This is a genomic window from Shinella sp. G-2 (genome assembly GCF_050172695.1).
Classification (GTDB): domain Bacteria; phylum Pseudomonadota; class Alphaproteobacteria; order Rhizobiales; family Rhizobiaceae; genus Shinella.
On the sequence record NZ_JBBEYH010000004.1, the window covers coordinates 224,618 to 280,855 of the forward strand.

General features: G+C 64.4%; 56 protein-coding genes (2 of these 56 only partly in view). 43 read left to right on the plus strand and 13 right to left on the minus strand.

The features are described 5' to 3' along the window. Together V8U06_RS10140 and V8U06_RS10145 are read left to right on the plus strand one after the other, a co-directional pair. Positions 1-1,079, plus strand: the 3' portion of a protein-coding gene (locus V8U06_RS10140) for a nicotinate phosphoribosyltransferase (protein ID WP_427140525.1). It extends 307 nt beyond the left edge of the window; the window shows 1,079 of its 1,386 coding nt (coding positions 308-1,386); its start codon lies beyond the left edge, outside the window; the stop codon is at positions 1,077-1,079. A 56-nt stretch (positions 1,080-1,135) separates the two neighbouring features. After that, complete coding sequence (locus tag V8U06_RS10145) at positions 1,136-1,471, plus strand: DUF6665 family protein (RefSeq protein ID WP_427140526.1); 336 nt, start codon at positions 1,136-1,138, stop codon at positions 1,469-1,471. Between the two features lie 142 nt (positions 1,472-1,613). Here V8U06_RS10145 and V8U06_RS10150 read toward each other — a convergent pair whose 3' ends face one another. From V8U06_RS10150 to V8U06_RS10160, 3 genes are read right to left on the minus strand one after another with little or no spacing between them, the layout of a single operon-like run. After that, entirely contained in the window at positions 1,614-2,852 is a 1,239-nt protein-coding gene (locus V8U06_RS10150) for a hypothetical protein (RefSeq protein ID WP_427140527.1), read from the minus strand. 50 nt (positions 2,853-2,902) lie between these two features. Beyond that, positions 2,903-3,775, minus strand: coding sequence for a DUF817 domain-containing protein (locus tag V8U06_RS10155; RefSeq protein ID WP_427140528.1), 873 nt, complete (start codon positions 3,773-3,775; stop codon positions 2,903-2,905). 8 nt (positions 3,776-3,783) lie between these two features. Then, entirely contained in the window at positions 3,784-4,410 is a 627-nt protein-coding gene (locus V8U06_RS10160) for a ribonuclease D (protein ID WP_427140529.1), read from the minus strand. A 109-nt stretch (positions 4,411-4,519) separates the two neighbouring features. Here V8U06_RS10160 and V8U06_RS10165 point away from each other — a divergent pair, with 109 nt between their 5' ends. Beyond that, positions 4,520-4,804 carry a hypothetical protein gene (locus tag V8U06_RS10165; protein ID WP_427140530.1) on the plus strand — a complete coding sequence of 95 codons (285 nt, stop codon included), beginning with the start codon at positions 4,520-4,522 and terminating at the stop codon, positions 4,802-4,804. A 54-nt stretch (positions 4,805-4,858) separates the two neighbouring features. On the opposite strand, the gene V8U06_RS10170 is transcribed toward V8U06_RS10165, so the two are convergent. Further along, positions 4,859-5,113: a GlsB/YeaQ/YmgE family stress response membrane protein gene (locus V8U06_RS10170; protein ID WP_226920453.1), complete on the minus strand. Its 255-nt coding sequence runs from the start codon at positions 5,111-5,113 to the stop codon at positions 4,859-4,861. 594 nt (positions 5,114-5,707) lie between these two features. Here V8U06_RS10170 and V8U06_RS10175 point away from each other — a divergent pair. From V8U06_RS10175 to visR, 13 genes are all read left to right on the plus strand, one after another. Continuing rightward, positions 5,708-7,318 (plus strand): globin-coupled sensor protein, encoded by a 1,611-nt coding sequence (locus V8U06_RS10175; RefSeq protein WP_427140531.1) that lies wholly within the window; start codon positions 5,708-5,710, stop codon positions 7,316-7,318. Between the two features lie 138 nt (positions 7,319-7,456). Continuing rightward, positions 7,457-7,756, plus strand: coding sequence for an STAS domain-containing protein (locus V8U06_RS10180; protein ID WP_226920451.1), 300 nt, complete (start codon positions 7,457-7,459; stop codon positions 7,754-7,756). Further along, a complete protein-coding gene (cheY1, locus tag V8U06_RS10185; protein WP_024270516.1) occupies positions 7,753-8,118 on the plus strand; it encodes a chemotaxis response regulator CheY1 in 366 nt (121 codons plus the stop codon). Before V8U06_RS10180 ends, cheY1 begins: the two co-directional genes overlap by 4 nt. A 23-nt stretch (positions 8,119-8,141) precedes the next feature. Next, positions 8,142-10,424, plus strand: a complete 2,283-nt coding sequence (locus tag V8U06_RS10190) for a chemotaxis protein CheA (protein ID WP_427140532.1) — start codon at positions 8,142-8,144, stop codon at positions 10,422-10,424. A 6-nt stretch (positions 10,425-10,430) separates the two neighbouring features. After that, entirely contained in the window at positions 10,431-10,895 is a 465-nt protein-coding gene (locus tag V8U06_RS10195; protein ID WP_226920449.1) for a chemotaxis protein CheW, read from the plus strand. Beyond that, positions 10,892-11,797 carry a protein-glutamate O-methyltransferase gene (cheR, locus tag V8U06_RS10200; RefSeq protein WP_226920448.1) on the plus strand — a complete coding sequence of 302 codons (906 nt, stop codon included), beginning with the start codon at positions 10,892-10,894 and terminating at the stop codon, positions 11,795-11,797. The genes V8U06_RS10195 and cheR overlap by 4 nt, the downstream gene beginning before the upstream one ends. Then, positions 11,794-12,849 (plus strand): protein-glutamate O-methylesterase CheB, encoded by a 1,056-nt coding sequence (gene cheB / locus V8U06_RS10205; protein ID WP_226920447.1) that lies wholly within the window; start codon positions 11,794-11,796, stop codon positions 12,847-12,849. The genes cheR and cheB overlap by 4 nt, the downstream gene beginning before the upstream one ends. Beyond that, positions 12,849-13,238, plus strand: a complete 390-nt coding sequence (locus V8U06_RS10210) for a response regulator (protein ID WP_160786984.1) — start codon at positions 12,849-12,851, stop codon at positions 13,236-13,238. The genes cheB and V8U06_RS10210 overlap by 1 nt, the downstream gene beginning before the upstream one ends. Further along, positions 13,235-13,789 (plus strand): chemoreceptor glutamine deamidase CheD, encoded by a 555-nt coding sequence (gene cheD / locus V8U06_RS10215; protein ID WP_226920446.1) that lies wholly within the window; start codon positions 13,235-13,237, stop codon positions 13,787-13,789. The genes V8U06_RS10210 and cheD overlap by 4 nt, the downstream gene beginning before the upstream one ends. A 92-nt stretch (positions 13,790-13,881) precedes the next feature. After that, entirely contained in the window at positions 13,882-14,271 is a 390-nt protein-coding gene (cheT, locus tag V8U06_RS10220) for a chemotaxis protein CheT (RefSeq protein ID WP_427140533.1), read from the plus strand. A gap of 267 nt (positions 14,272-14,538) precedes the next feature. Beyond that, positions 14,539-16,233, plus strand: coding sequence for a flagellar basal-body MS-ring/collar protein FliF (gene fliF / locus V8U06_RS10225; RefSeq protein WP_427140534.1), 1,695 nt, complete (start codon positions 14,539-14,541; stop codon positions 16,231-16,233). A gap of 554 nt (positions 16,234-16,787) precedes the next feature. Then, positions 16,788-17,531: a transcriptional regulator VisN gene (visN, locus tag V8U06_RS10230; RefSeq protein WP_427140535.1), complete on the plus strand. Its 744-nt coding sequence runs from the start codon at positions 16,788-16,790 to the stop codon at positions 17,529-17,531. 11 nt (positions 17,532-17,542) lie between these two features. Next, positions 17,543-18,286, plus strand: a complete 744-nt coding sequence (visR, locus tag V8U06_RS10235; protein ID WP_427140536.1) for a transcriptional regulator VisR — start codon at positions 17,543-17,545, stop codon at positions 18,284-18,286. Between the two features lie 83 nt (positions 18,287-18,369). Here visR and V8U06_RS10240 read toward each other — a convergent pair whose 3' ends face one another. The 6 genes from V8U06_RS10240 to motA form a co-directional block, all read right to left on the minus strand. Then, positions 18,370-18,813: a hypothetical protein gene (locus V8U06_RS10240; RefSeq protein WP_226920441.1), complete on the minus strand. Its 444-nt coding sequence runs from the start codon at positions 18,811-18,813 to the stop codon at positions 18,370-18,372. Between the two features lie 5 nt (positions 18,814-18,818). Further along, the gene (flhB, locus tag V8U06_RS10245) at positions 18,819-19,901 is read right to left on the minus strand and encodes a flagellar biosynthesis protein FlhB (RefSeq protein WP_226920440.1); all 1,083 of its coding nucleotides are present in this window, start codon (positions 19,899-19,901) and stop codon (positions 18,819-18,821) included. A 111-nt stretch (positions 19,902-20,012) separates the two neighbouring features. Next, entirely contained in the window at positions 20,013-21,053 is a 1,041-nt protein-coding gene (gene fliG / locus V8U06_RS10250; protein WP_427140537.1) for a flagellar motor switch protein FliG, read from the minus strand. A 32-nt stretch (positions 21,054-21,085) separates the two neighbouring features. Continuing rightward, positions 21,086-21,685: a flagellar motor switch protein FliN gene (fliN, locus tag V8U06_RS10255; RefSeq protein WP_427140538.1), complete on the minus strand. Its 600-nt coding sequence runs from the start codon at positions 21,683-21,685 to the stop codon at positions 21,086-21,088. A 63-nt stretch (positions 21,686-21,748) separates the two neighbouring features. Further along, the gene (locus tag V8U06_RS10260; RefSeq protein ID WP_226920437.1) at positions 21,749-22,696 is read right to left on the minus strand and encodes a FliM/FliN family flagellar motor switch protein; all 948 of its coding nucleotides are present in this window, start codon (positions 22,694-22,696) and stop codon (positions 21,749-21,751) included. 3 nt (positions 22,697-22,699) lie between these two features. After that, a complete protein-coding gene (motA, locus tag V8U06_RS10265; protein WP_226920436.1) occupies positions 22,700-23,578 on the minus strand; it encodes a flagellar motor stator protein MotA in 879 nt (292 codons plus the stop codon). Positions 23,579-23,760: 182 nt separating this feature from the next. Between motA and V8U06_RS10270 the strand changes: the two genes are divergently transcribed. The 16 genes from V8U06_RS10270 (at position 23,761) to V8U06_RS10345 (ending at position 36,248) form a co-directional block, all read left to right on the plus strand. Further along, complete coding sequence (locus V8U06_RS10270; RefSeq protein WP_427140539.1) at positions 23,761-24,540, plus strand: DUF1217 domain-containing protein; 780 nt, start codon at positions 23,761-23,763, stop codon at positions 24,538-24,540. 1 nt (position 24,541) lies between these two features. Continuing rightward, positions 24,542-25,267 (plus strand): flagellar basal-body rod protein FlgF, encoded by a 726-nt coding sequence (flgF, locus tag V8U06_RS10275; protein WP_427140540.1) that lies wholly within the window; start codon positions 24,542-24,544, stop codon positions 25,265-25,267. Between the two features lie 42 nt (positions 25,268-25,309). Then, positions 25,310-26,665, plus strand: coding sequence for a flagellar protein export ATPase FliI (fliI, locus tag V8U06_RS10280; protein ID WP_427140541.1), 1,356 nt, complete (start codon positions 25,310-25,312; stop codon positions 26,663-26,665). Further along, the gene (locus V8U06_RS10285) at positions 26,662-27,225 is read left to right on the plus strand and encodes a flagellar protein (protein ID WP_427140542.1); all 564 of its coding nucleotides are present in this window, start codon (positions 26,662-26,664) and stop codon (positions 27,223-27,225) included. The genes fliI and V8U06_RS10285 overlap by 4 nt, the downstream gene beginning before the upstream one ends. A 196-nt stretch (positions 27,226-27,421) precedes the next feature. Next, entirely contained in the window at positions 27,422-27,802 is a 381-nt protein-coding gene (gene flgB / locus V8U06_RS10290) for a flagellar basal body rod protein FlgB (RefSeq protein WP_226920431.1), read from the plus strand. A gap of 3 nt (positions 27,803-27,805) precedes the next feature. Next, on the plus strand, positions 27,806-28,225 hold the full coding sequence (gene flgC / locus V8U06_RS10295; protein ID WP_226920430.1) for a flagellar basal body rod protein FlgC: 420 nt from the start codon (positions 27,806-27,808) through the stop codon (positions 28,223-28,225). Beyond that, positions 28,222-28,554, plus strand: coding sequence for a flagellar hook-basal body complex protein FliE (locus tag V8U06_RS10300; protein WP_427140543.1), 333 nt, complete (start codon positions 28,222-28,224; stop codon positions 28,552-28,554). Before flgC ends, V8U06_RS10300 begins: the two co-directional genes overlap by 4 nt. A 9-nt stretch (positions 28,555-28,563) precedes the next feature. After that, positions 28,564-29,346, plus strand: a complete 783-nt coding sequence (gene flgG, locus V8U06_RS10305) for a flagellar basal-body rod protein FlgG (RefSeq protein WP_226920428.1) — start codon at positions 28,564-28,566, stop codon at positions 29,344-29,346. A gap of 21 nt (positions 29,347-29,367) precedes the next feature. Beyond that, a complete protein-coding gene (gene flgA, locus V8U06_RS10310; RefSeq protein ID WP_427140544.1) occupies positions 29,368-29,877 on the plus strand; it encodes a flagellar basal body P-ring formation chaperone FlgA in 510 nt (169 codons plus the stop codon). Positions 29,878-29,921: 44 nt separating this feature from the next. Beyond that, positions 29,922-30,989 (plus strand): flagellar basal body P-ring protein FlgI, encoded by a 1,068-nt coding sequence (locus V8U06_RS10315; RefSeq protein ID WP_427140614.1) that lies wholly within the window; start codon positions 29,922-29,924, stop codon positions 30,987-30,989. Next, complete coding sequence (locus V8U06_RS10320) at positions 30,986-31,516, plus strand: MotE family protein (protein ID WP_427140545.1); 531 nt, start codon at positions 30,986-30,988, stop codon at positions 31,514-31,516. Before V8U06_RS10315 ends, V8U06_RS10320 begins: the two co-directional genes overlap by 4 nt. Next, the gene (gene flgH, locus V8U06_RS10325) at positions 31,513-32,223 is read left to right on the plus strand and encodes a flagellar basal body L-ring protein FlgH (protein ID WP_226920424.1); all 711 of its coding nucleotides are present in this window, start codon (positions 31,513-31,515) and stop codon (positions 32,221-32,223) included. Before V8U06_RS10320 ends, flgH begins: the two co-directional genes overlap by 4 nt. Positions 32,224-32,255: 32 nt before the next feature. Beyond that, positions 32,256-32,768 carry a flagellar basal body-associated FliL family protein gene (locus V8U06_RS10330; protein ID WP_427140546.1) on the plus strand — a complete coding sequence of 171 codons (513 nt, stop codon included), beginning with the start codon at positions 32,256-32,258 and terminating at the stop codon, positions 32,766-32,768. Then, positions 32,765-33,511, plus strand: a complete 747-nt coding sequence (gene fliP / locus V8U06_RS10335) for a flagellar type III secretion system pore protein FliP (protein WP_427140547.1) — start codon at positions 32,765-32,767, stop codon at positions 33,509-33,511. The genes V8U06_RS10330 and fliP overlap by 4 nt, the downstream gene beginning before the upstream one ends. A 245-nt stretch (positions 33,512-33,756) precedes the next feature. Next, positions 33,757-34,683 (plus strand): flagellin, encoded by a 927-nt coding sequence (locus tag V8U06_RS10340; RefSeq protein WP_427140548.1) that lies wholly within the window; start codon positions 33,757-33,759, stop codon positions 34,681-34,683. A gap of 548 nt (positions 34,684-35,231) precedes the next feature. Beyond that, positions 35,232-36,248 (plus strand): flagellin, encoded by a 1,017-nt coding sequence (locus V8U06_RS10345; protein ID WP_427140549.1) that lies wholly within the window; start codon positions 35,232-35,234, stop codon positions 36,246-36,248. A 66-nt stretch (positions 36,249-36,314) separates the two neighbouring features. Here V8U06_RS10345 and glf read toward each other — a convergent pair whose 3' ends face one another. The 3 genes from glf to V8U06_RS10360 all read right to left on the minus strand — a co-directional run bounded on the left by glf (position 36,315) and on the right by V8U06_RS10360 (position 43,962). After that, positions 36,315-37,469, minus strand: coding sequence for a UDP-galactopyranose mutase (gene glf, locus V8U06_RS10350; RefSeq protein WP_427140550.1), 1,155 nt, complete (start codon positions 37,467-37,469; stop codon positions 36,315-36,317). A gap of 14 nt (positions 37,470-37,483) precedes the next feature. Next, on the minus strand, positions 37,484-39,529 hold the full coding sequence (locus tag V8U06_RS10355) for a glycosyl transferase (RefSeq protein ID WP_427140551.1): 2,046 nt from the start codon (positions 39,527-39,529) through the stop codon (positions 37,484-37,486). A 185-nt stretch (positions 39,530-39,714) separates the two neighbouring features. Beyond that, positions 39,715-43,962 (minus strand): beta strand repeat-containing protein, encoded by a 4,248-nt coding sequence (locus V8U06_RS10360; RefSeq protein ID WP_427140552.1) that lies wholly within the window; start codon positions 43,960-43,962, stop codon positions 39,715-39,717. 775 nt (positions 43,963-44,737) lie between these two features. Here V8U06_RS10360 and V8U06_RS10365 point away from each other — a divergent pair. The 11 genes from V8U06_RS10365 to flaF all read left to right on the plus strand — a co-directional run. Continuing rightward, entirely contained in the window at positions 44,738-45,697 is a 960-nt protein-coding gene (locus V8U06_RS10365; protein ID WP_226920416.1) for a flagellin, read from the plus strand. A 306-nt stretch (positions 45,698-46,003) separates the two neighbouring features. Continuing rightward, positions 46,004-46,660 carry a hypothetical protein gene (locus V8U06_RS10370; RefSeq protein WP_427140553.1) on the plus strand — a complete coding sequence of 219 codons (657 nt, stop codon included), beginning with the start codon at positions 46,004-46,006 and terminating at the stop codon, positions 46,658-46,660. Beyond that, positions 46,657-47,889 (plus strand): MotB family protein, encoded by a 1,233-nt coding sequence (locus tag V8U06_RS10375; RefSeq protein WP_427140554.1) that lies wholly within the window; start codon positions 46,657-46,659, stop codon positions 47,887-47,889. The genes V8U06_RS10370 and V8U06_RS10375 overlap by 4 nt, the downstream gene beginning before the upstream one ends. A 4-nt stretch (positions 47,890-47,893) precedes the next feature. Next, positions 47,894-49,228, plus strand: a complete 1,335-nt coding sequence (gene motC / locus V8U06_RS10380; RefSeq protein WP_427140555.1) for a chemotaxis protein MotC — start codon at positions 47,894-47,896, stop codon at positions 49,226-49,228. Continuing rightward, the gene (locus V8U06_RS10385) at positions 49,225-50,700 is read left to right on the plus strand and encodes a flagellar hook-length control protein FliK (protein ID WP_427140556.1); all 1,476 of its coding nucleotides are present in this window, start codon (positions 49,225-49,227) and stop codon (positions 50,698-50,700) included. The genes motC and V8U06_RS10385 overlap by 4 nt, the downstream gene beginning before the upstream one ends. Beyond that, complete coding sequence (locus V8U06_RS10390) at positions 50,624-51,202, plus strand: transglycosylase SLT domain-containing protein (protein ID WP_226920411.1); 579 nt, start codon at positions 50,624-50,626, stop codon at positions 51,200-51,202. Before V8U06_RS10385 ends, V8U06_RS10390 begins: the two co-directional genes overlap by 77 nt. A gap of 281 nt (positions 51,203-51,483) precedes the next feature. Further along, positions 51,484-52,158, plus strand: coding sequence for a transcriptional activator Rem (gene rem, locus V8U06_RS10395; protein WP_371826630.1), 675 nt, complete (start codon positions 51,484-51,486; stop codon positions 52,156-52,158). Positions 52,159-52,258: 100 nt separating this feature from the next. Then, the gene (locus tag V8U06_RS10400) at positions 52,259-53,518 is read left to right on the plus strand and encodes a flagellar hook protein FlgE (RefSeq protein WP_427140557.1); all 1,260 of its coding nucleotides are present in this window, start codon (positions 52,259-52,261) and stop codon (positions 53,516-53,518) included. A gap of 43 nt (positions 53,519-53,561) precedes the next feature. Then, positions 53,562-55,007, plus strand: a complete 1,446-nt coding sequence (flgK, locus tag V8U06_RS10405) for a flagellar hook-associated protein FlgK (protein ID WP_226920408.1) — start codon at positions 53,562-53,564, stop codon at positions 55,005-55,007. A 3-nt stretch (positions 55,008-55,010) separates the two neighbouring features. Continuing rightward, a complete protein-coding gene (locus V8U06_RS10410; protein ID WP_427140558.1) occupies positions 55,011-56,069 on the plus strand; it encodes a flagellar hook-associated family protein in 1,059 nt (352 codons plus the stop codon). 38 nt (positions 56,070-56,107) lie between these two features. Continuing rightward, positions 56,108-56,238: the 5' portion of a flagellar biosynthesis regulator FlaF gene (gene flaF / locus V8U06_RS10415; RefSeq protein ID WP_427140559.1), read on the plus strand. 220 nt of this gene lie beyond the right edge of the window; the window shows 131 of its 351 coding nt (coding positions 1-131); it begins with the start codon at positions 56,108-56,110; its stop codon lies beyond the right edge, outside the window.

Consider the following 56,238-nt stretch of genomic DNA (forward strand, 5'->3'; position numbering starts at 1 on the left):
CGGAGGGCCGGATGGTGCGCCGCGGCGTTCCGGTGGCGCAGGTCGTCAACACCGATCCCGCCTGCTACTGGCTGACCTCCTATATCGAGACGGCGTTCCTGCGCGCAATCTGGTATCCGAGCACCGTCGCCTCCAATTCGCGCAAGGTGAAGCAGATCATCCAGCCGATCCTGGAAAAGACCTGCGACGACCCGGCCGCCGTCCTGCCCTTCCGCCTGCACGATTTTGGCGCGCGCGGAACCACCAGTTTCGAACAGGCCGGCATCGGCGGCACGGCGCATCTCGTCAATTTCATGGGCACGGATACGGTCAGCGCGGTGCTCTATGCCCGCCGCTATTACGGCGCCGACATGGCCGGCTTCTCCATCCCGGCTTCCGAGCACTCCACCATGACCTCCTGGGGGCAGGAGCGCGAGGCGGAAGCCTATGGCAACATGATCGACAAGTTCGGCGGCAAGGGTCTCTATGCCGTCGTCTCCGACAGCTACGACATCAACAATGCCGTCGCGGAGATCTGGGGCAAGCAGCTCAAGGAGAAGGTGCAGGCCGCGGGCGGCACGCTCGTCGTGCGCCCGGACAGCGGCGATCCGGTGGAAACGCCGGTGCAGGTCGTGCGCCAGCTCGCCTATGCCTTCGGCACGCATCTCAATGGCAAGGGCTACAAGGTGCTCGACAACAGCGTGCGCGTCATCCAGGGCGATGGCATCTCGCCGTCCGATATCGGCCTCATCCTCGGCCGTCTCGAGGCCTTCGGCTTCTCGGCGGAGAACATCGCCTTCGGCATGGGGGCGGGGCTTCTCCAGCGCGTCAACCGCGATACCTACTCCTTCGCCATGAAGGCCAATGCCCGCCAGGACACCGCCGGCGCTTGGCACGACGTCTACAAGCGCCCGGCCACGATGAACCTCAAGGCCTCCAAGGCCGGCCGCCAGGCGGTGGTCGAAGGTTATGTCGGGCTGGAAGCGGCGCGTGTCGAGCAACTGGCAGGCCGGGAGAACCTGTTGCAGCCGGTCTGGCGCGACGGTGAACTCCTCGTCGACTGGAGTTTCGAGGCGGTGCGCGCCCGCGCCGCCGGCTGATCCCTTGCAGTCAAGCCTGCCCGGTATCATCTTAGTCCCAGGACAGGAGACAAGAGATGACGGTTCGCCCGCCGCAGGCGCTTGCCCCCTCCTTCACCAAGGAGACGGGCCTCAACATCCTTGAATACGAACTGATGGCCGAGCGGGCGGATTCGCTCGGCCGGCACGGGCTGAAGGTGGAGAAGGCGGTCGCGCTGCTTTCCGAGCGCCTTGCCGCCGGCTGCGGCGCGACGGAGCGCGAAGACCTCCTGAACGATGCGGCCGACAAGGTCTGGGCCTTCTTCATCCAGCGGGAAATGTGCGGGCTGCGCAGCCAGAAGGATGCGATCCGCCGCTACGCCATCCCGCCGGAGGTCATCGCCCGTCTCGGGGTCGTGCGGCGCAAGCCCTAGAGTTTGTCAGGGAAAAGTGGGAACCGGTTTTCCCTGACAAACGAAAACAAGAGAATTTAGAGCATGTCTGGTTCAATCTGAACCTGGCATGCTCTAGGACCAGCCTTCATTTCCTCAATGGAACAGCGATAGGGCCTGGCTGTCAGGCGACGAGCTGGCGCGTGATGAGATCGTAGATGCCGTTGTCGTCGACGCGCAGCACGAAGATGTCCTTCTTGGCTTCCTCGCGGTCCTGCTGCTCGCGGATGCTCGCCGCATCGAGGTCGTTCACGGCTTCCGCGCTGTTCTCGGCGGGCGCATCCTTGGCGTCGGCCGGTTTCCCGCCACTCTTCGCCGTGGCCTTTTCGACGGTGTCGGTGGCTTCCGCGCCGGCGGAAAGCAGCTGGATCGTATCGAGGGCATCGACGGGTTTCCGGCCGTCCGTCTTGCCCTTCGTCGCGTCCTCGTGGGCGCGGCCGACCGCATCCTGAAGCTTCTCGACGTCTTCGAGCTTCTTGCCGGCCTCCAATGTCCGGATCGTGTCCTCGCGCTCCCTGCGGGTCTGCGCATCCTCGATGCGCGTCGGGTCGCGCTTCGTACGATCGAGCTTCAGTTCCTCGATCGTCTTGGGATCGGCGGTATCCTCCAGGCGGGCGATGATCTTCCGCATCTCCGGCGTCAGCGCCTTTTCCGCATCGGCCTTTTCGGCCAGCGCATCCTTCACGCGCTCGGCTTCGGGACCGTAGGGATTGCGGATCGCGGCGACGAGATCGGCCGCCTTGAGGCCGAGGTCGGCAAGGCCCGATGTCTTCTCGACGGTCGTGATGTCGGCCGGCAACTCGCCACGCTGGCGCGTCAGGAGGGCGGAAAGGCGCTGCTCGTAATCGGAACCCGCTTCCCCTCCGCCCTGCGTCACGCCGCCCGCGAAGGCGAGGCGCGCGACGAGATTGGCGGCGGCATCGTCCGAGGGGCCGTTCATTGCCTGCTGGACGGCTGCAAGACTGGTGCCGAGCGCACGGAGGGAGACGTTGAGCGTGCTGCCCTTGGCCGGCAGGTCGATGCTCTCGACGAGGGCGAGCTTGTCGGCGAGGCGCTGGGCGAAGGCGCGGGCGGATTCGCCCTCCTGCTGGCCGAGGCCGAGCGTATCGCTGAACCGGGAGATCAGCTTGGCAAGCGTATCGCCGCCGCGCGCATTGCTGCCGAAGAAATGCTCGTTGATGCGGGCGTTCGCCTGGCGCGCGGTGTCGTCCGATTGCAGGTGCGCCTGCTCGCGGATGTCGTCGGTCTTGCGTCCGCTCGCCTTCTCCGCCTCCTCGCGGCGGCGTTCCTCGATCGTATCGACGAGGGACTGCATGGCCGAGACGGCGGCGGTGGACTGCGCGCTCTGCAGGGGTGTCAACATGGCAAACCTCCAGTTGCCCGGAGGATAGCGTCCCGGGCGTTAACCGGGCGTTAAGCCTGATCCTGCCGGATTTCGGGGGTATCGGGCGGCTGCGGACGGCAGACGACCGTCACCAGCACGAAGCTGACATAGAGCAGCAGATACCAGGAACCGAGCTTGGTGAAGGGCACCATGTGCCAGGTCTGCTGGCCCGGATAGAGCCACACGCCTGTCGCCGTGCCGATGTTCTCGGCAATCCAGAGGAAGATGCTGGTGAGGAAGGCGGCGACGACGAGCGGCATCCAGCGCGCCTTGCGCTCCACCGTATAATAGATGCGCACGCGCCCGAAGAGCAGCACCGTCGCCGCGAAGAGGCCGAAGCGGATATCCGTGACATAGTGGTGCGCATAGAAATTGGCGTAGATGGCGATGGCCAGCAACGCCGTCGTCCAGAAGGGCGGATAGTGCGTGAAACGCATGTCGAAGATGCGGATGGCGCGGGCCATGTAGCTGCCGACCGAGGCATACATGAAGCCGGAAAAGAGCGGCACGCCGCCAAGACGGATGACGGCCTCTTCCGGATAGGCCCACGAGCCCATATGAACCTTGAAGATCTCCATGGCCGTGCCGACGAGATGGTAGATCAGGATGACCTTGGCTTCCTCGAAGGTCTCCATCCTGAGCGTCAGGAAGGCGATCTGGATGGCGAGCGCCAGGACGAAGAGCGCGTCGTAGCGGTGGATCGGCCAGTCCGGCTGCCAGATGAGCTTCGTCAGGATGATGAGGCCGAGCATGAGCCCGCCGAAGAGGCAGGCCCAGGCCTGTTTCAGCCCGAACAGCAGGAATTCCGCAAGACCCGGCGGAAGGGCTTCGAGCCGGCCGCGGATGCGCCGGCGCAGCGGCTCCAGCGTCGGCCCGGTCTGATGCTGCCGGCCGGTTTCCACGGATGCGCTCAGCTGTGGGCGAAGATGTCGGTCTCGTCCCAGCCGAGAAGGTCGAGCTTGGAGCGGGTCGGCAGGAAGGCGAAGCAAGCCTCCGCATGGGCCAGCCGGCCGTCGCGCACGAGGCGGCCCATCAGCTTGTCGCGCAGCGCATGAAGATGCAGCACATCGGAGGCGGCATAGTCGAGCTGCGCCTGGGAGAGCGTTTCCGCCGCCCAGTCGGAGGACTGCTGCTGCTTGGAAATGTCGACCTCGAGCAGTTCCTTGAGATTGTCCTTGAGGCCGTGGCGGTCGGTATAGGTGCGCGTCAGGCGCGAGGCGATCTTGGTGCAGAACACCGGCGTGGTGGTGACGCCGAAGGTGTGGAACAGCACGGCGATGTCGAAGCGGCCGTAATGGAAGATCTTCTGGCGCGCGGTGTCTTCCAGCATGGCGGTGAGGTTCGGCGCTTCCGTCTGGCCGGCGGCGATGCGGATGACGTCGGCGGTGCCGTCGCCCGGCGAAAGCTGCACGACGCAGAGCCTGTCGCGGCGCGGGACCAGGCCGAGCGTTTCGGTGTCGATGGCGATCGCGCCGGTATAGCGGGCGGCATCGGCGGCCGAGATGTCACCTTCGTGATACCGGATTGTACTCGCCATGAAAAACCCCATCTAAGCTGTCTGAATATCCGCTGGGCTATAGCGCATGTTTCCCGCCGGCGGTATCTCTTTATGGATTGCGAAAGGCCGGCGCCTGCCGGAAACGAGGATGAAGACACGAGCTGCCCTTGCCCTTCTGGCCCTCCTGATGTCCGCCGTCGGCGGCCAGGCGCAGGTATACAAGGACCTTCCCGGGGTCGTGCCGTCCGACGCCACCGCCGAGTACAGCGGCAAGAATGCCACGACCTGCCAGTTGCGGGTGGAGGTTCCCTCGCAGGACAGCTCCCGCTGGATACCGCGCAATGTCTATGTGTGCGAGAAGAACGGCATAACGAGCACCGGCACGCGCCTGCCGACGTCCCGCGAGCGCGAATTGCGCGGCTGGGACTGGTAGCCGGCGGAAAGGCCGCGGCGGGGGAGCCGCCACGGCCTGCGGTTCCCGCGGCCGTCAGGCGCGCTTGATGACCTTGATGAGCACGAGCAGGATCACGGCGCCGATCGTGGAATGGATGATGGCGGCGATGATGCCGCTGCCGAGGCTGATGCCGATGGCGGGGAAGAGGTAGCCGGCGATGAAGGCGCCGACGATGCCGACGACGATATTGCCGACGAGGCCGAAGCCGAAGCCCGAGACGATAAGGCCCGCAAGCCAGCCGGCAATGGCGCCGACGATGAGGAAAACCAGAATGCTTTCAATGCCCATAATGTGCTCCCTTTGACAGTCTCATTCTGTCACGGCTCAATCTGGCAGCCGCTTTCGGGAAAGCAAGAGGCGAGTGGAGCAAGATTTTCAGAAAACCCGCGCCTTGGCCATCGTGCGGCCGGCCTCGATATCGAGAAGAAGATAGACGGCGGCCAGTGTGGCCGAAGCGATCACGGTCGCGCCCAATGCCAGAACAATCATTGCTCGTTCCTCCTGACAACATCGTCAGTCCATGGCCGACCCTACGCGCGCGAACTTGCGTGTAGCTTACGCAACGTCGGGTCGTGTTAATTTTAGCGAAGCCATAAGCAAGGTGTGAACTATTAACCTTCAGGCAAGGAATTAACCATAAACATGGGGTCTACACGTCGGAATGGGAAATTCGCCGTTTCTCACCCAGGCATGATGCCGAACCGCCGTACCGGAAAAGAGCCGGTATTCGAGTTTCACCGAATTTGATCATGGATCGACGGGGACGCCACGCATGCCGCCTCGTGGCAGCGTACGGCTCGGCCAAAACCTCTCCTCCATGCTGAAAGTTCAGTCGGTCATCCACGATGGAGGACCGGGCATCGTTGGTTTGGGAGCGAATTGGTGCAGGAAATGCCGGCAGAACAGGCTCGAACGGGACAGGCGGCCAGCCTGCGCGACCGTTTGCGCTTTGCCGGGGTGGAAAGCACCGACGGCGATATCCTGCGGCGCCACCGCCAGACCCTCGAACGGCATGTCGAAACCGCGCTTCGCGACCTCTTCCAGCGTTTCCAGACCTTTCCCGATGCCGCCCGCCACTTCCAGAGCGAGCGCCAGATCGACCGGCTGCACGACCTCCAGAGCTCCCACTGGAGCGTCCTGACCGACGCGCGGTTCGACGGGCTCTATGCCGAACGGGTGAAGGTTCTCTCCGACAGCGAAAGCCAGATGGGCCTCGACCCGCGCTGGCGCATTGCCGGCCATTCGGTCGTGCTCGAGACTGTCGTCACCGGTCTCATCGAGGAATACTGGCCGAAATCCATCCTGCCCGGCGCCGGCAAGGCCCGTCGCAAGGAACTGACCGAGCTCGTCTCCGCCTTCCTGCGCACGGCCATGGTCGATGCGGAAATCGGCGTCTCCCTGCGCTTCAACGAGCTGCGTCACGCCCATGCCCGCGCGCTCGGCGAACAGCGCCAGCAGGACCGTGCCGAACTCGACCGCGTCTTCGGCGAAACCATTCGCGGCCTTTCGCAGCTCGATCTCTCCCAGCGCGTTTCCGGCGAGATGCCCGACGCCTGGCGCGACCTTGCCGAAACGCTGAACGGTGCGCTCGACGAAATCCAGTCCCGCCTTGCCTCGGCCGCCGACCGCGCCGGCGAGACCGACCGCCTCGTCGGTACGCTCGCTTCCGGCGCGCAGGCGCTCTCGACCCGCTCCTCGGAACAGTCGGCAAGCCTCATCGAGACCGCCAACGCCCTCGGCACGATCGTCGAACGCGTGCGCCAGACGCTCGGTGAGACCCGCAAGGCCCAGGCCGCGGCCGCATCCACGCAGGCATCCGTCGCGCTCAGCGGCAACATCGTCGGCGAAGCGATGTCAGCCATGGCGGATATCGAGGCTTCGGCGGAAAAGATCGGCCAGATCATCGGCGTCATCGACGAGATCGCCTTCCAGACCAATCTCCTGGCGCTGAATGCCGGCATCGAGGCCGCCCGCGCCGGCGACAGCGGCCGCGGCTTTGCCGTCGTCGCGCAGGAAGTGCGCGCGCTCGCCCAGCGCTCGGCCGATGCGGCGCGCGAGATCAAGCAGCTCGTGACGGGCACCAAGGCGCAGGTCGGGGCCGGCGTCGAGCACGTCCACCGCACGCAGGATGCCATCGGCAACATCGTCCGTCAGGTCGAGGAGATCAACGGCGCCATTACCGGCATCGTGCGCGAGAGCGCCGTCGATGCCGACGGGCTGAACGGGATCTCGGCCGAGATCGGCCGTGCCGGCCGCACGCTGGAAGCCGACGCCGTGGATGCCGGCCGTCTCGGCGGCACGGGCGGCGATCTCCAGACGGTCATTCTCGAACTCGGCCGCACGATCCGCGAATTCCACGTTTCGTCGCAGCGCGATCTTCGCCGCCCGGCTCGCCCCGCGCAGGCGGAGCCGCGCGCGACGATGCCGGCAACCGAGACGCCGTCCTCTCCCCTCGATTTCCTGACGGCGCGGGCCGTCGGCTTTGGAGGCTGAGATGACGGCGAAGCAACCCCGGCACTGGTTCTCCACGGCGCGCAGCCGGCTTTCGGAAGAAGGCCTGCCACCGGCTCCCAATGGCGGAACGGCGCATTTGGACAGACGCAGTCACTGCTTCAGACAAGGAAAACGATAATGGCGAGCAAGAAAGCCGCTCAGAAAAGTCTAAGCCTTGCCCCCGTCCTCGATCTCAACGAGGCGACGGCGCTGCATACCCAGCTCATGGGCTTCAAGGGCAATCCGCTCGTCATCGACGCTTCGGCGGTCGAGCGGGTCGGCGCGCTCTGCGCCCAGGTTCTGATGGCCGGCGCCAAGAGCTGGGAAGAGGACAAGCAGCCCTTCACCTTCACCAAGGTGTCCGACCCTTTCATGAAGACAATGCAACTTATCGGCGTGAATATTGATCACTTGCTGGCACAGGAGGCTAGGCAATGAAGAAAAAAGTCTTGACCGTGGATGACTCGCGGACCATCCGGAACATGCTTCTGGTTACGCTCAACAATGCAGGCTTCGAGACCATCCAGGCGGAAGACGGCGTGGAGGGCCTGGAAGTCCTCGAGAACGCCAACCCGGATGTCATCGTCACCGACATCAACATGCCGCGCCTCGACGGCTTCGGCTTCATCGAAGGCGTGCGCCGCAACGAGAAGTACCGGGCCATCCCGATCCTCGTTCTGACCACCGAAAGCGATGCCGAGAAGAAGAACCGCGCCCGCCAGGCCGGTGCGACGGGCTGGATCGTCAAGCCTTTCGACCCGACCAAGCTGATCGATGCGATCGAGCGCGTAACCGCCTAATCCTCCAGTCCAGGATTTTCCCGATGGATATGAACGAAATCAAAGAGATCTTCTTCCAGGAGTGCGAGGAGCAGCTCGCGGAACTGGAATCCGGTCTCTTGAAGCTGAATGACGGGGATCGCGACCCGGAAACGGTCAACGCCGTGTTCCGCGCCGTCCACTCGATCAAGGGCGGTGCCGGCGCATTCGGCCTCGACGATCTCGTCTCCTTCGCCCATGTGTTCGAGACGACACTGGATTGCGTTCGATCCAACAAGCTGGAGCCTACCCAGGACGTCCTGAAGGTCATGCTGAAGTCCGCCGACGTTCTGGCGGACCTGACCAATGCGGCCCGCGACGGCGGCAGCGTCGACGAGGCGCGCAGCCGCACCCTCATCCGCGAACTGGAAGCGCTCGCCCATGGCGAAGCGCCGGCTGCCGCCGAAGCGCCCGCGCCCAAGCCCGTCGCCGCGGCGCCCAAGGCGGCCGCGCCTGCGCCCGTTGTCGTCGAAAAGCCGCCGGTCAACGACGAAGGCTTCCAGCCGATCCCATTCTCCTTCGGCGATTTCGACGAGGAAGGCGCCGATCACTACGTGCCGACCGTCCAGGTCACGTTCAAGCCGAAGAAAGACCTCTACGCCAAGGGGAACGAAGCAGTCCTCCTGCTGCGCGATGTCTCCCGCCTCGGCGAGATGAGCGTCTATTGCGACATGGACAGCCTGCCGACGCTCGACAAGATGAACCCGGAGGAAGCCTATTTCTCCTGGAAGATTTCCGTGACGACCGACAAGGGCGAAGACGGCGTGCGCTCCGTCTTCGAATTTGCCGAATGGGATTGCGATCTCGACATCAACACCATCGAGGAAGACGTCGTCGGCGAAGCGACAAGCGACGAAGAGCTGCCGATGCAGCCCGTGCCGTTCGACCTGTCAATGCTGGACGATGGCGGCTCCGCCGCGGCGGATGAACCGGCCGTCATCGAAAGCGATGCCGCCGCTGCCGTCGCCGCCGCCGAAACGGCCACCAAGGTCGCGCAGGTCGCAAGCCGCGCCGCCGAGAACAAGGCCGCTGCCGCAGCTTCTGCCGCCAGCGCCGCGCAGGCGAACCAGGCCGCTGCCGCCGGCCAGACGATCCGCGTCGATCTCGACCGCGTCGACCGCCTGATCAACCTCGTCGGCGAACTCGTCATCAACCAGGCGATGCTCTCGCAGAGCGTGGTCGAGAACGACAACAACGGCACGTCCTCCATCAATATGGGTCTGGAGGAGCTGCAGCAGCTCACCCGCGAGATCCAGGATTCGGTGATGGCCATCCGCGCGCAGCCGGTGAAGCCGGTCTTCCAGCGCATGGCCCGCACCGTTCGCGAAATCGCCGATATCACCGGCAAGTCGGTCCGCCTCATCACCGAAGGCGAGAACACCGAAGTCGACAAGACCGTCATCGACAAGCTCGCCGAGCCGCTGACGCACATGATCCGCAACGCGGTCGACCACGGTCTCGAAATGCCGGAGAAGCGCGAAGCCCTCGGCAAGAACCCGGAAGGCACGGTTCGCCTGACCGCCAAGCACCGTTCGGGCCGCATCGTCATCGAGCTGGCCGACGACGGCGCCGGCATCAACCGCGAGAAGGTGCGCCAGAAGGCCATCGACAACGACCTGATCGCGGCCGATGCGAACCTGTCCGACGAGGAAATCGACAACCTGATCTTCCACGCCGGCTTCTCCACCGCCGACAAGGTCTCGGACCTGTCCGGCCGCGGCGTCGGCATGGACGTCGTCAAGCGCTCGATCCAGGCGCTCGGCGGCCGCATCTCGATCTCCTCGAAGCCGGGGCAGGGCTCCGTCTTCACCATGAGCCTGCCGCTGACGCTTGCCGTCCTCGACGGCATGGTGGTCACGGTCGCCGGCCAGACGCTCGTCGTGCCGCTGACGGCCATTGTCGAGACGCTGCAGCCGGAAGCCTCCGCCATCCATTCCTTCGGCGCCTCGCAGCGGCTGATCTCGATCCGCAACTCGTTCTGCCCGCTGGTGGATGTCGGCCGGATCCTCAACTTCCGCGCCACCCAGGCCAATCCGATCGAGGGCGTCGCGCTTCTCGTCGAATCGGAAGGCGGCGGCCAGCGCGCCCTCATGGTCGATGCGATCCAGGGCCAGCGCCAGGTCGTCATCAAGAGCCTGGAGGCGAACTACACCCACGTGCCGGGCATCGCCGCCGCCACCATTCTCGGTGACGGGCGCGTCGCTCTCATCCTGGACGTCGATGCGGTTGTCGCCGCCTCGCGCGGCCAGTCCCTGAAACAAGACATTTCGCTTGCTGCCACCGGTTGATAGCCCATGACGTCTGCGGTCAAGAATCTCACCCATGGACGCGAACTGATCGCCTTCAGGATCGGCGATCAGGAGTTCTGCGTGAACATCATGTCGGTCCGGGAAATCCGTGGCTGGACTCCCGCGACGTCCATGCCGCACGCGCCCTCCTATGTGCTGGGCGTGATCAACCTGCGCGGTGCGGTGCTGCCGATCGTCGACCTGTCGCTGCGGCTCGGCATGAAGCCGGCCGAGCCGACCGTGCGCCACGTCATCATCGTCGCCCAGGTCGGGCAGAAGGTGGTGGGGCTCCTGGTCGATGCGGTCTCCGACATCTTGACCGTGACCGAAGACAACATGCAGCCGACGCCCGACATCGCCAATGAGGCGGCCAAAGCCTATGCCCGCGGCATCCTCGCCATCGAGGGCCGCATGATCTGCCTGATCGAACTTGAGTCCCTGTTCCCGCATACGGAAAGCGAAGCCGCATGACCTATTCACCGGCCATCGATACGAGGCAGTCCCCGGACGAATGCCTGGCAAGCGGCGAATATCCGCTGACCCGTCGGGATCTCTCCGAGATCGCCGCCATGATCTATGCCGATGCGGGCATCTATCTCAACGAGACCAAGGCCTCGCTGGTCTATTCGCGCCTGTCGAAGCACATCCGCCAGCTCGGCCTCAAGGGCTTCCGGGAATATTGCGCGCTCGTCTCCTCGCCGGCCGGGGCTTCGGCGCGCAAGGAGATGCTGTCGCACCTGACGACAAACTTCACGCGCTTCTTCCGCGAGAACCACCATTTCGACCACCTGAAGAGCGACGTGCTGCCGGACCTGCTCGCCCGTGCCCGCAACGGCGGCCGCGTGCGCATCTGGTCGGCCGCCTGTTCGGACGGGCAGGAGCCCTATTCCATCGCGCTCACCGTGCTCTCGATGATGCCGAATGTCGCCGACTACGACTTCCGCATCCTGGCGACCGACATCGACCCGAAGATCCTCGCCATCGCCCGCGCCGGCGCCTATGACGCCAATGCGCTGGAGACGGTGAACCCGGCCATGCGCAAGCAGTTCTTCCGCGACGTGGACACGGGCGGCCGGCAGAAGTGGCAGATCGACGACCGCGTCAAGCGGCTCATCACCTTCAACGAACTGAACCTGATGGCGCAGTGGCCCTTCAAGGGGCCGTTCGACGTGATCTTCTGCCGCAACGTCGTCATCTATTTCGACGAGCCGACGCAGATGAAGATCTGGTCGCGTTTCGCCGGCATGCTCGGCGACAACGGTCACCTCTATATCGGCCATTCCGAGCGCGTCTCGGGCGAGGCGAAGAACCAGTTCGATAACATCGGCATCACAACCTATCGCTACACCGGCAAGCACAGGAGGGGCGCATGATGGCACCCGCGCGCGTACTCGTCGTCGACGATTCGCCGACCATGCGCGGCCTGATCACGGCCGTGCTCAACGCCGATCCCGATGTCAATGTCATCGGCCAGGCGGGCGATGCCATGGAAGCCCGCAACGCGATCAAGCAGCTCAATCCTGATGTCGTGACGCTGGATATCGAGATGCCGAACATGAACGGGCTCGAATTCCTCGACAAGATCATGAAGCTCCGGCCGATGCCGGTCATCATGGTCTCCACGCTCACCCATCGCGGTGCCGAGGCCTCGCTGATGGCGCTGGAAATCGGCGCCTTCGATTGCGTCGGCAAGCCGCAGCCGGGCGATGCCCGCCCCTTCGGCGACCTCGCGGAGAAGGTCAAGGCCGCTGCCCGTTCGCAGCGCCGCTTCCACGCCGAGCCGCCGCCGCTCGCGCCGACGGCTTCCAACGTCAACCCGGCCGCCAGCTACAAGCCCGGCCGCAGGGTCGTCGCCATCGGTTCGTCGACGGGCGGCGTCGAGGCGCTGATCGCCGTCCTGCAGAAATTCCCGGTCAACTGCCCGCCGACCGTCATCACGCAGCACATGCCGCCGAGCTTCACCAAGAGCTTTGCGGACCGGCTGAACCGTCTCTGCGCGCCCGTGGTGCAGGAAGCGACGGACGGGGCGCGGCTGGAGATCGGCAAGATCTATCTTGCGCCCGGCGGCGACCGGCACTTGCAGATCGCCAATCCGCACGCGCCCTGCTGCCGGCTGATCGAGCGCGACCCGGTCAACGGCCATCGCCCTTCGGTGGATGTGCTGTTCGATTCGGTGGCCGAGCTTGCCGGCCGCAACGCCGTCGGCGTCATCCTGACCGGCATGGGCCGGGACGGGGCGGCAGGCCTATTGAAAATGCGCCATGCAGGGGCGCGGACCATCGGTCAGAACGAAAAAACCTGCGTCGTATATGGAATGCCGAGAGTGGCTTTCGAGCTGGGCGCCGTCGAGCACCAGTATCCGCTCTCCTCCATAGGGGAGGAAATCTTGAAGATCACTGCGGCCCGTAGAGAAGGGAGCGAATAATGTCTATCGCTGAAAAAATCAAAGTACTCATCGTTGACGACCAGGTGACGAGCCGCCTGCTGCTGGGCGATGCCCTGCAACAGCTCGGTTTCAAGCAGATCACCGCGGCCGGCGACGGCGCGCAGGGCATGGCCATCATGGCCCAGCAGCCGCATCACCTCGTCATCTCCGACTTCAACATGCCGAAGATGGACGGCATCGAGTTCCTTCAGGCGGTTCGGTCCAACCCGAACACCAAGAAGGCGGCCTTCATCATCCTCACCGCGCAGGGCGACCGCGCGCTGGTGCAGAAGGCGGCCGCGCTCGGTGCGAACAACGTTCTCGCCAAGCCGTTCACCATCGAAAAGATGAAGGCGGCTATCGAAGCCGTGTTCGGGGCATTGAAATGATAACAGACGCCGGGACGCGCCGCGTCCATGTCATCCAGGGCGAATATAAGGTCCTCAACGACCCGAATGTGGTGCTCACCACCATTCTCGGGTCTTGTGTGGCCGCCTGCATGCGCGACCCGGTGATTGGCGTCGGCGGCATGAATCACTTCCTGCTGCCGGGCTCGGCCGAGGCTCTGGCCTCGGGGGGCGATGCCACACGCTACGGCGTGCATCTGATGGAACTTCTGATCAACGGCCTGCTCAAGCAGGGCGCCCGCCGCGACCGGCTGGAGGCGAAGATCTTCGGCGGCGCCAAGACGATCGCCCGCTTCTCCAATGTGGGCGAGCAGAACGCAATGTTCGCCCGCCAGTTCCTGATGGACGAAGGCATCCGGATCGTCGGCGAAAGCACCGGCGGCGAGCACGGGCGCAAGCTGGAATACTGGCCGTCGAGCGGCCGGGCCCGGCAATATGCCCTGACGGGCGTCGAGACGCAGAAGACGGTGGCGCTGGAACAGCGGCCCGCACCGGTCGCCAAGCCGGTCGAAAGCTCGATCGAATTCTTCTGAGGGCCGGATCGGCCCGAGGAAACGAAAGTACGTACTGTATTGCGTTGCCGGTTGCGACTGTCGCACCGCCGTACGAGTGAAAAGGGTAATCCATGCAAGCCGAGTATCTGAGTGCAGCGACCGCCATGGAGGAAGCCCTTCCGGATGTCCTGATGCGAATCGTGTCCGAGCTGCACGATGTCGCCTACCTCATGGAACGCATCGAGCCGCAGCTTGCCGCCATCCACGGCGAAGGCGCGGGTGATGCCGCCGAGCGCATGATGGTGCTGCAGGGCATCGACCTTGCCGTCCAGAAGACGCGGGGGCTCGCCGAGTTCATCGACACGATCACCGGGAGCATTCCCGAAAGCTGGGTCGTCGACGTCACGACGGCGCTGAACCTGGTGAAGCTTGCCGACATGCAGAAGGCGCTGAGCAACGGCCTGCGTCACGGCCATTCCCAGCCGCTCGGCAAGGCGGCGGGCGATTTCGAGTTCTTCTGAGCGGTTTCCCGCGGAAAATCACCCCTTCGGCGGCGCCTCATCGGCGCCGTCTTGCGTTTGTACCGCCGCTCCTGCCTGTTCGGCACGAAATGCTCGCGCAAGTTTCACGGTCTAGTTTCCAGCCCGGATCAGTCAGATCCGCGTATTCCATGGGGCAGGTCGGCGCGTGCGGAAAATGTGCCGGGTCCGTCCCACGTGATTGAAAATGCGTCTGATCGCGCCGGCATGGTAGCCGGCGTCCAGGCGACTAGTCCGTGCGGGAACAGAATGAATCTGTTGGAACAGTTGACGAAAGTCTACAGGAACCTGGCATCGCTGGGGCAGGCGAAACTCGCGATGCTGGCGGGAGCCGCCGTCGTCTCGATCGGTCTCGTGCTTGCCGCCGGGATCCTCGTGAACAAACCCGCCTACGAGACGCTTTATGTCGGTCTGGAAAAGACCGACGTGAATCAGATCAGCCTCGCCCTCGCCGAGGCCAATATCGATTTCAACACCGGAACGGACGGCTCCAGCATCGAAGTGCCGGTGGGCCAGACGGGCAAGGCGCGCCTCTATCTCGCCGAGCGCGGCCTGCCGAGCAGCGCCAATGCCGGTTACGAACTCTTCGACAAGGTCGGCTCCCTCGGCCTTACCTCCTTCATGCAGGAAGTGACGCGCGTCCGCGCTCTCGAAGGCGAAATCGCCCGCACCATCCAGCAGATCAGCGGCATCGCCGCCGCCCGCGTCCATATCGTGATGCCGGAGCGCGGCAACTTCCGCAAGGCCGAACAGGTGCCGACGGCCTCCGTCATGATCCGCGCCAGCGCGCAGGCCGGCCGCGAATCGGCCGCCGCCATTCGCCACCTCGTCGCCGCCTCCGTCCCCGGTCTCGAAGTGGACGGCGTGACGATCCTCGATTCCGCCGGCCAGCTTCTCGCCTCGGGCGATGACCCGGAGAACGGCGCGATCAACCGCTCGCTGACGGCGGTCCAGAGCGTCCAGAGCGAGATCGAACGCAACATCGAAAAGGCGCTCGCGCCCTTCCTCGGCATGGACAACTTCCGCGCCAGCGTCACCGCCGCGCTCAACACCGATACGCAGCAGATCCAGGAAACGGTCTACGATCCGGAATCGCGCGTCGAGCGCTCCGTCCGCGTCACGCGGGAAAGCCAGAAGTCCAGCCAGCAGGCCTCCAACAAGGCCGCCACCGTCGAGCAGAACATTCCGCAGGGCGGCCCTGACGGCAATGGGGACGGCCCGCAGTCGAAGGACGAGGCGGACAAGAAGGAAGAGCAGACCAACTACGAGATCAACAGCAAGACGGTCGCGACCGTCCGCAACGGCGTCGCCGTCGAAAAGCTGTCGGTCGCCGTCGTCGTCAACCGCGCCCGCGTCGCGGCCATGGTCGGCGAGCCGGTCGACCAGGCGAAGATCGACGCCTACATTGCCGACATGCAGAAGATCGTCTCCTCGGCTGCCGGCCTCAACACCGAGCGCGGCGACGTGGTCACGATCACCGCCATGGAATTCCTAGACCACCAGCTGCTCGACGAAGCGGTGCCGGGTCCGGGCGTCATGGAAGTGCTGACGCGCAACCTCGGCGGCATCATCAACGCGGCTGCCTTCCTCGGTGTCGCCTTCCTCGTGGTCTGGTTCGGCCTTCGCCCGGCAGTCCGCTCGGTCACCGGCGGCGGCGCCTCTGCCAATGCGCTGGAAAGCGATGCGGCCGGCCTGGAACTGCCCGACTTCTCCCCTGCTGCCGGCATCGGCGGCCCTGGCGCCACCCTTATGGACGGCTTCGGCGCGGACTTCGGCTTCGACAGCACGGACGACCTGCTCAATGCCGGCGACGATGGCGATGGCGCCTTCAACCGCCGCGTCAAGGAAGGCCCGGAACGCCGCCTCAGCCGCATGGTCGAGATCAGCGAGGAACGCGCTGCCAAGATCCTGCGCAAGTGGTCCGCCGAGAGGGAAGCCGCCTGAGGCTTCCCCGGAAGAAAGACACGAACGCGGCCGGAAACGGCCGCGTTTTCGTTTGCGTAAAAAGTTTTTGCCCGGCCGTTTTTGCCCTCGTTCTGTCGCATTTCCGCAACGCCCATTCGGGCGGTTTGTAGCAATTCCTTCGCATTCGGACTCGGCGCACTTCACGGCAGCGTGATCGGTGAAAAAATTTTATCGCCCCAAGAGTTGAGGACGGACTCCAGGCTCGGCAATTTTCACTGGCATTAGCGGTGGCTGTTGCTCGGAGCGGGCGCGATGCATTGCAAATAATGTTTGGTTAACAAGGATTTAACCGTGCGTTTATCGGCAGTCTCGGAGAAGCAAATCACCCCTGCCAAATCGACTCATAGATGCCGGCAAAAGTAAATCCCGAGAAGATGGCGGTGGTTTTTAGCGATAGCCGATGTACACTTTAGTCACTGATTCGCTTGGTGATTCTCGCCGATGCGGCCTGACCGGCAGGGGTTCGGACGGTTCCGATTGCCCGATGGGAAGGAGGCGTGAATTTCCGCTCGGAATCGGAACAGGGGGCTATCATGGAAACGATCCGGTCGGATGTCGCGGCCTGGGAATCCTATGGATTCTCGGCTGAGTCTGGTGAGCGTAAGAGTGCGCGTGAACTGCTGGTTCAACACCTCGGACGCTGCGCGGATCGCGCCGGGCTGTCCGCCGGTCTCAAGGCCCTGACCGATTACGTCAGCGCCTCTCATTATCTCCTCGTACGCCACGACGTCTCGCCCGAAGCGGGCCTGGAAATCGTCGTCGCCTCCGACTGGCCGTTCGATATGGTGCGCGGCATTGCCACCGCCGTCGTCGCCGGCCAGTCCCGCATGAGCGAGCTGGACAAGTGCCTGACCCTGCTGAAGCCCTGCTTCAGCCATCTCGCCGACGACGTGGCGGTGCCGAAGGGCATCAGCCGCGAATATTGCGTCATCGCCTTCCATGTCGGCCGGGTGCGCATGTCGCTGCTGCTGCTCTTCCCCGAGCACTTCATCCTTTCCCAGAGCAAGCTGCGCGATGTCGGCATCATGACCGGCTACTTCGCCAGCGTCTGCTGCCAGGGCGCGATCCTCAGGCAGGATCGCGAGATGGACCTGACCGAGCGCGAGATCGAGTGCCTCTACTGGATCGCCGAAGGCAAGACGAGCGACGAGATCGCCGTCATCCTCGGCATCTCGCGCAACACGATCAACAACTACATCACCAGCGTGATGCGCAAGACCGCGACCAAGACGCGGTCCGAGGCCATCGCCTGGGCCGTTCGCAACAGCCTGGTTTGAGGAGCGCTGCCATGGATCTCCCGCTTTCCGCCCCCGCTGCCATGGAGACGGAAATCAGGCTCGCGCGGCCGCCGAAAGCGGCCCGGGTGTCCGATTTCGTCGCGCGCCTGCAGGTAATGCAGACGATCCTCGGCGCCCAGCATTTCGCGGTGTTGCGCGTTTCGGGCCACGGCCTGCCGTCCTCGCGCCGGCTGACGCTCTCGCTGCACAACTGGGCGCACGATGTCGACGGCAACGGGCGCGCGCTGCTGGGAGCCTATGGGGCCGATCTGCTCGCCCATCTCGAAAGCTCGATGCTGCCGCTGATCTGGGAAGGTGCGGGCGACAACCAGTTCGCCGAATCGGGCGCGGAGCCCTTCACGACGCGTCTGACGCCGCATCTCTTGCCGTCGTCGGGCATGGCCTTCCCGGTCCGTCTCGGCGCGCATGGCAACGGTTACGTGGTCTTCACGGGCACCTTCATCGCGCCGTCCAGCGACCTCATCATCGACATGCACATGAAGAGCTGCCAGGTGCTGATCGACATGCTGGCGGGCGAGGAAAAGAAGCTCGCGCCGTCCGAATCGCTCAGCGAGCGCGAGATCGCCTGCCTCCAGATGGCCGGCGACGGCTGCATCTCCGAGGCGATCGCCGAGAATATGGGTCTTTCCGTCCACACGGTGAACGCCTATCTCGGCACGGCGACGACGAAGCTCGATGCGGTCAACCGCATCCAGGCCATCGCGAAGGCCATCCGTCTCGGCTATATCACGTAACGTAATCCGCAGACCCTACGGTTTGCCGATGAATGGCCGGGCAAGGCCCGGCCATTGGCGAGGGGAACGAACCCCTCGCAGCCTCAATGGGCATGCTGCGAGGCGGCGCCCGACTTCACGTAGCGTGCTTCCGCCAGGCTCTTGCGCAGGAAGGCCGTGTTGTCGTCGGGATCGGCGGCCGGGTCGTTGAAGGCGACATGCGTGACCTCCACGCCGGCCTTGTCCTTCTGCAGCATCAGCTTGGCATAGACCGTCACGCCCTGCGGGCGCAGTTCCATGTCCAGCGTCACTTCCGGCTCGGTATCCCAGTCGAGGCGATAGTCGCCGCCGGCGCCGAAATTGACCGTGCCGGGCAGGAAATAGAGTTCGGCCGCGGAGGAAACCAGGTCGGCCAGGTTGCCGTAGCACTCGAAACGCAACAACGAGACGAGATCGGCGGCATCGAGCAGTCTGAGCTCAGTGGCGACCGGGCAGATTGCTTCGGCAACAATCTTCTCGCGCTCGGCGGAGTAGGTGCATTTTCTCATCGGATCTAGTTTACCCGTCTGGTCTGGGGCGAGGCTGCATATACCCGGTGAATCAGCTCCGCCACGGCCTTGTAGAACACCGGTGGAATGACACTATCCACCGAGACTTGCGCAAACATTGAGCGTGCGAGCGGCGGATCCTCGAAGACGGGAATTCCGCTCTCCTCCGCGATCTCGCGGATGCGCAGCGCGATGAGGTCCTGCCCCTTGGCGACGACCACGGGCGCGTCGCCCTCTTCGCGCACATAACGCAGCGCGACGGCAAAGTGAGTCGGGTTGGCGATGACGAGCGTGGCGCGCGGCACGTCCGCCATCATGCGGCGGCGGATGCGGTCGCGCTGGATGGAGCGCATGCGCGCCTTGACCAGCGGGTCGCCCTGCGCCTGCTTCATTTCCTCCTTCACCTCCTGCTTCGTCATCATCAGTTCGGAGAACCAGTGATGCCGCGTCCAGGCGAAGTCGAGCCCGGCTATGAGCGCGGTGGCGAAGAGGATGATGAGGAGCACCTTGTTGATATCGGAACTCATCATGTACATGAGCGCCGCAGGTTCGGAGAACATGGTGTCGAGCGAGGCGAAGTAGTTGCTGCGCAGCGACAGCGCCACGACCAGCGAGACCAGCAGGATCTTGATCAGCGACTTGCCGAATTCGACGAGGCCGGGCTTGCCGAAGAGGCGGCCGAGGCCCTTGATCGGGCTCAGGCGGCTCATCTGCGGGCGCACCCGCTCCAGGATCGGGCTCGGCATGTTCTGGAACACCGAGGAAGCGATGCCGAAGGCCATCATCATGACGAGGATCGGCAGCAGCAATGCGCCGGCCTCCCAGCCGAGATGGCGAAAGATCGCGATGACGTCGGTGCCGGTCTTCAGGTTCCAGGCCTCGGGCTGTTCGAAGAAGTCGCGCAGCGTCTCGTTCATCCGCGAAATGCCGTCGGGCAGGAAGAACACGAGGAAGAGATAGATCGCGAGCGTCGAGGCGAAGATCGTGATTTCGCGCGAGAAGGGGGTATTGCCCTTCTCCATCGCGTCGCGAAGCTTCTTCTCTGTCGGGAGCTCTGTTTTACTGTCCTTGTCGTCGTCGTCCGACACGTCACGCCTCCCGGCTTCGCGCAGAAGCCAAAACAAAACGGCCCGAACCCCATGTCAGGAGATTCGGGCCGCTGGTACGCTCCGCTTGCGGCGTTACCGTGTCAAGGCGGATCAGGCTGCCTGGGCTTCCTGTTCCTTCTCCTTCAACTGGATTTGTCCGGCGGCGGCCAGGCGAATGGCTTCCTGCGTGATCGAGCGGCGGGCGATCGCCACTTCGCGCGGGTTGACGCCCTGGTCGCCGGCGGCGAGGTCCGACTCGATCATGCGGCGCTGGCGCGCGCCGATCGAGGAGAGGACCGATTCGCGCAGTTCCATCGACGCGCCGCGCAGGGCCGCCGTGATGATGTCGCCGGAAACGTCGTTGAAGAGCGAAACGCGGCTGCGCTGCGGCATGTAGAGCACGTCCTCGAAGAGGAAGATCTTCGGGCGGACCTTCTTGACCGACTCGGTCGAGACCGTTTCGAGCGAGGCGAGCATTTCGTCGACCTGCGACTTTTCCAGCTCGTTCATGAGGTCGGCGACCTTGTTCGAACCGACCGAATTGCGTTCCGCATCCAGCGCGTTGATCATCTCGATGACGCGGGCCTCGACGATCGCGGTCGCCTTGGGGCTCGCGTCCTTGAGGTTGACGGTACGGTTGATGATGTCGGCGCGGTGATCTTCCGGAATCTCGAGCAGCACCTTCGCACCGAAGGACGAGGGCATCATCGAGAGGATGTAGGCGATGGTCTGCGGGTGTTCGTTCAGCAGGAACCTGGCGACGAAGATCGGGTCTGCGTCCTGCAGGCGGTCCCAGATGGTCGTCTCGAAGGCCTGGAAGGCGGCGCGGCGGCCGAGCAGGCCGTCCACTTCGTCCGGCGTCAGGCCTTCCTCGAGAATGCCTTCCATCATCTTGGCATTGTCCATCAGGCCCGCACCCTCGGTGAAGAGGTCCTCGAACTCGTTGACGAGATCGATCAATTCGTGCGGCGGGATGGCGCGCAGGTTCTGCGCAGCGGCGATGATCGCCTGCAACTCGCTCTGGGTGAAATATTTCAGCAGCTTGCCGGCGACACCCTTGCCCATGGCGAGAAGGACGGCTGCTGCCTTCTCAACCGGCGAAAGCGGTGCTCCGACCGCCGTGGATGTGCCGAAATTCTCGAAATCCATCATGGATTATCATCCCCCTGAACCCTCACCGGGTATCAGATCTTGCGTGTACTCTTGACTTCGATGAGCTTGACCCCGAAGCGGGTGTCGTCGTTTTCCAGAACGGTGATCTCGCCGCGGCCGATCACCCGGCCGTTGACCATGACTTCGACCGGTTCGCCGATGCGGCGGTCGAGCGCGATGGTGGCGCCTTCGCTGAGGTTCATCAGGCTTGAGACCTGCATCTGCGAGGACCCCAGAACGATCTGCAGATCGATCGGGATATCCATGATGAGGTCCATGTTGGACTGCATGGCGCTGCCCGGACGCGGGGCCTCGCCGAGATCGGCGGAAAAATCGGTGCCGGCGCCGCCGCCGAAATCACCGCCGCCGAAGTCGGACCCGCCGAAGCCGGTGTCCGCGCCGAAATCCGACGTGGCGGCGCTGCCGCCGAAATCGGTATTGCCGAAGTCGGACCCGCCGAAAGCGGCCAGCGGGTCGTCGTCGATCGTCGCCGGAAGATCGGCGCCGAGCGAGCCGGTAGCATCCTTCTGAAGAACGCCGCGCAGGTCGTCGATCGCCTGCTCCAGTTCCTGGTCGCCCGCGTTGATGGAGGACATGATGTCGTCAGCGATGGGTGTTTTCTTCGGTGCCATAAGACCACTATTCCATTTGAAACTTGCCTGAGGCGTGCCGCCCCGCAGGCTTCATGCGCAAAACTATCCGATGATGTGCTGGAGGAGCTCTTCCTCCGAGCCGTAGGTATCCTTGACGCGAACCGTGTAGCGGGCGCCGGAGCGGCCGAATTCGCAGACATAGAGGTTGCGGCCGTTCGCGTTCACTTCCACGCGCACGTCACCGGCCTCGTTGAAGGGAATGACGTCGCCGGCCTGCAGGCGGCTGATCGTGTCGAGCGTCTGGGCTTCGAGGCGGATGCGCGCCTCCAGCGTCACCTTGGAGCGACGCACCTGCTCGCCGAGCTGCTCGCTCCATTCGACCCGGGTCTTCGGCGCGTTGGCCGGCTTCGGTGCCGTGATGGTCGATTTCAGGAGAACGGCCTGGGGAATGACGACGTGGAAGGTCGAGAGCACGGGGCCGATGCCGACCGCCATGTTGACCATTGCGACGAACTGCTCGTCGCTGCCGTCGTCGTGGGGCTTGCGGATTTCCGCATTGTGCGCCGCGCCGAGATAGGGCTCATAGCCGTTCGCGCCGTTGACGGCCGTCTTCAGCACGCCGGAAATGCGGTCGAACATCATGGCCGCAAGGTCGAGCTCGATCTTGGAGAGCGGCCGCGGTTCGGGATCCTCGATCGAATCGCTGACCGCGCCGAGCATGTTCTCGACGAGCGTGATGATCATCGGGCTGTCGCAGATCAGCGTGAAGCGCTCGCACCAGTCGCGAAGGGACGCGTCGCAGCAGGCCATGGCGCCGCCGAGGCCCGAGACGAGCGTGCCGTAGGTGCCGGTCGTGAAACCGGCATAGGAGACCGCGACCTCGAAGCCGAGTTCGCTTTCCAGCATGTCGGGCAGGAATTCGGAGAACACGTCGCCGAGGCTGGCGCAGAGCTTGGAGATAGTCGCCTGGTCGCCGAGCCTGCCCGTGAGGCGGGCAAGCACGATGGGATCCATGGGGGCGGGGGCGGAGGTCACGGTCGCTGCGCTCATCTCTTAGGCCGCCTTCGAATCGCCGCCGCCGCCGGGGTTCATCATTTCCTGCTCCACCGCGTCGATCGACGGACGCTCGTAGGAGGAAATGGTCTTGCGGCCGTATTCCAGCGCCACCTGCGGCACCGAGCCGTTCATGTAGGCGAGCAGCGTCTGCTTGACGATGACGTAGAGGCGGTTCTGCTTCTCGCGCACCACCTTGATGTTCGTGGCGATCGGCGTGACGATCGAGTAGGACAGGAAGATGCCGAGCATGGTGCCGACGAGGGCCGAACCGATGAGGCCGCCGAGGACTTCGGGGGATTCGTTAATCTTGCCCATCGCCTTGATGACCCCGAGAACGGCCGCGATGATACCGATGGCCGGGAAGGCGTCGCCCATGGTCGTCAGCGACTGGTAGGGCTTCATCTTGTCGCGCGTGATCGTCTGGATTTCCTCGTCCATCAGCGCCTCGATCTCGTGCGAGCGGGCATTGCCGATGATGATGAGGCGGACGTAGTCGCAGATGAAGGCCGTCAGTTCCTTGTTCTTGAGAACGGTCGGCGCGGACTGGAAGATCGGCGATTCCTCGGGATTGTCGATATGGGCTTCGATCTCGTTGCGCGATTTCGTGCGCAGGTCCCGCATCAGGCTGTAGAGCACGCCGAGCGTATCGAGATAGTCGCGTTCCTTCGGAACCTTGTGCTTGAACGCCTCGCCGAGCGCCTTGCCGGTTTCCTTGATCACCTTCATCGTGTTCGCCACGATGAAGCCGCCGACGCCGGCGCCGCCGATGATCATGAGTTCGAATGGCTGGTTCAGTACCTCGACGTGGCCGCCCATGGCCATGAAGCCGCCCAAGACGCAGCCGATGGTAACGATGAGACCGATAATGATGTTCATGAGCGCAGGTGTCCCGACACAATTCTGACCGTTCCGGAAATACGGTTCCAGCCTTGCGTGAAGCTGTACCTGACGGCGGGTTTACCGATCAGGTTCGCACAAGCAAAACCCGCGAGGATCATGGTTCAAAACGGGCATCCGTGCCTTCTTGAAGCCTTCTCGAACCTGATCGGCGGCCTATCGTGACGACCACCTATACGAGCTACAAGCTGATTTCCTCCGACCTCCAGACGTCGCTGAAGCGCGTTTCGGAGCAGCCGGACGTCAAGCGCGAGACGGAATACTACCTTTCCAAGATCGGCAGCATAAAGACCATCGACGAGTTCTTCGCCGACAGCCGTCTCTACAACTACGCCATGAAGGCGCACGGGCTGGACGACATGGCCTATGCCAAGGCCTTCATGCGCAAGGTGCTGACGGAGGGCGTGGACAACAAGGACGCCTTCGCCAACCAGCTCAGCGACACGCGCTACAAGGCGCTGGCGGAATCGCTGAACTTCGCCCGTCACGGCGAACTCGCCACCACCTTCGAGCGCGCGCAGAAGGGCGTCGTCGAGAAATATGCCCGCCAGACGCTGGAAGTCAGCGCCGGCGAGGACAATACGGGCGTGCGCCTGGCGCTCTATTTCGAGCGCATGGCCTCCTCCATAACCTCGGGTTACTCGATCATCGCCGACGACGCGCTGGCCCAGGTCGTGCGCACCGCGCTGCAGCTTCCGGCGGAATTCGCCGCGACCGACATCGACCGCCAGGCCGCCTATTACGAGGACGTGCTGAACCTCGACGAGTTCAAGGATCCCTCCAAGGTCGGCAAGTTCCTCGAGCGCTTCACCGCGATGTGGGAACTCGAAAACCCCGTCGGCAGCTACGATCCGCTGACCGTCTTCCAGTCGTCCAGCCTTACCGGCATTTCCACGGACCTCCTGCTTTCCATCAACAATCTGAAACTCGGAGGTCGCTGAGATGCAGACCGGGCTTTATGTATCGCTTTCGTCCCAGCTTGCGCTCGACCGCCGTCTGGCGACGCTCGCCGACAACGTCGCGAATTCGACGACGGTCGGCTTCCGCGCCACCGAAGTGAAATTCAACCAGGTCGTCAGCGACCAGAAGAGCGCCGACGTCGCCTTCGTCTCGCAGGGCGACGAGTTCATCTCCACGCGCAGCGGCGGCATCACCGAGACCGGCGGCACGCTCGATTTCGCCATCAAGGGCGACGCCTGGTTCCAGGTGGAGACGCCCGCCGGCCCGACGCTGACCCGCGACGGGCGCTTCACGCTGACGGATGCCGGCGAACTGGTGACGCTCAACGGCTATCCGGTGCTCGACGCCGGCGGCGGCCCCATCCAGATCGACGGGAATGCCGGTCCGATCCTGCTCAGCTCCGACGGCCAGCTCAACCAGAACGGCCGGCCCGTCGCCGCGCTCGGCATTTTCGAGGCGGACCTTTCGGCCGGCTTCGTGCGCGCCGGCAACAGCGGCATCATCCCGACCCGCCAGCCCGAACCCATCGTCGACCGCGTCGATGCGGGCGTGGTGCAGGGCTATGTCGAGGAATCCAACGTCAACGCCATCGGCGAGATGACGCAGCTCATCCAGGTCACGCGCGCCTTCGAGAACATCGCTTCGCTCATCCGCGACAGCGAGGAGTCCATGAAGGAAGCCATTCGTACCTTTGGCGGGAACCGGTAAGCGATGATGAGCGGCGAAGGACCCGCGCCCGAAGGCGGACGCATGATGAATGCCCTTGCGGGGCTTGTCCGGCGCTATTCCTCGCCGGAATTCTCCGTCGTCCATGGCGGCCACGTCCAGACCATCGCCGCCGGCAACTACACGGTCAGCGGCCTGTCGCGGCACGTGCGGCTCGGCGAGTTCGTCGCGCACAAGAGCGCGACCGGCATCCATCTCGGCGAGGTCGTCCGCGTCGAACAGGACACGGTCGTCGTCTGCCCCATCGAACCGGGCGAGCCCATCGGCATCCACGACACCGTCATCCGCAAGGGCGCCTTCCGCATCGCGCCGTCGGAAACCTGGTGCGGCCGCACGATCAACGCGCTCGGCGAACCCATCGACGGGCTCGGCCCGCTGGCGCAGGGTGACGAGCGCCGCTCCATCTCCAACACCGCGCCGCCTTCGATGACGCGCCGGCGCATCGAGGACGGCTTCAGCACGGGCGTACGCGCCATCGATATCTTCGCGCCGCTCTGCCTCGGCCAGCGTCTCGGCATCTTCGCCGGTTCGGGCGTCGGCAAGTCGACGCTGCTGTCGATGCTCGCGCGGGCCGATGCCTTCGACAAGGTGGTGATCGCGCTCGTCGGCGAGCGCGGCCGCGAAGTGCGCGAATTCATCGAGGATACGCTCGGCGACAATCTCGCCAAGTCCGTCGCCGTCGTCGCCACCAGCGACGAGAGCCCGATGCTGCGCAAGATGGCGCCGCTGACGGCGGTGACCATTGCCGAGCACTATCGCGACCAGGGCGACAACGTGCTCCTGATCATCGACAGCGTGACGCGCTTTGCCCATGCGATCCGCGAGGTGGCGACCGCCTCCGGCGAGCCGCCGATCGCCCGCGGTTATCCCGCCTCCGTCTTCACCGAGCTGCCGCGGCTTCTCGAGCGGGCGGGCCCGGGCGCCGAAGGCGCGGGCACGATCACCGCCATCATCTCGATCCTCGTCGACGGCGACAATCACAACGACCCGATCGCCGACTCCACGCGCGGCATTCTCGACGGCCATATCGTGATGGAGCGCAGCCTTGCGGAAGAGGGGCGCTACCCGCCCATCAACCCGCTCGCCTCGATCTCGCGCCTTGCCCGCAAGGCCTGGACGCCGGACCAGGAGAAGCTGGTGTCGCGGCTGAAGTCGCTGATCCACCGCTTCGAGGAAACGCGCGACCTGCGCCTTATCGGCGGCTATCGCCCGGGCGGCGATCCCGACCTCGACATGGCGATCAAGCAGGTGCCGATCATCTATGAGGTTCTGAAACAGACGCCGGGCGAAGACCCAGCCGCGGACGCCTTCTCCGACCTTGCGGTCGCGCTGAGGAATGCGGCCGCGCAGGGCGGCGCGCCGGCCATGCGAAGGGGATGAGAGTGACGGATTTCGATGCAGACGAAACCATCCAGCCGCTGAAGCGGTCGGAGCGGGGTCATTACAGCTTCGGCGACAAGATGCTTGTCGGCGCGGGCGTGATGCTGGCGGCGGGCGCCGCGTTCTTCCCCTGGTATGTCTTCCTCAACCCGGAAAAGTTCTCGGTGCCGACGCTCTGGCAGGGCGCGACGCGCGACCTGCCGGAAACGGCGCCGCGAGAGGTGGTGAGCGTTTCGCCCGCCGCCATGGTCGACAACGACAACGAGCCGGCGCTGGAAGGCGTCGATCCGGTGGCGACGGCCACGACCTCCGGCCTCGGTACGGAAAAGAAGCTCGGCGCGCCCGTCGATACCGGCCTCGACCAGCCGCTGCCGGCCAATTCCGGCTTCCGCCTGATGCATGTGGCGAACGGCCGGGCGCTGATCGAGGACGCACGCGGCATGTATATCGTGCGCGTCGGCTCGATCCTGCCGGACAACAGCCGCCTCGCGACGCTGGAGCAGCGGGACGGCGCCTGGGTCATCGTCACCTCCAGCGGCACGGTCATCAAGCGCAACTGACGGCGCGCGCGGGTTTTCCGCGCCCCGAATCGGCCGGCCGCCATCTGTGCCGCCGGCCGCCCGCTCGCCGTGAGAATTCCGGCTCGAGCACTTTATTTCCCCGGGAATTCAGGCACTTGCCGATAGGCCGCCACCGGTGCAAGTCTGACGCAAGATTGGTTCCATAGGTTCGCCGTGAACAAGGATGGAGCTTGTCATGCAACCGATACAACTGTTTGAACTGGCATCGAAACAGGCCGAATGGCTCTCAGTCCGCCAGAGTGTGGTTGCAGGCAACATCGCCAACGCCAACACCCCCGGGTTCAAGGCGAAGGACGTAACCCCCTTCCAGTCGGTGCTCGAAACCACGGGCATCCGCATGGCGGCGACGCAGCCCGGCCACTTCACCGAAACCGAAATGGCAAGCCGCGTCATCGAGACCAAGCCCACCGAAGAGATCGGCGTGCAGGAGTCCGGCAACACGGTCGGCCTTGCCGAGGAACTCATGAAGGAAGGCCAGGTCAAGCGTGAGTTCGATATGAATGCCGGCCTCGTCAAGGCCTTTCATCGCATGATGCTGATGACAGTCAGAAGGTAAAAAATGGATCCGCTCGTAGCTTCAATGAAAGTCGCGGCCTCGGGACTTGAGGCGCAATCCACCCGCATCCGTATCGTTTCGGAAAACCTCGCCAACGCCCGTTCCACGGGCGACACCCCCGGCGCCGACCCCTTCCGCCGCAAGACGGTGACCTTTGCCGCCGAGCTCGACCGCGCCACCAACGCGTCGCTCGTCGAGGTCGAACGTCTCGGTGTCGACGAGGGCGAATTCTCGACCGAATACGACCCGGGCAATCCGGCCGCCGACGAGAAGGGCTTCGTGAAGATGCCGAACGTCAATGTGCTGGTCGAAATGGCCGACATGCGCGAAGCCAACCGCTCCTATGAAGCCAATCTGCAGAGCATCAAGCAGTCGCGCGATCTGATCAGCGCCACCATCGACCTTCTGAGGGCATCGCAATGATCGAGAGCATCAAGGGCGTAAACGGCCTCTTCTCCAACGGCCCGCTGTCTGGCGTCGAGACCGGCACGGCCAACACCGTCTCCGCCGCCGCCGCGCAGGGAACCGGCACCCAGATGTCCTTCGCCCAGGTGATGGGCGACATGGCAACTGAAATGGCCAACACGCTGAAGCTTGGTGAAACCAAGTCCTTCGAGGCCATCCAGGGCAAGGCATCGACCCGCGAAGTGGTCGACGCCGTCATGAATGCCGAGCAGACGCTGCAGACCGCCATCGCCATCCGCGACAAGGTCGTCACCGCCTATCTCGAAGTAGCCAGAATGCAGATCTGAGGACCGGACATGAAAGCCCTTGCCATTGCCGCCACCGGCATGAACGCGCAGCAGACCAACCTCGAAGTCATCGCGAACAACATCGCGAACATCAACACGACCGGCTTCAAGCGCGCCCGCGCCGAATTCTCGGACCTGCTCTACCAGACCGAACGCGCCGCCGGCGTGCCGAACCGCGCCAATGCGGCCGTCGTGCCGGAAGGCGCGATCATCGGCCTCGGCGTCAAGACCGCCGCGGTGCGCAACCTGCACCTCCAGGGCGGCCTCGTGTCCACCGGCAACTCCTTCGACCTCGCGCTGATCGGCCGCGGCTGGTTCCAGATCGAGGCGGCGGACGGCTCCACGCTCTACACCCGCGCCGGCGCCTTCAACACCAACGCCCAGGGCCAGCTCGTCACGCTCGACGGCTATACGGTCGTGCCCGGCATCACCGTGCCGCAGGATGCGACGGAAGTCACCGTCACCAAGTCCGGCCAGGTCTATGCAACGGTCGGCGGCCAGCAGCAGGATCTCGGCCAGATCACCCTGGCCAATTTCGTCAACGAGGCCGGCCTCGAGCCGCTCGGCGAAAACCTCTACCGCGAAACCGCCGCGTCCGGCCCGGCCAATGTCGGCGCACCGGACGAAGCGGGCTTCGCCTATATCCAGCAGAACTACCTCGAAGCCTCCAACGTCGATCCGGTCAAGGAAATCACCGACCTGATCTCGGCCCAGCGCGCCTATGAAATGAACTCCAAGATCATTCAGGCGGCGGACGAAATGGCGGCGGTGGTCAGCAAGAATCTGAGATAACGAACCGGACAAGCGGGGAACATGATGTTTCGCCTGATAGCAGCTCTTCGGAGAGGAAAGACCTTTTCCGCCCTGCGGCGCGCGGCCCTCGTCGCGCCCGCCGTGCTCATCGGTCTCTTTTCGGCCGACGCGGCCCTGGCCGAGGCGCGCACCGCCGTCGTGCCCAAGCGCATCATCTATCCCGGCGAGGAAATCGACGCGGGTCAGCTCGAAGTGGTCGAGGTCACCAACCCGAATATCGTCAAGGGCTTCGCCGAAGACATCTCCGCCGTCAACGGCATGGTGACGAAGCGCACGCTCCTGCCCGGCCGCGTCATCCTGACATCGGCCTTGCGGGAACCCTTTGCCGTTTCCCGCGGCACCACCGTGCAGCTCGTCTTCGACAACGGTTCGATGGTGCTGCGCGCGTCGGGCACGCCCCTGCAGGATGCGGCCGTCGGCGACCTCATCAAGGTCCGCAACAAGGATTCCGGCGTGATCGTCTCCGGTACGGTCATGGGCGACGGAACCGTCCACGTGGTGGCGAAATGATGCAATCCTTCCTTTTCCGCGTCGCAGCCTTTCTCGCCTGCCTGATGCTTGCGGCAGGTCCGGCGCTGCCGGCGGCCCGCATCAAGGACGTCGCCTCGCTGCAGGCCGGCCGCGACAACCAGCTGATCGGCTACGGCCTCGTCGTCGGTCTCCAGGGCACGGGCGACAGCATGCGCTCCTCGCCCTTCACCGAGCAGTCCATGCGCGCGATGCTGCAGAACCTCGGCATCTCCATGGTGGGCACGCAGACGCGCGCCAAGAACATCGCCGCCGTGCTCGTCACGGCCAATCTGCCGCCCTTCGCCAGCCCCGGCAGCCGCATCGACGTGACGGTCGGCTCGCTCGGCGATGCGACGTCGCTGCGCGGCGGCACGCTCGTCATGACCTCGCTTTCCGGCGCCGACGGCCAGATCTATGCGGTCGCGCAGGGCTCCATCGTCGTCACCGGCCTCAGCGCCAATGGCGATGCGGCCAGCGTCCAGCAGGGCGTGACGACCGCCGGCCGCGTGCCGAACGGTGCGATCATCGAACGCGAGCTGCCCTCGCGCTTCAAGGATTCGTCCGACCTCGTCCTTCAGCTGCGCAATCCCGATTTCTCGACCTCGGTCGGCATGGCCGATGCGATCAATCGCTATGCGGCCGCCCAGTACGGCTCGCCGATCGCCGAATCGCGCGATTCCCAGTCGGTCTATATCGCCAAGCCGAAGATGGCCGATCTTGCCCGCCTGATGGCCGATATCGAAAACCTCGTCATCGAGACGGACGCGCCGGCGCGCGTCGTCATCAACGAACGAACGGGCACCATCGTCATCGGCCAGGACGTGCGCATCTCGCCCGTCGCCGTCAGCTATGGCTCGCTCACGGTGCAGGTCAACGAAATGCCCGAAGTGATCCAGCCGGAGCCCTTCTCCAAGGGCGTGACGGCCGTCCAGCCGCGCACGGATATCCTCGTGCAGCAGGACGGCGGCAATGTCGCGGTGCTCGACGGCTCCAGCCTGCGCTCGCTCGTCTCCGGCCTCAACAGCATCGGCGTCAAGCCGGATGGCATCATCTCCATCCTGCAGAGCATCAAGACGGCCGGCGCGCTTCAGGCAGAACTGGTGCTGCAATGATGAACACGACCCTTTCGACACTCGCCCGCAAGCTCGCCCTGCCGCTCGCCGGTTTCGTGATGATGGCCATTCCGGGCGCCTTCGCCGAGGAGCGCCCCGTCGTCACCACGACCAAGGCCAGCACCGACGAGGTGCGCGAATTCTGCACCAACATCGCCGATGCCGCCCGCGACCAGCGTTACCTCTTGCAGAAGCAGGAACTGGAAACGCTGCAGAAGGATGTCGACGAGCGCATCAAGGTGCTGGAAACGCGCCGGGCCGAATACGAGGACTGGCTGAAACGCCGCAACGATTTCCTGAAGTCCGCCGAAGCGGGCCTCGTGGAAATCTACCGCAAGATGAAGCCCGACGCCGCCGCCAGCCAGCTCGCCGAACTCGATCCGGAGATCGCGTCCGCCATCGTCATGAAGCTGCCGCCGCGCCAGTCGAGCACGATCCTCGGCGAGATGCCGGCCGACAAGGCCGCCATGCTCACCCGCATCATCGCCTCGGCGACCGATCCGAACACCTCGAAGGACCCGTCATGAAAAAGACCGCCTCCGCACTTGCCGTCGCGATGGCCTTGTCGGGCTGCACCAGTCAGGCTGTGAACGAGATCGGCCGGGCGCCGTCGATGAGCCCCATCGGCAGCGGCCTCAACTATGCCGAGACGCCGCAGATGGCGATGTATCCCAAGCAGCCGCGCACCGCGGTTTCCGGCTATTCGATCTGGAGCGACCAGCAATCGGCGCTGTTCAAGGATTCGCGCGCCTTCAAGGTGGGCGACATCATGACCGTGAACATCCGCGTCAACGACAAGGCGAGCTTCGACAACAAGACCGACCGCTCCCGCACCAACAAGAGCGGCATGAACCTCGGTTTCGGCGGCTCGGGCAACAATTTCAGCGTCGATACGTCGGCCGATCTCAACTACGGCTCCTCGACCAGCACGAAGGGCGACGGCACGACGGAGCGGTCCGAAAAGCTGAACCTGCTCGTCGCCGCGGTCGTCACCGGCGTCATCGAGAACGGCAATCTCCTGATTTCCGGCTCGCAGGAAGTGCGGGTGAACCATGAGCTGCGCATCCTCAACGTCGCCGGCATCGTGCGCCCGCAGGATGTCGACGCCAACAACCAGATCTCCTACGAGCGCATCGCGGAAGCCCGCATCTCCTACGGTGGCCGCGGCCGCCTGACCGAAGTGCAGCAACCGCCGTGGGGCCAGCAGGCCGTCGACCTGTTCTCGCCGATCTGACGATCCCATCCTCGCAATACGGGAAGACGAACATGGCGGACGAAGAACAGGGCGCCGAGAAAAAGAAACCCTCGCTGGTCATCACAATCGCGATCATCGCCGTCCTGACGCTGCTGGCCGGCGGCGGCGGCTGGCTCGTCGGCAATATGCTTGCCCCGCCCCCGGCCGAAAAGCCGGCGGAAGAGGTGGCCAAGGCCGCGGGCGGCCACGGTGGCGGCGAAAAGGCGGAGGCGGGCGAAATCCCGCATATCTCCACCGAGGCGAACGGCGTCGTGCTGCTCGACCCGATCACCAGCAACCTTGCCTACCCTTCCGACAACCGTGTGCGCCTCGAAGTGGCGCTGATGTTCAAGGGCGCGCCCGACGTGGCGCTGGCCGAGGAAATCCACCAGGACATCATGGCCTATATGCGCACCGTCTCGCTGCAGCAGGTCCAGGGGCCGCGCGGTTTCCAATATCTCCGGGAAGACCTGCAGGAGCGGGTTGACCTCCGGTCCGAAGGGCGCGTAACCAACGTCATGTTCCGCACCTTCGTGATCGAATGATTCGAGTCCTTCTGACCTTCCTCGCCATGATGGCGATGACCGGCGTGGCCTACGCCCAGCAGCAGTTGCAGCTGCCGGGCGATCTCCTCAACGCGCCCGTCGAAGGCTCCGTCGCCTCCTGGATCATCCGTTCCTTCGGGCTCCTGACGATCCTGTCGGTTGCGCCCGGCATCCTGATCATGGTGACGAGCTTCCCGCGCTTCGTCATCGCCTTCTCGATCCTGCGTTCGGGCATGGGCCTTGCCACCACGCCCTCGAACATGATCCTCGTCTCGCTCGCCCTCTTCATGACCTTCTACGTCATGGCGCCGACCTTCGACCGCGCCTGGCAGAACGGCGTCGAACCGCTGATCGCCAACCAGATCGACGAGACGGAAGCGGCCAAGCGCATCGCCGAGCCCTTCCGCGAATTCATGGTGGCCAATACCCGCGACAAGGACATCGAGCTCTTCATCTCGCTCGCCGAGGAGCGCGGACAGAAGGTCGTCGAGAACAATGTCGCGGACCTGCGCGTCGTCATCCCGGCCTTCATGATCTCGGAAATCCGTCGCGGCTTCGAGATCGGCTTCCTCGTCGTGCTGCCCTTCCTCGTCATCGACATGATCGTCGCCACCATCACCATGGCCATGGGCATGATGATGCTGCCGCCGACCTCTATCTCGCTGCCTTTCAAGATCCTGTTCTTCGTGCTCATCGACGGCTGGAATCTGCTCGTCGGCAGCCTCGTCAGGTCCTTTAGCTAAAGCCTTCACACCCCCTTAACCATCCCGTCTTACCGCCGGTTAACCCTGTTTTCCGGTGGGTCGAAAGCGCCCGTCCAATTTAAGAAGTTGGCAAGGATTGGCTGCGACTTTGGGCTCCACACGACGGGTTTGGTGTCCTTCAGAACGCTGGAGAAACCGAGTTGGCATGATGCCGAACCGCCGTAACCGGTAAGTATTCAGTCCGGTATGTCCCCACCAGTATTTCGTTCAAAGGGACAACTTGAATGTCGAGCATTCTCACCAACACGGCTGCAACCGCAGCTCTCCAGACGCTGCGCACCATCAACAACGACATGGACTCGACGCAGAACCGCATTTCGTCGGGTATGCGCGTCGCTGCGGCTTCCGATAACGCTGCTTACTGGTCGATCGCCACCACCATGCGCTCGGACAACAAGGCCCTGTCGGCTGTCAACGACGCACTCGGCATCGGCGCCGCCAAGGTCGACGTTGCCTACGGCGCAGTCGACGCATCGATCGATGTCGTCAACGAAATCAAGAAGAAGCTGGTTTCCGCCAAGGAACAGGGCGTCGACAAGGCCAAGGTCCAGGAAGAAATCACCCAGCTCCAGGGCCAGCTGAAGTCCATCGCAGAATCCGCTTCCTTCAACGGCCAGAACTGGGTCGCTGCTGCTGACGGTTCCGTCACTGTCGTCACCGGCTTCGTCCGCTCGGCCGACACGTCCGGCGGTTCGCCGACCACGTCGGTTTCGGTCAAGACCGAAGCCCTCACGATCGACAACGACAACAAGCTGCTCGGCTTCGACTCGTCTGCCGGCACCCTGACGCTGACCGAAGGCATCCTGGGCAACACCCGCACCGACGGCAACATCGTCGTCAGCCTCTCGATCAACTCGGGCACGACCGACACGCAGCTCGACGGCATGATCTCCGACGTCGACGAATCGCTGAAGCTGATGGCCAGCCTCGGCTCCAAGTTCGGCTCGGTCTCCATGCGCATCGGCCTGCAGGAAGACTTCATGTCGAAGCTCTCCGACGCCATCGAAAAGGGCGTTGGCCGCCTCGTCGACGCCGACATGAACGAAGAGTCCACGCGCCTCAAGGCCCTGCAGACCCAGCAGCAGCTGGCGATCCAGTCGCTGTCGATCGCGAACTCCAACTCGCAGAACATCCTCTCGCTCTTCCGTTAATCCTTACGGATCGTCGAGAAAAGATTGAGGCCGCGCCCCGTGCGCGGCCTCTTTCTTTTGGGCTTTTTTTGCGCCCATGAAACGATGGATTAACCATGCTTGTTGGCGGGCCATTTACCATAAAACGAAGCCCTTTTTACGGGGCCGCCGAAATTAGGAAATCGGTAAGCAGGTCTTGCGAAATTGATCTCGCACCCGGCGCAAATGCCTGGGATGCCGAGACTTCCAGGCCGAAACGAGCGGGGGCTGACCGCAGAGTTTCACCCGCCTGAAGGTCGAAGGGGATGGTGCGAAGGAGGCTGACCCGAGCACCCCCAAACGGTTCAAAAGCCGCATCCGGAAACGGGTGCGGCTTTGCCGTTTTCAACCCTGTCCAACAAATTTTTCCCGCTTAGCGATCTGTTAACCATGTTCCCGTTAGCTTGGGCCATCGAAACGGCGGGCCAACAAGAATTCAGCCCGTTGGCAAGCATGATGCTGCTCGCCGTTCACCGGTATTGCCCGGAATGTCCCTTTCTTTAGTCAGCCATTCAAGGGGCACCCAAAACATGACGAGCATTCTGACCAACGTTGCGGCGATGTCCGCCCTCCAGACCCTGCGCACCATCGGCAACGACATGGAAACCACGCAGGGCCGCGTTTCCTCGGGCATGCGCGTTGGCGTAGCCGCCGACAACGCCGCCTACTGGTCCATCGCGACCACGATGCGCTCTGACAATCTCGCCCTTTCCGCCGTACAGGACGCCCTCGGCCTCGGCGCCTCCAAGGTCGACACCGCCTACGCCGCCATGGAAAGCGCCATCGACGTCGTCAAGGAAATCAAGGCCAAGGTCGTGACCGCCACGGAAGAAGGCGTTGACAAGGCCAAGGTCCAGGAAGAAATCGACCAGCTCCAGGAACAGCTGAAGTCCATCGCCGAATCCGCTTCCTTCTCCGGCGAAAACTGGGTTGCCGGCGGCGTCAGCACCAGCGACGGCACGACCACCATCGGCGTGACGGTCGTTTCGGGCTTCGTCCGCGACAGCGCCAACAACGTCTCCGTCAAGACCACCAGCTACTCGCTCGACGGCGGCTTCGGCGCCGACGGCCCGTCCCTGCTGTTCGGTGGCGATACCAACGGTGCGATCGACTACACGACGGCAACGTCCGGTATCCTCGGCACGACCGCTGCCAACTGGTCCACGGTCGACTTCAACGACGACGCTGCCGACGGCGTGACGGCTGCTGCCACCACGGTCGGCACCATGTCGATCTACAACCTCGACATCAGCGGCCTGTCGAATGCCGGCATGTCCGAAGCCCTGAAGCTGGTTGACGCGGGTCTCCAGGCCATGACCAGCGCCGGCGCCAAGCTCGGTTCGATCTCGACCCGCATCAACCTGCAGGAAGACTTCGTCAACAAGCTGTCCGACTCCATCGACTCGGGTATCGGCCGTCTCGTCGACGCTGACATGAACGAAGAGTCCACCCGCCTGAAGGCCCTTCAGACGCAGCAGCAGCTCGGCATCCAGTCGCTGTCGATCGCCAACTCCTCGTCGGAAGGCATCCTCCAGCTCTTCCGTTAATCGGAAGGCGGAAGCCAGATCCTTCAAGATTTCAGGAGGCCCCGGTTCACCGGGGCCTTCTTCGTTTCAAAGCGGCGATTTCAGGAACGCCGCCATGGCCGTGCCTTCCGCCCTGCGGGCAAGGAAGAGCCGTGCGGTGTCCAGCGCCTCGCGGATCGTCACGTCCATGTCGAGATACCGGTATGTGCCGAGCCGGCCGACGAAGGTGACGCCCGTTTCCCCTTCGGCGCGCGCTACGTAGTCGGCAAGCTGCGCCTTCTCCTCGACGAGCCGGATCGGATAATAGGGGATGTCGTCGGGCTCGCAGGCCCGCGAGAATTCCCGGTAGCAAACCGAGCCCTTGTGCTCCTCCCAGGGCGAGAAGTGCTTGTGTTCGGTGATGCGCGTGTAAGGCACCGAGACGTCGCCATAGTTCATCACCGCGCAGCCCTGATAGTCGCCGTCATAGGTGAAGCGCTCGAAATCCAGCGTGCGGTAGCCGAGACGGCCAAGCTCGTAGTCGAAATAGCCGTCGAGCGGCCCGGAATAGAAGACATGGTCGAAGCCTGTTTCCGCGCCGCGCCGGAAACCGGTCTCAAGCTTCACCGAAATGTTCGGATGATCGAGAATGCCGGCAACCATCTCGGTATAGCCGTTTTCCGGCATGCCCTGATACTTATGGAAGAAGTAGTTGTCGTCGTAGTTGAAGCGCACCGGCAGGCGCTTCAGGATCGAGGCCGGAAGCGCGGTCGGCGAGCAGCCCCACTGTTTCTGGGTATAGCCCTCGAAGAAGGCCTCGTAGAGATCGCGGCCGACGAAGCGCAGCGCCTGCTCCTCGAAGGTCTGCGGATCCGCGATGGTCTTGTCGGCCTGCTCCTCGATGAAGGCGCGGGCCTCGTCGGGGCGGAAGGTCTTGTCGAAGAACTGGTTGATGGTGTGCAGGTTGACCGGCAGCGAATAGACGCTGCCGCCGCTCGTCGTCTTCACGCGGTTCTTGTAGGGCAGGAAGGTCGTGAAACCGTTCACATAGTCCCAGACTTCCGCGTCGTCCGTATGGAAGATATGCGGGCCGTAGATATGCACCATCACGCCCGTCGCCGCATCCCGCTCGGTATGGCAGTTGCCGCCGATATGGTTGCGCGCATCGAGGATTTCGACGCGGTAGCCTTCCTGGGCCAGTTCCCGGCCGATGACGGCGCCCGAAAGGCCGGCGCCGACGATGAGAATCTTCTCGTCTTTCATGGCTCGCCCTCCGCTCACTGCCCGGCGGGCCAGAGGCGCGCGTCGGGCGAGAGTGGGGCGAAATCGTTCAGTGCATCCAGCGCGGCGCGGTAGCGGGCGCGATAGGCTGCATCGTCCTCGATCTCGATGCCGCTGGCGGCAAGCTCGGTGCCGAGCTCATAGTAGATGTCGAGGTTGCGCAGGTCCGGCACGGGCGTCTCGCCGCGTTCCGCATCACCCTGCATCTGCCAGAACAGCTCCTCGAGCCGGCGGGCAAGCGCCGGCATGTCGCGCAGGGCCGACGTGTCCCGCTGGCGCTGGAGCGATTCGCGTACGGTGACGAGACTTGCCGGATTGTGGGCGAAGGCGACGGCCTTGCGCACGTATTCGTCCGCACCGGTGCAGACCATCTCGGGAATGCCGGCGGCCGTGACGATGCTGGCGCAGAAGCGCGAGGCGAAGCTCTTGCCGGCAATGGTGAGGACGGGCAGGCCCTGCGTGATGGCATCGGCGGCGGTGGAATGTGCGCCATAGGGGAACGTGTCGAGGAAAAGATCGGCAAGCCCGATGCGGGCGAGGTGATCGTGGTTCAGCGTCTTGCCGGCGAAGATGAGCCGCTCCGGCGCGATGCCGGCCTCCTCGGCGATCCTGCGCAGGCGCTCGTTGGCGCTCTCGTCGCCGGCGAGCAGCCAGAGCACGCTGCCAGGCGTCGCGTGAAGGATGGCAAGCCACCGGGCGAAGCAGGGCGCATTGATCTTCTGCATGCCATTGAAGCTGGCGAAGACGAAGGCGTCTTCCGGCAGGCCGGCGGAAGCGCGGGTCGGACGCGGGCTCACCGCGCGCTTGCGGTCCACCGGCTGGTTGCAGGCGATGCGCAGGACCTTTTCCGTGTAGTAGAGCTCGTTTTCCGGCGGCACGATCGTTTCGTCGGCGATCATGTACTGGTGATACGGGCTCGCCATCGTGCCGGGATAGCCGCAGAAATTGACGATGACCGGTGCGGGCCGATAGGCGAAGATCTTCGTGCGGGCATGTTTCGTATAGCCGTTGACGTCGATGAGTACGTCGATCTCGTCGGCCGCGATCTGCCGCGCCGCATCGATGTCGCTGAGCCCGGCAATGTCCCGCCAGTGGTCGACCGCCTCCTTGATGCGGGCCTGCGTCGGGTCGATCGGCGCGGGGTCGCCGCAGTAATAGGCGTAGATCTCCACCGAGGCCTTGTCGTGCAGCTCCAGCACCTCGCTGAGCGCGAAGCCGACCGCGTGCTGGCGCAGGTCCGAGGAGACGTAGCCGACGCGAAGGCGCTGCCCGGTGCCCGTCTTGTGGCGCACCGTCTGGCGCTGGAAGGCGGCAAGGTCCTCGGGGCGGCCGACGGTCTTGCTGCTGTAGCGATAGGCCTTTGCGAGATGGAACAGCGGGTCGTCCGCGTAGCAGGCGATCGTCATGGAGGACATGGCGTCCATGAAGTTGCGGACTGTCATATGGGTCGAGGGCGTGATCGGCGGCCACTTGCACTGGCGCATGCGCAGCGAGATCCAGTGCTGGGCGGCTTCGGGCCGCGTCGGCTGCAGCTCCATGGCCTGCCAGAGGGCGGCTTCGGCCTCGTCGAGCTGGTTGGTGCCTTCCAGCACGCGGCCGATATGCTGAAGGCTCAGCAGGCGGTTGTTGAGCCGGTCGGGAGAGATTTCCGCGGTGGCGTCGACGAAGACGCGCCACTGTTGCACGGCCTGTTCGGTGAGCCCGCAATCCTCCAGCGTCCGGCCGAGATTGATATGCGCCTGGCCGAAGAGCGGGCTCAGCCGCACCGCCGCGCGCAGCGCATGAAGCGTGGCGGCGACGTCGCCGGCCTTGGAGAGCGAAACCGCAAAGTTGAAATAGGCGAGATGCAGGAGGGGATTGGTGTCGTTGAAGGCGATCCAGGTCTTGTAGAGCTCGACCGCCGCCGCCGTCTGGCCCGCGGCCGAGAGGGTTTCCGCCGTCTGGAAGAGATCGGCAAGCGAGAGCTGCTGGCTGCGCGCACGCAGGAGAAGATGGAGGAACGGCGCGTTCGGGTCGGGCGTGGTGGAAGGGCTGACGGTCATGACATCCTGCGGCAAGGGGCCTGCTGGCCGGGCTGTTGAACGGACTCGCAATGAGCTCGTCTGCCTTGCTACCGGAGTTGACTTGCGTCGGGCTGGTCCCTTTCGGGGGAGGGGAGCCGATAATAAGACAGCGGCGCGACCTGAAAGGCCGCGCCGCCGGATGTCTGGGATCTGAAGCGCTCGGCTTAGACCGTGGTGTAGGCCTTGATGATGGCCTCGACCTGCGAGGAGTTCATCGCGGCGATCTGCTCGGCGTTGAGAGCGCGGACCTGCGTGGTGCTGAGCGCCGCGATATCGTCGGTGCCCAGGCCCGCGATTGCCTTGACGCTGATGGCAGCGAGTTCGGCGGTCGTGAAGGTCTTGATCTCGTCGGTGCTCATCGACTTGATGGCCTCGGCCGAGAGGGCCGCGATCTGTGCGGAGTTCAGGGCCTCGATCTGGGCCGAGTTCAGGGCCGTGATCTGCGCGGTGGTGAGCCCGGTGATGTTCTTGGCATCGAGGGCAGCCACCTGGCTGGTGCCGAGCGCTGCGATCTGGGCCGTGCCGAGAGCGGAGAGCTGCTTGGCGTTCAGGGCCTTGATCTTGTCCGTGCTGAGCGAGTTGACCTGCGCGGTCGACAGAGCGCCGAGCTGTGCACTGGAGAGCGCGCCGATCTGCTTGGTGCTCAGGGCGGCGAGCTTGTCCGTGGCAAGGCCGGCGAGGGCGGCGGTATCCACACCCGCAAGAGCCTTGTCGCTGATGGCGGCAATTTCTGCGGTGGTGAACAGGCCGAGTTCAGCCGAGTTGAAGGTCTTGATGACAGCCGCGCCGAGCGCCGCGATCTGCGAGGAGGTCAGGGCTTCGACCTGAGCCGTCGAGAGGGCGGCGGCCTGAGCCGTGGTCAGTGCCGCGGCCTGGCTGCTGGTCAGGGCTGCAATCTGGGTGGTGCCAAGTGCTGCGACCTGTGCGGTGCCGAGGGCCGAGACCTGCTTGGCGCTGAGGGCCTTGACCTTGTCCGTGCTGAGCGAGTTGACCTGAGCCGTGGTCAGCGCGCCGAGCTGCGTGCTGGAGAGCGCGCCGAGCTGCTTGGTGGTCAGGGCAGCGAGCTTGTCCGTGGCAAGGCCCGCAAGGGCAGCCGTGTCGATACCGGAGACGGCCTTGTCACTGATGGCGGAGAGTTCAGCCGTGGTGAAGAGCGCCAGTTCTGCGGAGTTGAAGGTCTTGACCACAGCCGCGCCGAGTGCCGCGATCTGCGAGGAGGTCAGGGCTTCGACCTGGGCCGTCGAGAGAGCGGCAGCCTGGTTGGTCGTGAGCGCGGCGGCCTGGGCGCTGGTCAGGGACGCGACCTGGGTCGTGCCGAGGGCAGCGATCTGAGCCGTGCCGAGCGCGGAGACCTGCTTGGCGCTGAGCGCCTTCAGCTTGTCCGTGCTGAGCGAGTTGACCTGTGCGGTCGACAGGGCACCGAGTTGTGCACTGGAGAGCGCGCCGATCTGCTTGGTCGTCAGGGCAGCAAGCTTGTCCGTCGTCAGGCTGGCAAGTGCTGCGGTGTCGAGGCCGGCAAGGGCCTTGTCGCTGATGGCGGCGAGCTCACCGGTGGTGAAGAGCGCCAGTTCCGCGGAGTTGATCGTCTTGATGACGGCCGCACCGAGGGCTGCGATCTGCGAGGAGGTCAGGGCTTCGACCTGGGCCGTCGACAGAGCGGCGGCCTGGTTGGTCGTGAGCGCGGCGGCCTGGGCGCTGGTCAGGGCAGCGACCTGAGCCGTTCCGAGAGCGGCGACCTGTGCCGTGCCGAGGGCCGAGACCTGCTTGGCGCTGAGCGCCTTCAGCTTGTCGGTTGCGAGCGAGTTGACCTGAGCCGTGGTCAGGGCGCCGAGCTGGGTGCTGGAGAGCGCAGCGAGCTGCTTGGTGCCGAGGGCGGCGAGCTTGTCGGTCGTCAGGCTGGCGAGAGCGGCGGTGTCGAGGCCGGCGACTGCCTTGTCGTTGATCGCAGCAATTTCAGCCGTGGTGAAGAGCGCCAGTTCCGCGGAGTTGATCGTCTTGATGACGGCCGCACCGAGGGCTGCGATCTGCGTGGAGGTGAGGGCTTCGACCTGCGCCGTGGAGAGCGCGGTGGCCTGCGCCGTCGTGAGCGCGGCGGCCTGGGCGCTGGTCAGGGCGGCGACCTGGGCCGTGCCGAGGGCGGCGACCTGTGCGGTGCCGAGAGCCGAAACCTGCTTGGCGCTGAGGGCCTTGATCTTGTCGGTTGCGAGCGAGTTGACCTGGGCCGTCGTCAGAGCACCGAGCTGGGCGCTGGAAAGAGCAGCGATCTGCTTGGTGTTCAGGGCGGCGAGCTTGTCGGTCGTCAGGCTGGCAAGCGCTGCCGTGTCGAGGCCGGCAAGGGCCTTGTCGTTGATGGCGGAGAGTTCGGCGGTCGTGAAGAGCGCCAGTTCCGCGGAGTTGATCGTCTTCATCACAGCGGCGCCGAGAGCGGCGATCTGCGAGGAGGTCAGGGCTTCGACCTGGGCCGTGGAGAGCGCGGCGGCCTGAGCCGTCGTCAGCGCAGCGGCCTGGGCGCTGGTCAGGGCAGCGACCTGGGTCGTGCCGAGGGCGGCCACCTGTGCAGTGCCGAGGGCGGAAACCTGCTTGGCGCTGAGGGCCTTGATCTTGTCCGTCGCCAGCGAGTTGACCTGAGCCGTCGTCAGCGCGCCGAGCTGTGCGCTCGACAGGGCCGCGATCTGCTTGGTGCCGAGGGCTGCGAGCTTGTCCGTCGTCAGGCTGGCAAGAACCGCCGTGTCGAGACCGGCAAGGGCCTTGTCGTTGATGGCGGAGATTTCAGCCGTGGTGAAGAGCGCCAGTTCCGCGGAGTTGATCGTCTTCATCACAGCGGCGCCGAGAGCGGCGATCTGCGAGGACGTCAGGGCTTCGACCTGGGCCGTCGAGAGAGCGGCGGCCTGAGCCGTCGTGAGCGCGGCAGCCTGGGCGCTGGTCAGGGCGGCGACCTGGGTGGTGCCGAGAGCGGCGACCTGTGCGGTCCCGAGCGCGGAGACCTGCTTGGCGCTGAGCGCCTTCAGCTTGTCGGTGGCGAGCGAGTTGACCTGGGCCGTCGTCAGCGCGCCGAGCTGTGCGCTCGACAGGGCTGCGATCTGCTTGGTGTTCAGGGCGGCAAGCTTGTCGGTCGTCAGGCTGGCGAGAGCGGCGGTGTCGAGGCCGGCAAGGGCCTTGTCGCTGATGGCGGCAAGTTCAGCCGTGGTGAAGAGCGCCAGTTCCGCGGAGTTGATCGTCTTGATGACGGCCGCGCCGAGGGATGCGATCTGCGAAGACGTCAGGGCTTCGACCTGGGCGGTCGAAAGGGCGGCGGCCTGGGCCGTGGTCAGAGCGGCAGCCTGCGTGCTCGTCAGGGCAGCGACCTGGGCCGTGCCGAGGGCGGCGACCTGTGCGGTGCCGAGGGCCGAGACCTGCTTGGCGCTAAGCGCCTTGATCTTGTCGGTGGCGAGCGAGTTGACCTGAGCCGTCGTCAGGGCGCCGAGCTGCGCGCTGGAAAGAGCGGCAATCTGCTTGGTGCCGAGAGCGGCGAGCTTGTCGGTCGTCAGGCTGGCAAGCGCTGCGGTGTCGAGGCCGGCGAGGGCCTTGTCGCTGATGGCGGAGATTTCAGCCGAGGTGAAGAGAGCGAGCTCCGCGGAGTTGATCGTCTTCAGGACGGCGGCGCCGAGGGCGGCGATCTGCGTGGAGGTCAGCGCTTCGACCTGGGCCGTCGAGAGAACGTTGGCCTGCGTGGTCGTGAGTGCGGCGACCTGCGTGCTGGTCAGGGCTGCAACCTGGGTGGTGCCGAGGGCTGCGACCTGTGCGGTGCCGAGGGCGGAAACCTGCTTGGCGCTGAGGGCCTTGACCTTGTCCGTGCTGAGCGAGTTGACCTGCGCCGTCGTCAGCGCGCCGAGCTGCGTGGTGGTGAGCGCGGCGACCTGCTTGGTGGTGAGGGCGGCGAGACGGTCCGTCGACAGGCTGCTGAGGGTGGCCGTCGCGAGGGCCGCGATCGCCTTGTCGTTGATGGCGGAAAGTTCAGCGGTGGTGAAGAGCGCGATTTCAGCCGAATCGAACGTCGTGAAGACGTCGTAGCCGAGGGCTGCGATCTGCTTGGAATCGAGGGCCGCGACTTCGCTCGTCGTGAACGTGGCGACCTGCGCGCTGGTCAGCGAACCGGCCTGCGTGGCGGTGAGGCCGACGAGGTGGCCCGAATCGAGCGCTGCGATCTGGCTCGCGTTCAAGCCGCGCAGAGCCGTGGCGGCGATGGCGCCGATCTGGCTCGAATTGAAGGCGACGAAGCTCGAGGTCGTGAAGGCATTGAGCTGCGAGGAGCTGAGGGCTGCAATCTTGTCAGCGGTGAAGGCCGCGACATCTGCAGTGCCGAGCGACTGGATGGCCGCCGTGGAAAGGCCTCTGATCTGGCTGACGGTCAGATTGGAAATGATAGAAGTCATGGACGCGCCCTTGGTTCTAGCTGATCTGGTCAACGTCGTTTTCGTGCCACCGACCGTGCGGGAAGAGGTTGGTCTTCTCCTCGGGTCTTCAAGCGCGCCATGCGCCAGCCGTGGTACCGCTCGGTCGGGCGCCGACTTTGGGCGCTTGACGTTCGGACGTCCGGTCGGACGAAAACAATGTCAATTGAAACATGGCTCGAACGAGCCAGCGCATTGGAAGGGCATCATGCGTCGAAGCCGAGCGGCTTCGATCCCTACGCCATTTGGTCGCAAACGCCTTGCATCGGCTATGCTGTACAGGAAGGCGGACAGACGTCCCACTACTCCCTTTTCGACCTACGGCAGTTCTAAACCGTCAGTCTTTAATTTTGGGTTAACGGCCCCGCCAAGGTTGCAAACCGGCGAGCAGCGCCGTTTTGCGCGATTTGCCCTGTCGTGACAAGGCTTTCCGCCTCCCGGCCTGCGTTTTGCGATACGCCCTGCATTTCCCGCAACGGCGCAATTCACAGGGGTTTCGGCGGCGCAGGCCCCGAATCCGGGTCGCCAAGGCATGGCCAGATCTGGCCGTGAAAAACTTACGCTTTTTTCATGCACCTTTCTGAAGTCTTAACGTCATTAACCATTTGTTAACCATTTCCCGTTAACCAGTCATTAAGAACGATGGATCGGCGCCCAGGGCAAACGAGCGGCGCCGGATGCATGAAGCCCCCTGTCGTTACCGGTCCCCGCCTCACTCCGGCATGTCCCCGACAATCTTCTTTCAGGGCTAGTGCCAATGACCAGCATCTTGACCAACTCCGCCGCCATGGCGGCGCTGCAGACCCTCCGTTCCATCGACAACAGCCTGGAGACCACCCAGGCCCGCGTTTCCTCCGGCTTGCGCGTCGAGACCGCCTCCGACAACGCCGCCTACTGGTCGATCGCGACCACCATGCGCTCCGACAACCGGGCGATCTCCACCGTGGCGGACGCCCTCGGCCTCGGCGCCGCCAAGGTCGACACCGCCTATACCGCGCTCGAGAACACCATCGAGGTGATGAGCGAGATCAAGGCGAAGCTCGTGGCCGCCCGCGAGCCGGGCGTCGACAAGAACAAGATCAACGACGAACTGAAGGAGCTGAAGAACCAGCTCGTTTCGGCCGCCCAGTCCGCCTCCTTCTCCGGCGAGAACTGGCTTTACAATGCCGGCAGCACGCCGCTCGGCATCAAGTCGGTCGTCGCGTCCTTCGTCCGCGCCGCCACCGGCAACGTTCAGGTCACGACGCTCGATTTCGATACGGCGAACTCCGTGCTGATCGACGTGCAGACCCCATCCCAGGGCTATCTCACCAAGGCGGTGGACGTCACCACGGTCACCGACAACCCGGCCCTCACCGGATCCTACTATCTGATCAACATGGGAACGCCCGATGCCGGCTCCCCGATCGAGATCGGGCTGGCGACGACCTATGACGAGCTGGACGGCATGATCAGCGTGACCGACCATATCATCAAGAACCTGACGAACTCGGCCTCCACGCTCGGCGCCATCACCAAGCGTATCGAGATGCAGGAAAGCTTCGTCGCCAGCCTCGGCGACGTGATCGACAAGGGCATCGGCCGTCTCGTCGATGCCGACATGAACGAGGAATCGACCCGGCTCAAGGCGCTGCAGACCCAGCAGCAGCTCGGCATCCAGTCGCTGTCGATCGCCAATTCGAGCGCGGAGAACATCCTCCAGCTCTTCCGCCAGTAAGGCGGCACGTTCTTCCGCCCGGCCGCTGGTCATCGGCCGAGGCGGGCGGTTGGGCCGCGCGATTGCCCTGGCGCGGCCCAACACCCTTCATCTTCATCCTCGCACAAGTTTGAGCCCCTAGGCTGGCGAGCACGATCAGGAAGATTGTGCGCCTTTCGCCTCCGAAGGGTGCGGTGTCCGGGGAGACAGGTTCGCGGTGTTGTCAGGCAAGAGTGATTTTTCGAACGAACGTCGAAGCGGCCCGCGGCCATGCCGCCGGGCCTCCTTTGCGTTCGGCCGGCTCGCGCCGGGGCAGGGCGGTGCAGCATGAGCACCCATCTCGCCCGTTACCTGAAGGATTTCGGAACGCCGCCGCGCGTGCCGCAGACGCCCGCCTTCCAGCCGCCGAGCTTTGCGCAGGACGAAGGGGCGTTCGCTGCCGAAGCCTTCGCCCCGCCGCCCGCCATGCCGATGGTGGATCTCGACGCCGAACGGGCCGCGGCTTTCGCCGAGGGCAAGGCCGAGGCGGAGGCGGCGCTTTCCGCCAAGTACGAAGCCGAGATCGCCGCCCTCAAGGAGGCGCACAAGGCCGAGTTCGACGTGTTGAAGATACGCTACGAGCGTCAATATGCCAGCGCGCTTTCCGACCGCTTCGCCGCCTGGACGGAAGAGGTGTCGGAGCGGGTGTCCGCGCAGGCCGCGCAGGTGCTCGCCCCCATCATGAGCCAGGTGCTGACCAGGGGCGCGGTCTCGGACCTTGCACGCATGATCAGCGAAGGCCTGAAGGACGGCGATGGCCTGACGATCACGGTGAAGGGGCCGCTGGACCTCTTCGAGCAATTGAAGTCGCACTTCGAGGAACCCGTTCCGGTGTTCCGCCATGTCGAGGTGCAGGATGTCGATTTGACGGTGGAATTCGGCGACGCCGTCCTGGTAACACGGATGTCGGCCTGGGCTGACACCGTACGCAAGGTGCTTGCATGAGCGAAGGCGAAAATCACCACCACGGCAAGAACGAGATCATCATCGTCAAGCGCCATGGCGATCATGACGGCGACCACCATTCGGCCGCCTGGAAGATCGCCTATGCCGACTTCATGACGGCCATGATGGCGTTCTTCCTCGTCATGTGGCTCGTCAATGCCGCGAACGAGGAGACCAAGGCCTCGGTCGCCTCCTATTTCAATCCGATCAAGCTGACCGACGACAAGCCGGCCGACAAGTCCGTGAAGAAACCCGCCAACGACAAGGAAGGCGAGGCGACGCAGGACAAGTCCAAGGAACAGGGCCAGCAGCAGGCGAGCGGCAACGGCGCCGAAAAGGGCAAGGACGAGAACACGACGGCCGGCGAGGAAACGAAGTATTCCCAGGCCGATTTCTTCGACAATCCCTATTCGGTCCTGTCCGAGATCGCGCAGGAAGTCGGCCAGCAGGCCAATGTCAGCGCCAAGGGCGAGGGCGGTGCGGCCAATTCCGGCCCGGCTACCGGCGCCAGTGGCGGCGAAGCCTATCGCGATCCGTTCGATCCCGATTTCTGGACGCAGCAGGTGGAAATCTCCGAAGCGACCAATGCCGGCAGCGAAAGCCAGTCCAAGGACGGCCAGGCGGGCCAGAAGATGGCCGCCGTCGACACCGACCGCACGGTCGAGGAAGCGCTCGAGAAGGCCAATATCGAAGAAGCCGTGAAGAAGGCGGAAGAAAACAAGGCCGAGGCGGACAAGGCCGCGGCCGATGTCGCCAAGGCCGAAGACGACAAGAAGGCGGACGAACTCAAGAAAGAGATCACGCAGCAGATCGGCACGCTCGGCAAGCTTGCCGAAGGCCTGACCGTGACGCCCGCCGAAGGCGGCCTGCTCGTCAGCCTCACCGACCAGCTCGACACGCCGATGTTCAATGTCGGCTCCGCGGTGCCGCGCCAGGAAATGGTGCTCGCCATGGAGAAGATCGGCAAGATTCTCGAGGGCCGGCCGGGCGCCATCGCGATCCGCGGCCATACCGACGCCCGTCCCTTTGCCGGCGGCAAGAACGACAACTGGCGCCTGTCCCTCGACCGCGCGCAGAGCGCCTATTACATGCTCGTGCGCGGCGGCCTCGAGGAAAAGCGCGTGAGCCAAGTCACCGGCTTTGCCGATCGCCGCCTGAAGGTTCCCGAAGATCCGATGGCGGACGCCAACCGTCGCATCGAAATCCTTGTCCAGGCCGAGGGCGGCTGAGACGATGGGCTTCTTCCGGCGCCTCCTCCTGACGGGTACGGTCTTCTGCGCGGTCCTTGCCGGCGCCGCTTCCGCGCGCGCCGAAAGCATGGACGATCTCGCGCCCTACAAGATGATCCGCTCGCTGCAGTTCGTGCAGGATACGGTGGTGCTGGGCGACCATTCCGCGATGGAGATGCAGCGCTTCCTGCTGTCCACCATCGACGAGCGGTTGCGCACGGCCGATTCCGCGATCTTCGACGATCCGCGCAATGTGGATGCGGCGCTGGTCTATGCCATGAGCGGCGGCAATCCCGAAACGCTGGAACTGCTCATCAAGAAGGATATTGCCGGCCATTTCGATTCCCGCCTCACGGATGCCCTGCGTGGATATCTCGGCGGACGCGGCACCCAGAGCGTGAAGTCGCTGGCGGAAATCTTCCCGGAATACAAGCGCTCGAAGGTCGGTCCCTATCTGGCGCTGGTCTCGGCCAATTCCGTCATTCGCAAGGATCCCAAGCTGGCGCTCAGCTATTTCGACTGGGCGCGCCTCGTCGCGCCGGGCACGATCGTCGAGGAGGCGGCGCTGCGCCGCTCCATCTATATCGCCAGCGAATCCGGCTGGATCGACAAGAGCATGACCTATGCGAACCGCTATGCGCGCCGCTACCTGCGTTCGCCCTATGCCAGCCAGTTCGCCGACCTTTTCGTCAAGCTCGCCGTCGATCACTTCGGCTCCGTCAAGGAAGAGGATATCCTGGAAATCCTCTCCTTCATGGATGTGCCTCGCCAGCGCGAGGTCTATCTGCGCATGGCACGGCTCGCGGCGATCTCGGGCAAGAACAAGCTCGCCGTGCTCGCGGCCGAGCGGGCGCAGATGCTGGCCGGCGAGGGCGAAAGCCTGCCGAAGGCACTGGCCGATCTCTATTCCGGTCTTGCCTCCGTGCCGTCGAGCGATGTTGCGGCGGCGATGGATACGATCATCGCCATTCCGGACGATCAGCTTTCGCCCAAGGACCGGGCGCTGAAGGCGGCCGCCCGGGCGGTGGCGGAAGAGGTGCTGCGCACGCCGCAGGCCTCCGCCGCGCAACAGACGACGGACAAGGCCGACAAGCCGGTGGAGGCGGAAAACGCCTCCTATGAAGGGCTGAACGAAGCCGAGATGGCGGACCGGGCGATGGACCCGCAGGCGCGCGGCGAGGAAACGCCGGTCGCTGCCGCCGAACCGGAACAGGGCAAGAAAGAACAGCAGGAGCCGCAGGAAAAGGCGGGCATCGACCCGGCCTTCGACACCTTCGTGTCGAGTGGCCGGTCCAAGCTCGACGAGATCGACGCGCTCTTGAAAGGAGAAGGCAGTTGAGCACCATCGCGAGCGGAGTTTTGGGTCTGGTGCAGGGCCAGGCGCCGGCCAAGGGCAAGGCCGGGCACGGCATGGCCGCCGGCACGTCCGAAAAGGGAGATTTCGCGACAACGATCGCCAATCTCCACGCCAAGGATGGGGACGGCGGCCGCAAGGGCGCGCGCCATTCGATCTCCGGCACGGCGCATGCCGAACCCGAAACCAGCCAGGCGACCGAAGGCCGGACGAAAGCCGCCGTTCGTGACATGCCTGCGCTCGCCGAAGCGCTGCGCGCCGCTGCCGACACCGTGAAGGACGAGAAGGCTCTCGTCGGCGGGAAGGTCCCGGCTGGCGAGAAGGCAGCCGTGCTTGCCGACGCCGCCGAGCGCCCCGCCCTCAAGACCCATGCGGAAGGCCGCGATGGCGCCAAGGCTGCCGCAAAGGTCGGCAAGCCGGAAAAGAATGAGGCTGACGACGCTGAAGGCGCCAACACGGACAAGACGGCCGCAGGCGAAACCGATGTCGGCAATCTCCTCGAGCTGCTGGCGGCTCCTGTCGTCGCATCGGCCGCTGCAACCTCTCAGACCGGAGCAGCGGCTGCCGCCGCGCTGCAGGGCATGATGCAGGATGTGAAGGCGCAGCCGGGCGGCAAGGCCGTCCTGCGGACTGAGGGCAATGGCGCCAGGACGGACGGACAGACGGGCAAGGCCGATGCGGCACAGGCATCGCAGGACGATGCCGTGGAGGCCGGTGACCTGCCGCAGTCGGAGACCGACCAGCTCTTCCGCCTGATCCGGGCGGACGGCAAGGGCCGCGATCTCGATATCAGCATTTCTGGTACCGGCGAGCGCGCGACCTTCCGCGATGCCAATCCGACCGGACCCAAGGGCGAGGCGGTGACGGTGGTGGATGCCCGCCGTTACATCGGCCTCGCGCAGGCCGGCAACGGTGCCGCCGTGACGACCGCGATCACGCAGGACCCGGAATGGGCCGCCTCGCTCAGCGCCACCGGTGGCCTGACCCATGCGGACGCCGCGGCGACCGGCAAGGTGGTCAATACGCTGAAGATCCAGATGCACCCGATCGAGCTCGGCCTCGTGACGGCGACGCTGCGCCTGCAGGGCGACGACCTCGTCGTCTCGCTGCAGGTGGAGACGGGCGAGGCCTATCGCCAGCTCACGGACGACCAGGACGCGATCGTCCGGGCGCTGCGCGGGCAGGGCTTTGCCGTTGACCAGGTCAGTGTGCAGCTCGCACCGACCGACCGGAGCTCGGGAAGCCAGCAGGGCGACGGGCAGGGCCAGCAGGCCCAGCAGCAGTTCTCCAGCCCGCAGCAGCAGGCCCGCGAGGGTGGCAATGGCAGCGGGCGTGGCAATGGTGAGGGCGCAGGCTCGTTTGGACGCGAAGGAAGGTCTCATGAGGGCAACACGTCGGAAAACGCTTCTGGCCTCGCTGGCGGTCAGTCTGTGCGCTCTGGCGGCGTCTATCTCTGACGCCTCTGCCGCCGTTGGAAGCTGCGAACGGGAAATCCTCGCCGCCGCCGCCAAATACGATATCCCGGCCGGCATTCTCTATTCCGTCGGTCTCACCGAGACCGGCCGGAAGGGGTCGCTGCAGCCCTATGCGCTGAACATCGAAGGCAAGGCCTATTTCGGCGCAAACCGGGAGGAAGCCCTGCAGACCTTCGAGGCTGCCCGCGCGCGCGGCGCCAAGCTGATCGACCTCGGCTGCATGCAGATCAACCACCACTTCCACGGCGAGGCCTTCGCGTCACCCGCCGAGATGTTCGACCCGCGCAAGAACGTCGAGTATGCGGCGGCGTTCCTGGCACGTCTTCATGCCCGGCACGAGACCTGGACCATGGCCGTCGCGCGCTATCACGCCGGTCCCAACAACGACCCGGCGCAGAAAAGATACGTCTGCCGGGTGATCGCGAACCTGGTGGCGACGGGCTATGGAAGCTGGACGCCGAACGCGAAACAGTTCTGCCAGTGATTCGACTAAAAGTTGAATTTTCACCCACCTGAGGACCTGTGCCGTAATGTGGCAGGAATGCGCCCAGTTTTGGCATGCCAAGACGGCGCGTTAACCTTTGTTAACTTTTCCACCGGAAAATTGTGGCGGAAATTCCGATTAGCCACTATATGTAGACCAAATCGGCACGCAATTCTTAATCAACTGTTAAATCCAGCCAATTAATTCCTCTAGTTGCCGGTGATTCGCCCGATTCGTACCACTGCCTTAACGAGGCACCACACTGATTCGGAGGCGGACGAATGATCGTAGTGGTTGATGAGCGCGAGCTCGTTAAAGACGGCTATACTTCTCTTTTTGGTCGCGAGGGCGTGCCCTCGACGGGGTTCGACCCCCGGGAATTCGGCGAGTGGGTCAACACCGCCGCCGATTCGGACATCGATGCGGTCGAGGCGTTCCTGATCGGCCAGGGCCAGCTCTCCATGGAGCTGCCGCGCGCGATCCGCGACCGGTCCCAGGCCCCCGTGATCGCTGTCAGCGACACGCCCTCCCTGGAAACCACCCTGGCTTTCTTCGACAGCGGCGTCGACGACGTCGTGCGCAAGCCGGTGCATCCCCGTGAAATCCTGGCCCGTGCGGCGGCCATCCGGCGTCGCCTGAAGGCGCTAGCCAACTACACCGACATCGGCCCGATCCGCGTCTTCTCGGACGGCCGCGATCCGGAAATTTCCGACGAAGTCTTCCCGCTGCCGCGCCGCGAGCGCCGCATCCTGGAATATTTGGTCGCCAACCGCGGCCGCCGTCTTTCCAAGACCCAGATCTTCAACGCGATCTACGGGATCTTCGACGAGGACGTCGAGGAGAACGTCGTGGAAAGCCACATCAGCAAACTCCGCAAGAAACTGCGCAAGAAACTCGGTTTCGATCCGATCGATTCCAAGCGCTTCCTTGGCTACTGCATCGACTGGCAGAGCTGAAAATTTGATTGCTGGCTGGCGGGGAGGCGGACCCCGGCAGCCAGCTTCACGCAAGGCCCATCCCATAGGGTCGTCGTGACGAGATGAACGGGGAAACCACATGAGCCTCTACGGTACGATGAGAACGGGTGTTTCCGGCATGAATGCCCAGGCCAACCGCCTGAGCACGGTTGCCGACAACATCGCCAATGCGAACACGACGGGCTACAAGAAGGCCTCGACCCAGTTTTCCTCGCTGATCCTGCCCACCACCGGCGGCGCCTACAATTCGGGCGGCGTGACGACGGACGTGCGCTATTCGATTTCTTCGCAGGGCACCTTCACCTACACCAATTCCTCCACGGACCTTGCCATCAACGGCAAGGGCTTCTTCATCGTGCAGGGCGCAGACGGCCAGGAATACATGACCCGCGCCGGCGCCTTCACGCCGATGGATGACGGCACGCTGAAGAACTCCGCCGGCTTCACGCTGATGGGCTATCCCTATTCCTCGACCGAGGATCCGACGATCGTCATCAACGGCTTTGCCGGCCTCGAGGAAATCAACCTTGCTTCGGGCGAGCTGAACGTGAAGGCTTCGGAAGAAGGCTACCTGCACGTCAACCTGCCGTCGAACGAGGCTCATCCCTTCTCGAAGGCGACCTCGCTGGTGGCCTATGACAGCCTCGGCAACACCCGAAAGCTCGACTTCACCTACTCGACGACGGCAACGCCGGGCCTCTGGGACCTGAGTGTCACCTACACGGACTCGGCCGGCGTCATCCACGACATGCTCGCTTCGCCCTCGGCCCCCGTGGCTTCGGTCGCCGCGGCCACGAAGGAGTCGCTGACGTTCGACACGGCCGGCAAGCTCGTCACCCCGAGCGACATCAACACGTCCGGCCTGACGATCGGCGGCGGCGTGCTCAATCCGCTGGCGATTTCCATCGGTGGCGGGACGGGCGGCTCGACGCAGCTCGCAGCCTCCTTCGCAGCCAAGGGTGACATCGACGGCATCGGTCCGAGCGGCGTGACCGGCTACGAGATCAGCGACGACGGCATCGTCTTCCTCAAATACGAGAACGGCGACATGGCGCCGAAGTACCGTATCGCGATGGCCAACGTGCAGAGCCCGGACAACCTGCGTCCGCTCGCCGGCAACGTCTATGCGCAGAGCCCGGATTCGGGTGTGGTCGTCATGGGTTATGCCGGCAACGGCGGCTACGGCACCATCCTTTCCGGCGCGCTCGAGGATTCCAACGTCGATATCGCCGAGGAACTGACGAGCATGATCGAGTCGCAGCGTAACTACACGGCGAACTCGAAGGTGTTCCAGACCGGCTCGGAGCTCATGGAAGTCCTGGTCAATCTGAAGAGATAAGGCGGCTTCAACCGCGCGTGCATTCGAGAGTTAGGTAGATCCGATGTCGCTTTCAGCAGCAATGAAGACTGCTCAGTCCAGCTTCTCCAACGTGGGCCTGCAATCGGCCGTCGCGTCGAAGAACATTGCCAATGCAAGCAACCCGGCCTATGCCCGCCGCGCGGCGATCCTCGCCACGGCCTCCTCGGGTGCCACCGTGGTCGAAACGCAGCGGGCCCAGAACGAGGCCCTGCTGAAGCAGAACCTGCTCTCGATTTCCAAGGCGGCGGGGCAGGACACGCTCCTGGCCGGCCTCTCCCAGATGAAGATGATGCTCGGCGGCGAGGACTACGAACTCGCCCCGTCCACCTATCTCGCCAAGCTGCGCGACAACCTCCAGACCTTCGCCGACAAGCCGAACGAAGTCTCGCTCGCCGAGACGGTCGTGTCCGACGCCGTCGATGTCGCCAACTCGCTGAACAGCACCTCGCTCGCCCTGCAGAAGATGCGCGCCGAGGCCGATGCGGACATCAACACGGCGGTGGTGGAACTCAACCGCCTGCTCGGCGAATTCCGCACCTACAATGACAAGGTCAAGCAGAGCACGGCCGCCGGTGCGGTGGACAACGACGCGCTCGACCAGCGCGACAAGCTGCTGACCGAGATTTCCGGCATCATCGGCGTCACCACGGTGACGCGCACCAACAACGACCTTGCGCTCTATACCAGCGACGGCACGGTGCTGTTCGAGACGGTGCAGCGCAGCGTGACCTTCGCCCCGACGACGACCTATACGGCGACCGTCGACGGCAACCAGATCCTCATCGACGGCGTGCCGGTGCAGGCCGGCGCTGGCGGCAATACCAGCGCGCGCGGCTCGCTGCCCGCCTTGCTGCAGCTGCGTGACCACACCGCGCCGACCTTCCAGTCACAGCTGGACGAAATGTCCCGCAGCCTCATCAACATGTTCTCCGAGAATGTCGGCGGCACCCGGCTGGACGGCCTCTTCGTGCGCAATGGCGTCGCCGTCGGCGACGACCTCACCGTCGACGCGCTGGTTCCGGGCCTTTCCACCGTCATCAAGGTGAACCCCGCCGCGATCACCAACCAGGGCGGCAGCGCCATGCTGCTGCGCGACGGCATCAACGCCAATTTCAACACCGGCAGCAATGCCAGCTTCTCGGACCTCCTGAACGGGTATGCCGCCTCCTTCGAGACGCCGGTGAACTACGATCCGGCGGCGGCCATCGACACGACAGGCACGATCCTGGCCTTCGCCACCGGTTCGGTCGGCTGGCTGGAAGAGATCCGCAGCGCCGCCACCACGGCGGGCGACGACAAGAACGCGCTGCTCGGCCGCACGCAGGAAGCCCTGCAGAACGTGACCGCCGTCAGCCTCGACGAGGAGCTGGCGCTGCTTCTCGATCTCGAACAGTCCTACAAGGCGTCGGCAAAACTCGTGGCAGCGGTCGATGAGATGATCGCGGCTCTTCTCCAAGCGGCGGGCTAAGTCATGAAGGCTTCTTTCGTTTCCAACATGTCTCTTCAAAACGCCATGCGGCTGACCGTGTCGAAGGCGCAGAAGGAGATGACGCAGCTCCAGGAGGAGACGGTCACCGGCCGCCACGCGGATGTCGGCGCGACGCTTGGCGCCAAGACGGCGCGCACGCTCGACCTTCATCGCGACCTGCAGCGCATGGAATCGCTGAAGAGCACCAATGCTCTGACGACGCAGCGGCTTTCCGCCTCGCAGGAGGCCCTCGGCCAGATGTCCGAGGCGGGCAACAACGCGCTCGGCGTGCTGGTCGCGCTGTCCGGCATCACCTCCGCCGACCAGCTGAGCCTGGCGCAGAAGAACCTCGGCAACGCGCTTTCGACCTTCACGGCCGCGGCCAACACCTCTTTCAGCGGCGAGTATCTCTTCGCCGGCATCAATTCCGACGTGACGCCGTTCAAGGATTATTTCCAGGAGACGCCACCCTCGGATGCGAAGCTGGCGTTCGATGCCGCCTTCCTGGGGCATTTCGGCTTCACGCAGACCGATCCGGCCGTGTCCGGCATCAACTCGGCCGACATGCAGTCGTTCATCGACGGTCTCGAAACGAGCTTCATGGACGACACCTACTGGCAGACGAACTGGTCGAATGCCTCGGACGAGAACATGCAGAGCCGCATCAGCGCGGCCGAAACCGTCCAGAGCTCGACGAACACCAATGCCAGGGGCATGCGCCACATGGCGCTCGGCCTCGTGCTCGGCCAGGAACTGCTCGCGCTCGGTCTGACCGACCAGACGCGCAAGACGGTCAGCGACGCGGCGATCAACTATATGGGCCAGGCGATTTCCGGCGTCGACGGCGAACGGTCCAAGCTCGGCATCTCCGAGTCGCGCGTGACCCAGGCCAACACCTCGCTCAATGCCCAGATCACCATCCTGAGCAACAGCATCAAGGATATGGAGGGGATCGATACCTACGAGGCGGCCACGCGCGTGACCACGCTCGAATCGCAACTCTCGCTCGCCTACACGCTGACTTCGAGGATCCAGAATCTCAGTCTGCTGAATTACCTCTGATGAACCAGAGGGTACGGACACACATGAAGGATGTCTGAATGTACCAGTTTTCATATGCCGAGATCATGGAGGAGGGCGTTGCCGTCTCGAAGGATCGGGAACGGCAGGTCCTCGAGCGGTCGATCGCGCTGCTGAAAGCGGCGATGACCAGCGAGGACGGCTACGGCAA

What these genes read in the sequence shown, in the direction of transcription:
- V8U06_RS10180 (WP_226920451.1), top strand. Translation starts at nt 7,457, where the DNA reads ATGGCGAGCAAGAAAGCCGCTCAGAAAAGTCTAAGCCTTGCCCCCGTC.
- cheT (WP_427140533.1), top strand. Translation starts at nt 13,882, where the DNA reads ATGCAAGCCGAGTATCTGAGTGCAGCGACCGCCATGGAGGAAGCCCTT.
- V8U06_RS10240 (WP_226920441.1), bottom strand. Translation starts at nt 18,813, where the DNA reads ATGAGAAAATGCACCTACTCCGCCGAGCGCGAGAAGATTGTTGCCGAA.
- flgB (WP_226920431.1), top strand. Translation starts at nt 27,422, where the DNA reads ATGCAACCGATACAACTGTTTGAACTGGCATCGAAACAGGCCGAATGG.
- fliN (WP_427140538.1), bottom strand. Translation starts at nt 21,685, where the DNA reads ATGGCACCGAAGAAAACACCCATCGCTGACGACATCATGTCCTCCATC.
- V8U06_RS10160 (WP_427140529.1), bottom strand. Translation starts at nt 4,410, where the DNA reads ATGGCGAGTACAATCCGGTATCACGAAGGTGACATCTCGGCCGCCGAT.
- V8U06_RS10190 (WP_427140532.1), top strand. Translation starts at nt 8,142, where the DNA reads ATGGATATGAACGAAATCAAAGAGATCTTCTTCCAGGAGTGCGAGGAG.
- flgA (WP_427140544.1), top strand. Translation starts at nt 29,368, where the DNA reads ATGATGTTTCGCCTGATAGCAGCTCTTCGGAGAGGAAAGACCTTTTCC.
- V8U06_RS10170 (WP_226920453.1), bottom strand. Translation starts at nt 5,113, where the DNA reads ATGGGCATTGAAAGCATTCTGGTTTTCCTCATCGTCGGCGCCATTGCC.
- V8U06_RS10145 (WP_427140526.1), top strand. Translation starts at nt 1,136, where the DNA reads ATGACGGTTCGCCCGCCGCAGGCGCTTGCCCCCTCCTTCACCAAGGAG.
- motA (WP_226920436.1), bottom strand. Translation starts at nt 23,578, where the DNA reads ATGAACATCATTATCGGTCTCATCGTTACCATCGGCTGCGTCTTGGGC.
- V8U06_RS10365 (WP_226920416.1), top strand. Translation starts at nt 44,738, where the DNA reads ATGACCAGCATCTTGACCAACTCCGCCGCCATGGCGGCGCTGCAGACC.
- flgH (WP_226920424.1), top strand. Translation starts at nt 31,513, where the DNA reads ATGAAAAAGACCGCCTCCGCACTTGCCGTCGCGATGGCCTTGTCGGGC.
- V8U06_RS10150 (WP_427140527.1), bottom strand. Translation starts at nt 2,852, where the DNA reads ATGTTGACACCCCTGCAGAGCGCGCAGTCCACCGCCGCCGTCTCGGCC.
- cheB (WP_226920447.1), top strand. Translation starts at nt 11,794, where the DNA reads ATGATGGCACCCGCGCGCGTACTCGTCGTCGACGATTCGCCGACCATG.
- fliI (WP_427140541.1), top strand. Translation starts at nt 25,310, where the DNA reads ATGATGAATGCCCTTGCGGGGCTTGTCCGGCGCTATTCCTCGCCGGAA.
- flgC (WP_226920430.1), top strand. Translation starts at nt 27,806, where the DNA reads ATGGATCCGCTCGTAGCTTCAATGAAAGTCGCGGCCTCGGGACTTGAG.
- V8U06_RS10400 (WP_427140557.1), top strand. Translation starts at nt 52,259, where the DNA reads ATGAGCCTCTACGGTACGATGAGAACGGGTGTTTCCGGCATGAATGCC.
- fliG (WP_427140537.1), bottom strand. Translation starts at nt 21,053, where the DNA reads ATGATGGATTTCGAGAATTTCGGCACATCCACGGCGGTCGGAGCACCG.
- flgG (WP_226920428.1), top strand. Translation starts at nt 28,564, where the DNA reads ATGAAAGCCCTTGCCATTGCCGCCACCGGCATGAACGCGCAGCAGACC.
- V8U06_RS10165 (WP_427140530.1), top strand. Translation starts at nt 4,520, where the DNA reads ATGAAGACACGAGCTGCCCTTGCCCTTCTGGCCCTCCTGATGTCCGCC.
- V8U06_RS10330 (WP_427140546.1), top strand. Translation starts at nt 32,256, where the DNA reads ATGGCGGACGAAGAACAGGGCGCCGAGAAAAAGAAACCCTCGCTGGTC.
- V8U06_RS10360 (WP_427140552.1), bottom strand. Translation starts at nt 43,962, where the DNA reads ATGACTTCTATCATTTCCAATCTGACCGTCAGCCAGATCAGAGGCCTT.
- V8U06_RS10370 (WP_427140553.1), top strand. Translation starts at nt 46,004, where the DNA reads ATGAGCACCCATCTCGCCCGTTACCTGAAGGATTTCGGAACGCCGCCG.
- cheD (WP_226920446.1), top strand. Translation starts at nt 13,235, where the DNA reads ATGATAACAGACGCCGGGACGCGCCGCGTCCATGTCATCCAGGGCGAA.
- V8U06_RS10340 (WP_427140548.1), top strand. Translation starts at nt 33,757, where the DNA reads ATGTCGAGCATTCTCACCAACACGGCTGCAACCGCAGCTCTCCAGACG.
- V8U06_RS10410 (WP_427140558.1), top strand. Translation starts at nt 55,011, where the DNA reads ATGAAGGCTTCTTTCGTTTCCAACATGTCTCTTCAAAACGCCATGCGG.
- V8U06_RS10260 (WP_226920437.1), bottom strand. Translation starts at nt 22,696, where the DNA reads ATGAGCGCAGCGACCGTGACCTCCGCCCCCGCCCCCATGGATCCCATC.
- fliF (WP_427140534.1), top strand. Translation starts at nt 14,539, where the DNA reads ATGAATCTGTTGGAACAGTTGACGAAAGTCTACAGGAACCTGGCATCG.
- V8U06_RS10300 (WP_427140543.1), top strand. Translation starts at nt 28,222, where the DNA reads ATGATCGAGAGCATCAAGGGCGTAAACGGCCTCTTCTCCAACGGCCCG.
- visN (WP_427140535.1), top strand. Translation starts at nt 16,788, where the DNA reads ATGGAAACGATCCGGTCGGATGTCGCGGCCTGGGAATCCTATGGATTC.
- V8U06_RS10285 (WP_427140542.1), top strand. Translation starts at nt 26,662, where the DNA reads ATGAGAGTGACGGATTTCGATGCAGACGAAACCATCCAGCCGCTGAAG.
- V8U06_RS10210 (WP_160786984.1), top strand. Translation starts at nt 12,849, where the DNA reads ATGTCTATCGCTGAAAAAATCAAAGTACTCATCGTTGACGACCAGGTG.
- V8U06_RS10345 (WP_427140549.1), top strand. Translation starts at nt 35,232, where the DNA reads ATGACGAGCATTCTGACCAACGTTGCGGCGATGTCCGCCCTCCAGACC.
- V8U06_RS10390 (WP_226920411.1), top strand. Translation starts at nt 50,624, where the DNA reads ATGAGGGCAACACGTCGGAAAACGCTTCTGGCCTCGCTGGCGGTCAGT.
- V8U06_RS10375 (WP_427140554.1), top strand. Translation starts at nt 46,657, where the DNA reads ATGAGCGAAGGCGAAAATCACCACCACGGCAAGAACGAGATCATCATC.
- cheY1 (WP_024270516.1), top strand. Translation starts at nt 7,753, where the DNA reads ATGAAGAAAAAAGTCTTGACCGTGGATGACTCGCGGACCATCCGGAAC.
- V8U06_RS10355 (WP_427140551.1), bottom strand. Translation starts at nt 39,529, where the DNA reads ATGACCGTCAGCCCTTCCACCACGCCCGACCCGAACGCGCCGTTCCTC.
- V8U06_RS10320 (WP_427140545.1), top strand. Translation starts at nt 30,986, where the DNA reads ATGATGAACACGACCCTTTCGACACTCGCCCGCAAGCTCGCCCTGCCG.
- V8U06_RS10195 (WP_226920449.1), top strand. Translation starts at nt 10,431, where the DNA reads ATGACGTCTGCGGTCAAGAATCTCACCCATGGACGCGAACTGATCGCC.
- V8U06_RS10315 (WP_427140614.1), top strand. Translation starts at nt 29,922, where the DNA reads ATGCTTGCGGCAGGTCCGGCGCTGCCGGCGGCCCGCATCAAGGACGTC.
- visR (WP_427140536.1), top strand. Translation starts at nt 17,543, where the DNA reads ATGGATCTCCCGCTTTCCGCCCCCGCTGCCATGGAGACGGAAATCAGG.
- cheR (WP_226920448.1), top strand. Translation starts at nt 10,892, where the DNA reads ATGACCTATTCACCGGCCATCGATACGAGGCAGTCCCCGGACGAATGC.
- fliP (WP_427140547.1), top strand. Translation starts at nt 32,765, where the DNA reads ATGATTCGAGTCCTTCTGACCTTCCTCGCCATGATGGCGATGACCGGC.
- flgF (WP_427140540.1), top strand. Translation starts at nt 24,542, where the DNA reads ATGCAGACCGGGCTTTATGTATCGCTTTCGTCCCAGCTTGCGCTCGAC.
- flgK (WP_226920408.1), top strand. Translation starts at nt 53,562, where the DNA reads ATGTCGCTTTCAGCAGCAATGAAGACTGCTCAGTCCAGCTTCTCCAAC.
- motC (WP_427140555.1), top strand. Translation starts at nt 47,894, where the DNA reads ATGGGCTTCTTCCGGCGCCTCCTCCTGACGGGTACGGTCTTCTGCGCG.
- glf (WP_427140550.1), bottom strand. Translation starts at nt 37,469, where the DNA reads ATGAAAGACGAGAAGATTCTCATCGTCGGCGCCGGCCTTTCGGGCGCC.
- rem (WP_371826630.1), top strand. Translation starts at nt 51,484, where the DNA reads ATGATCGTAGTGGTTGATGAGCGCGAGCTCGTTAAAGACGGCTATACT.